Source organism: Acidimicrobiales bacterium, from assembly GCA_035547835.1.
Lineage (GTDB): Bacteria > Actinomycetota > Acidimicrobiia > Acidimicrobiales > Iamiaceae > DASZTW01.
In genome coordinates this window covers 1-57,109 of sequence record DASZTW010000004.1, presented here as the reverse complement: position 1 = coordinate 57,109, position 57,109 = coordinate 1, and the positions used below count along the sequence as shown (strand labels likewise).

The following is a 57,109-nucleotide window of genomic DNA, read 5'->3' as shown; positions in this document are numbered from 1 at the left end:
CGCCGCGGGTGGCTGGAGCCTCGCGCACGGTGCGGCGGACGGCCGGCGGCGCGGTCATCGTGGCCGTCGAGCTGCGCGACCGCCCCTTCGTGGCGGTGGTGGCCGACATGGTCGAGGGCGTCGTCGTGGCCAACGGCCTGGGCGGGGTCGACGCCACCCGGGTTCGCACCGCGTTGTGGGAGGCGGTCAGCCAGCTGCGCGACCTCGCCGCCTGATCCGGCCCGTCGCCCTACGCTGGCGAGGCCCGGCCCGGGTGGCGGAATGGCATACGCAGCGGGCTTAAACCCCGCGGGTCCTCACGGGCCATGTGGGTTCGACTCCCACCCCGGGCACATCGCCGGCGCGCTGCCTGCCGACGAGCTGCGGCCGCGTTGCGCCGATCTGCCTCTGGTCACGACCGCCGGTGGCCCGACCTGCGGGCGACCCGGCGGCACCTCACTGCAGCGACGACGCGACTTTGGTGAGCTGGCTCAGCGACACGGTCCCGGTCACGGTGTAGACGAGGTCGCGGTCGCGTGCCCACAGATGCGGCACCGGCCGGTCGCTCCCCCGGGCGCCGGCCTCGAGCAACCGCCCGGCGGTCACGTCCACCGAGTGGGTGGCGCCGTCGCCGGTGGTGGCGAGCGGGTCGAGCCAGAACTTGCCGGCGGCCGAGGTCGTGCGCCGGGTGGTCACCACGATCGTGTCGCCGCCGTGGCGGTAGACGAGCACCACGACCGCGCTGTTGGGTGGGTTGCGGCCGCCCGCGGTGCTCGTCGAGCCGGCAGGCGACTCTGGTTGCACGGCCACCGACGACAGTGTGAACCCGCCGGGCAGGTACGACGGTTTGGCCGGGTCGTAGCCGACCGCGCTCGTCACCCCGTTGAGCGGCACCACCTCGTAGCCCCGTGAGGTCGTCGTGGCCCCGTCTGGCGCGGCGACGGTGAACTGGCCCGAGCCGGCGCTGTTGCCGACCGCCAGGTCCGCGAAGCGGAGGTGCATCACCGACCCCTGGTCGCGCGTGAGCTGGACGTCGGTCGGCAGCTCGAGCGACTGGTCGATGAGCACGCGCACGTGGTCGGCTGCCGCCGTTCGGCTGAACGCGCCGATGCCGGCGAACAAGTCGGCGCCGCTCGCGCGGCCACCGCTCAACGGCAGATCGCTGTCGATCACGTACTGCGGCGCGCCGTTGTTGCCGAGCGTGGTGAGTTGGGTGTTCGAGCCCTGCGCCAGCAGCTGGATCACGCCCACCAACGGGTCGCCGAGCTGCGAGCCGGTCGTGGCCGAGGGGTCGGGCGGTCCGGGGGCCACACCGGTCTCGACCCGCCGGGTGATCGGGGCGCCGTTGGCTGCGAAGGTGGCTTGGGTGAACGTGCCGGTGGCGTTGTCGTAGGCCTCGGTCCACCCGCCGCCGTCCTTGGCGATCTTGTACGAACCGTCGGGGCTGCGGACGAACTCGTACGTGCCGGGCGCCACCGGCGACCCGCCGCTGTCCACCGTCACGGCGCCGGAGATCACCTGGTCGGTCGACATGGCGTCGTTCACCCTGGCGATGATCTTGCCTGCGGTGGTGCCGAGTTGGGCGTCGCGGTGGCTCACCCGGTTGGAGATCGCGAAACCGGCGAAGATCAAGCCGACGGCTGCACCGACGCCAACCGCGACCACCACGAGCTGGCGCAGCCAACCCCACGACCGGCCGCGTCCGTGGCGCGCCTGTCGGGCCAGGGTTCCGATCGTCCGGTCGTCGGCCTTGGTGGCGACTTTCACCGTCGCTTTGCCGGCGCCCGGTGTCGTGCCGTCGTCGGGACCTCGCTTGGTGCGCACGCCGCCGACGGTCCGCGGTTCGGGACCGCTGGCGGCCGGGCGGTACTTGGCGTCGAGCAGCTTGGCGCCGACGGACGGCCAGAACTCGGCCCCGTGGTCCTCGACCGGCTGGAGGTCGAACCAGGCGTCGAGGTCGTCGGGGTCGGGCATGGGCGGGGGAGTCCACACCTTGGATGCACCAGAGTCCGCCAGTTCGTTCAACGTGCGTCGGACGCTCCCGCGGGCGCGGCCCAGCCGAGTCGCCATCGTGGGTTGCTCGACTTCGACCGTCGCTGCCGCCTCGGCCACCGTCAGTTCGGCGACGTCGACCAGGGTCAGTGCGATGCGGTCCTCGAGCAGCAGTTCGTCGAACGCGCGGTGCAGGCGTGACAGGGCGCTGTCCCGTTCGGGCGTTGCGCCGAGCTCGGGCGCTCGGGTGCTGGCGGCGCTGCTGGGTGCTGGCGACCTGGGGTCGGCAGCCGGTTCGTCGTCCACCGCGCGGCCCGGGCTGGCGGTGTCGCCGGCAAGGATCCGCACCCCGCTGGCCGGGTCGGGCTGGGGCACCTCGTCGGCGCGCGACGCGGCGGGCGGCGGCGTCTCGGCGGGCGACCGGACCGCGCCGGCTCGGCGCGGGCGGGGCCGGTGGCGTTTGCGGAGCAGGTCGAGCGCCACCGACACGACTGGCCGCGTGAGCCAAAGGCGGGGCGCGAGGTCGCCCTTGTAGCGGGGCAGTGCGCGGTAGGCACGCACGTAGGCGTCGTGCAACACGGTGTCGACCGACTCGGTGCCGACGAGGAACGTGGCGACGGTTCGCAGGGCGGGATCGTGGGTGCGGATCAGGCGAGCGAACGACCGGTTGTCGCCTCGTTGCGCCTTGAGCAGGGCTTGGCGCTCGACGTGGTCGGGGTCGGGGACGGGATCGGGCACGGCGTGCGGGCGGCCGGGAAGCTCGGCGCGTCCCGTCGAGCGCCCGATCGTGGACCGGCGAGCAGGTGCGGTCGACGTCTCGTCCGGTTCGTCCACCCCTCGTTGGTAGTCAAGGCCGGCGCCCGACGCAACCGCGGTTTTCGATTCCGGCGCCCTTCTCGGGGCTTCGGGGCGCGCCGGTACGCTTTGGCCGGTGGCCGGGCCCGTGGCGAGCGACAGCGACTCGGTCGCCGGAACCGGCTCGCTGCCGCGGTTGCGCGGGGCGTTCGCCATGCTCGGCCGAGAGCACTGGTTTCTGCTGGGCGTGCTCGGCACCACCAACTTCTTCGACGGCTACGACCGAGGCATCATCGCCGTTGCGCTGAAGCAGATCCGGGGGTCGTTCCACCTCAGCCAGAGCAGCGCGTCGCTGTACGTCGGCGCGCTGTACCTCGGCGCGCTGCCCGCCGTGGCACTCACCCGTTCGGCGGATCGCACGGGTCGGCGACGGCTCCTGATCGTGGCGTTGATCGGTTACACGGTTGCGACGGGGTTGAGCGCCGCGGCTCCCAGCGCACCGCTGTTCGGCGTGTGCCAGTTCGTGGCCAGGTTCTTCATCACCGCAGAAGCGGCCATTGTCTGGACCATGGCGGCCGAGGAGCTGCCGGCGAGCGCCAGAGGCGTCGGGTTCGGGTTCTTGGCCATGACCTCTGCGCTCGGCGTGGGTTTCGGCGCGCTGCTGTTCGGTGGCGTGATCAGCCCGCTCGGGTGGAGTTGGCGGCTGCTGTACGTGGCCGGCATCCCGCCGCTGTTCGCGGTCGGCTGGCTGCGACGTCGGCTTCCCGAGAGCCAACGGTTCCTCCGCGCCCGCGACGAAGGCACGTTGTCGACGTCGTGGCGGGACATCTTCCACGCCCAGTACCGGCGTTGGTTGGTGCTGGTCCTCGCCACCGCCTTCTTGGCGGAGTTGGTGGTGCAGGCGAGCGTCTTCTCCCTCGATTTCCTGCAACAGCAACGGCACATCTCGGCCAGCACCGCCAGCTTCATGCTCGTGGGCGCCGGCATCCCGGCCATCCCGCTGATGGTCGCCGCCGGGGCATGGAGCGACCACTACGGGCGACGCGCGGTCGGGTGCCTGTTCGCGCTGGTGTCCGTGGTGGGCGCGCTCGGGTTCTTCTGGCTGCCGGTCGCGCCGGTGGCACTGCTGCCGTTCATGAGCTTGGCGCTGGTCGGCCAAGCCGGCTTCAACCCGACCTTCAGCGCCTACACCGCGGAGCTGTTCCCGACCGGCGTCCGCAGCCAGGCGACGGCATGGGCCAACGTGGTCCGTGTCGCGGGCGACGCGGCCAGCTTCGGGGTCGCCGCGTTGTTGCTGTGGCTCACGAACGAGCGCTTCCCGCTGACCGTCACCGTGCTGGGCCTGGGGCCGCTCGCCGCGGTCGCGTTGTTCTGGTTCAAGTTCCCCGACACGCACGGTCGAGAGCTCGAGGACATCGAGCTACCCGAGTCGGGCGGTCGACGCGCCGGCGCCTGAGCCGGCCGCGGCTTGCTTCGTCCTGGGCACCTGACCGCGTCCCGGGGGCAATGCTGCGGCGCCCGGAACGGCGCGCGTCGGCTCAGTTGGCGGCGGCGGAGTGCCAGGCGCCGTCGGCGCCACGGGCCGTGTCGCCCAACGTGTCGAACTCTGCGAGCAGGTCGGCAGCGTTGCGCCGGCCTTCGAGCGCGTGCTGGACCTCGCGGTACACCGCGTCGAGCTGGGCTTCGCGCCGCTCGCCGAGCGATGAGGCGAGGTGCTGGTCCCACACCGGCCCCACGATCTCGGCGCCGGGCACCCGGCGGCCCTTGTCACTGATGAAGGTGCGGTCGCGCAGCTCGGTGAGCGAGGTCTTCAGGTAGCCGACGTGTGGGGTCTCGTCGGTGCGGATGTACGACACGATCCGTGCGGCTTCGCCGTCGCCGGCGACGCGCTCGGGGTCGTCGAGCAGCGCTTCGGCCCACGCGAACGCGTGGAACGCCGAGATCTCGATGAACAGCAAGCTGATCATGCGGTTCAAGAGCTGTTCGAGGTCGAAGTCGACGTCGTCGGGCAGGGTCCGGTTGGCGAGCGCCTCGGCCCGCATCCGCTCGGGGTCGATCTTGCCGCCGCTTCCCGGCGGGGCGATGCCCATCCGCTCCAGCATCAGCGCCGTCTGGTCGCCGCTCACGGGGTGCTCGAACGCGATGTCGCGGGCGCTGAACCACATCTGCTTGTGGCCCGCCTGAGCGTTGCCCGCGTCATCCTCGTGGCCTGCTTCGTCTCGGGCGTGGGCTTCGTACAGCGCGGGGAGGTGGGCTGTGGCGGTGTGGCGCAGGTCCTCGTCGACGATGCGCTCCCAGTTCGGGATCGGCGTGGTGCGGATCAGGCCGCCGAAGCCTTCGACCGTGCCGATGCGCGTCAGGATCGCGACGATCGGCTCCCGCACGCCGTGGTCGAGGAGGAAGCGAGCCTGGGGGAGGTTCGGGTAGTGGCCCGGCCACGTCTCGAGCGGCGGGTCGAGCAAGTCGGTCCCGAACGTGTCGCGGTGGTGCGCCTGCCAGTTCGCGATGGCGTCGACTCGATGGGCGGTGCGCGGCGAGACGTACGCGCCCTCCGCGGTGAACCCGCCGTGGCAGCGGATCCCGTCTGCGATCAGCGGCTCCGCGAAGGCGTGGTCGGCGAGGATGTCTTCGGTCGTGTAGTCGAGTTGCATGCTGCTCATCTCTGGCTCCCCCTGCTGCTTGACCCGGGGGTCAAGTTAGGCGCGTCGCCCCCCTGCGGTGAAGTCCCCCACCGCTTCTGGGCTGCTTTCTACGCGTCCCAGCGCGTAAAAAGCAGCCCAGAACGGGGTTTGGGGGTCCCGCGCGGGGGTGGCGGGGGTCAGGTCTGCAGGTCGAAGACCGCGTCGGTGAGGTCGCGCAGGGCCGGCTCCCACTCGGGTGGCTCGTCGGCGGGTACGAGCACGAACTTCGACGCACCGGCCGCGATGAACTTCTCGAGTTGGGCGCGTAAGCCGTCGAGGCCGATCGGCACGATGTCGCCAGGTTCGAGCTCGGGGCGGCGCTGGGCGATCAACGCCGCCACGCCCTCGGGCACTTCGCTGTTCGCGAACACGACCAGCGCGCCGAGGTGCTCGGGGTCGATCGTGCGGTCGTGCTCTGCGGCGGTCTCGGTGATGACCTCCCAGCCCTCGGCGACGTCGGCGGGCGTGCAGAACGACGGGAGCCAGCCGTCGCCGAGGCGGCCGGTGCGGCGCAGCTCGGAGCGCGCCTGCCCGCCGAACCACACGTCCATCGTCCCGATCGGACGAGGCCCGATCTGGACGCCGTCGAGGCGAAAGCGTGGCCCTTCATGGGTGACCGGCTCGCCGGTCCACAGCTCACGCAGCAGCGGAAGCGCCTCCTCGAGCCATGCGGCACGCTCGCCGCGCTCGACGCCGAACGCGGCCTGTTCGGCCGGCCGGACGGCGCCCAGCCCCACTGCAGGGAGGAGCCGGCCACCCGACAGCACGTCGAGGCTCGCCAGCTCCTTGGCCAGCACGACCGGGTTGCGGCCCGGCACCACCAGCACCGAAGTGCCGAGCTTGAGGCGCGTGGTGCGCCCTGCGGCGACCGCCAACCCGATCAGCGGATCCGGCGCGTCGCCGGTGAGCCGCTCGGAGAGCCAAAGGGAGTCGAACCGCAGCGCTTCGAGCCCGTCGACCAGCTCGCCGAAGCGCCCGGCGGCCCCGACCGACGCAGCTGCGCCCAACCCGAATCCGATGCGGACCTTCACCGCGCGCCACGCCGCCGTGTCATGCGCCGGCCAGCAACGTCCGCAACGCGGCCCGGGTTCGGGCGGCTTCCTCGCCCACCGCGAACGACACGGCCGCCAGCTCGGTGCACCCGGCGGCGTCAACTTCGGCGAGCCGTTCGAGCACCTGGTCTTCCGGGCCGACGATGGCGAGGTCGGCGGGACCGTCGAGCCCCTCGCGATCGAGCATCGCCCGGTACGACGGTAGGTGCCCGTACACGGCGAACACTTCCGCCGCCCGCTCTCGCGCGCCCGCCACGTCGTCGGTGACGCAGACGGGAAGGCCGGCCACGATCCGCGGGGCCGGCCGACCGGCCGCTTCGGCGGCAGCCGTGATGGTGGGGACGATGTGCCCGGCGAGCGTCTTCGGTCCGGTCATCCATGTGACGGTGCCATCGGCGACGGTGCCGGCGAGCTCCAGCATCTTGGGGCCGAGCGCCGCCACCACGACCTGGAACGGGGTCGCACTCGGGACGATCAGGGCGGCGTGGGCGGACACGGAAGTGCCGGTGACGTCGGCCATGTGCCCCTGTGCGAGCGGCATCAACGCGGCGAGGTACTCGCGCATGTGTCGCAGCGGGTGGTCGAAGGAGTAACCGAGCATGTTCTCGATCACGATCTGGTGCGACAAGCCGATCCCGAGCGTGAGGCGCCCTCCGCTGATGGCGTTCACCGTGAGCGCCTGTTGGGCCAGTGCGACCGGGTGACGTGGGTACGTGGGCACCACGGCGGTGCCCAGGCCGATGTCGGGCACCTCTCGGGCCACGACGCCCAGCGACACCAACGCGTCGGCGTTGAAGATGTTGGGAAGCCAGAACGAGGCGAACCCTTCGTCGGCGGCCTGACGGGCGGCGGCGACGACCCCGTCGGTGTCGCTCGACTCGAGCACGTCTCCCGCGAAGATCCCGATGCGCATCGTCTCGTCTCCCCCTGAGGCTGCCATTCGTGGCCAAAAGGCCGGCCCGGCGGACGGTAGCGGCACGACGGCGACGGTGCGCGCGGCACCGGGGCTACCGTGACCTCAGTCACCGTCTGCATCCAGCCGTCGGTGGCAAGCCGTCTGGACCGATCGGTCCGGGCCGACGTCCGGGCCGAACCGGGGGAAGGGAACTGCCATGAAGGTCGCACTCTCGGTTCGTGACTTCCTCGACCGTGCGATGACCGTGTACCCGCACCGGGTGGGCGTGGTCGACGAGCCGGACCAGCCGGCCAAGTCGTGGGGGTCGCTCACGTATCAGGAGATGGGCAGGCGGGCACGGGCGCAGGCCGCCGCGCTCGACCGTCTCGGGGTGCCGCAGGGCGAGCGGGTGGCGATCGTGTCGCACAACTCCGCCCGGCTCCTCACGTCGTTCTGGGGCGTGTCCGGCTGGGGCCGGATCCTGGTACCGATCAACTTCCGGCTGGTGGCCGAGGAAGTCAGCTACATCGTCGAGCACGCGGGCGCGTCGATCCTGCTGGTCGACCCCGAGCTGGCCGACTCCCTCGCTGCGGTGGACTGCAAGCAGAAGTTCGTGCTGGGTGCCGAGGCCGACGGCGAGCTGTACGACTACGACACTGAACCGCGCCCATGGGAGCCCGACGAGGACGCGACGGCGACCATCAACTACACGAGCGGTACGACCGCCCGCCCCAAGGGCGTGCAGCTCACCCACCGCAACTGCTGGATCAACGCCACCACGTTCGGCTGGCACGCCACGGTGACCGACCGCGACGTGTACCTGCACACCTTGCCGATGTTCCACTGCAACGGCTGGGGGATGCTGTACGCCACCGCCGGCATGGGCGCCACGCAGGTCGTGATCCGCAAGATCGACGGCGCCGAGATCCTGCGACGCGTCGACGCGCACGGGGTCACTCTGCTGTGCGCCGCGCCGGCCGTGGTCGCCGCCGTGCTCGACGCGGCGAGCGCCTGGGACGGCCCGATCCCCGGGCACGGACGAACCCGCATCGTCGTGGCGGGGGCGCCGCCGCCCAGCCGCACGATCGCACGGGTCGAGTCGGAGCTCGGCTGGGAGTTCATCCAGATCTACGGGCTCACCGAGACGGCGCCGCTGCTCACCATGAACCGCTCGCGGGCGGAGTGGGACGAGCTGCCGGTCGAGGGACGGGCGCGCAAGCTCATGCGTGCCGGGGCGCCCGCGATCGGGTGCCAGATGTCGGTCGACGACAAGGGCGAGGTGCTGGCACGCTCGAACGTCGTCATGGAGGGCTACTGGCAGCAGCCCGACCAGACCGACCTCGCCATCCGCGACGGTTGGTTCCACACCGGCGACGGCGGGCTGGTCGACGAGGACGGCTACGTGCACATCCTCGACCGTCGCAAGGACGTGATCATCTCGGGCGGCGAGAACGTGTCGTCGATCGAGGTCGAGGACGCGGTCTTCTCCCACGACGCAGTGGCCGAGGTGGCCGTGATCGGGGTTCCCGACGACAAGTGGGGCGAGCTCGTGACCGCGCTGGTCGTCGTCGCCCCCGGCGCCACCCTCGAAGAGGTCGAGCTCATCGAGTTCACCAAGACGAAGCTCGCCGGTTACAAGTGCCCCAAGAAGGTCGTCTTCCGGGACGAGCTGCCCCGCACCGCCACCGGCAAGCTCCAGAAGTTCAAGCTCCGCAAGGAGTTCTGGGGCGAGCGCGACCGCCAGGTCAACTGACCCCGCGACCTGAGCTCAGGCCCTCGCGCGACGAGACCGGCCGACTGTTTGGCCCGTTCCTTTCGGATTCCGACACCAACGAGCCAAACATCCGGAGGACGAGCGGCCCGCGAGGAGGTCAGGCGAAGCAGGCGACGAGCTGGTCGATCCACTTCTCGACGGGGTGGGGCGGCGCGGGTTGGCCGGGTGGCGGGTCCGGGGGCGCAGGGGTCTTGCCGAGGCGTACGACCACCAGGTCGAGCGCGGGTACCAGCACGATCCGTTGGCCTTCGTAGCCGTCGCACGCGAAGGTGCCGAGGCCGTCGGGCTGGACCCACCAGTGAGCCGAGTGCCGGCGCTCGGGGTCGGTCTCGGTGGGCTCGCGGGCGGTGTCGACCCAGCCCTCGGGCAAGACGCGCCGGCCGTCCCAGACCCCGTCGCGCAGGTACAGCAGGCCGAATCGGGCGAAGTCGCGGGCCGTGGCGTAGACGTACGAGGAGGCCACGAACGTGCCGGCAGGGTCGAACTTCGGGATGGCCGACGTCATGCCGATCGGCTCGAACAGCGCGCTGCGCAGATGGGCGGCCATGCCGTCGGCGTCGCCTTCGAGGCCGAGGACCCGCTGGAGGCAGCGGGCGAGGATGTTGCTCGTGCCGCTCGAGTAGTTGTAGCGGTGGCCGGGACGGGCGACGAGTGGCTTGTCGGCGGCGTACGCGGCCATGTCGTCGGCGCCCGACCCGAACAGCATCTGGATCACGTCGGAAACGCCTTCGTCGACGTAGTCCTCCGCCCATTCGAGCGCCGGCGACATCGTGAGCAGGTGCCGCCAGGTGATCGCGCCGCGCGGGTCGCCTGCACTGGACCACTCCGGTACCGGGGCGGGCTCGTCGAGGTCGATCGCTCCCCGGCCCACCTGCTGGCCGATCACTGCGTGCAGCATCGACTTCGCCATCGACCACGAGATCATGGTGGTGTCGGGTCCGGGGACCAGCGGCCCGGTCTCGGACAGGGCGTCGAGCTCGGAGTGGAACGGCTCGCCGTAGCGCTCGGCCACGAGCGTGCCGTGCTGGATCACGACCACTGCCTGGGTGAGCCCGAGCTCGGCAGGCGCGTCGCTGCCGAACGCCGTGTCGAGCAAGTCGGCGAACCGGCCGGAGTCGACAGGATCGGTCATCGGACCGGCCGGCCACTCCCCGGTCGGAAGCGGTGTGGCGTCGGGTTGTGGGGGCAGCGGGAGCAGTGAGGGGTCGTGCATCGCTGCTGACCGTAGGCGAGGCGCCCCTCACCCCGCGTGACCGGTCCGCGATGAGTCGCGGAGCGGTGGTCGGCGCCACCTAGCATGGTCTGGATGTCTGCTCCCGGAACGCCCCGTGCTGGTGCGCGCCGTGCCGCTGCCGTGGTCGCGGTGGCGGTCCTCGGTGTGCTCGGCGCTGGGATCGGCGGGCTGGTCGCGGGCGTGGGCAAGTCGTCGAACCACGCCCAGGAGCCGACCACCACCGTCGCCAGCTCCTCGAGCGTGTCGAGCCCGGGGTCGTCATCGGCCACCTCGTCGCCGGCCACTTCGTCGCCGGCCACCTCGGCAACGACGAGCGAGTCGACCACCTCACAGGCGCCGACGACTGAAGCGCCGACGACCGAAGCGCCGACCACCGCCGCCGGCAACACCGGCGCAGGCGGCGCCACTCCCGGATCCACCACGGAACCGGAGCCCGGCGCGCCGGGCACCGGCCTCGCAACCACCCCCTGAGCCGCGTCCGACCGCACGTGCGTCGCCGCGCGGGCGCGCGTCGCAACGTGCTGGTGTCCTGCCCCGCCCTCCGACCAAGCTGATCCCTCGTGCTGCAAGCCCGCAACGTCCGCACCGAAGCTGGTGGCGTCGTCCTGCTCGACGACTTCACGTGCACGGTCATGGCCGGCGACAAGGTGGGCCTGGTGGGCCGCAACGGCGCCGGCAAGACCACGCTGCTGCGGATCCTTGCCGGGGAAGAGCAACCCGCCGCCGGGGTGATCACCGTGAAGGGCGGCCTGGGCTACCTCCCGCAGGACCCGAGGCTCGACGGCGCACCGCCCGACACGAGCGCGCTCCAGCATGTCCTTTCGGGGCGGGGGTTCGATGAAGCGGCCGACCGGCTCGAGAAGTTGCGCTTGCGCATCGAGGAAGACCCGTCGCCCCGCAACATCGAGCGGTTCAGCCGGGCCGAGGAGCGGTTCCGCGTGGAGGGCGGCTACGCAGCCGAGAGTGACGTGCGACGCCTGGCCAGTGGTCTCGGCATCCCCGACGCGCGGCTCGACCTGACCCTCGGGGTGCTGTCCGGTGGCGAGCGTCGGCGGGTCGAGCTCGCGCGCATCTTGTACGCGGGCAGCGACGTGCTGCTGCTCGACGAGCCCACCAACCACCTCGACTCGGACGCCAAGGCTTGGATGCTGGGCTTCCTCCGCTCGTACCGGGGCGCGCTGGTGGTGATCAGCCACGACCTCGACCTGCTCGACGACGCCATCACCCGCGTGATCCACCTCGACCGGTCGGGCCACGACGACACCGGTACGTTCCATGAGTACCGGGGGACGTACAGCCAGTACCTCGAAGGTCGCCGCCGCGACGAGGAGCGGCGGGCGAAGCTCGCGGCCTCGCAGGCGCGTGAGATCGGGCGGTTGCAGACCATCGTCGATCGTTTCGGCGCCAAGGCCACCAAGGCGGCGATGGCCCACAGCATCGAGAAGCGGATCGACCGGCTCGAGTCCGACCGCATCGACGCACCGACCCGTCAGCGCATCTTGAACTTGCGCCTGCCCGATCCGCCGAAGGCCGGCCGCACCGTGCTCGAAGTCGAGGGGCTGGCCAAGTCGTTCGGCACGCTGCAGGTCTTCGACGGCGTGACCTTCGGCCTCGGGCGAGGCGAGCGGATCTTGATCATGGGGCTCAACGGCGCCGGCAAGACCACGCTGCTGCGGATCCTCGCAGGCGTGTCCGTCGCCGATCGCGGCGAGGTCGACCTCGGTTACCACGTGTCCGCCGGTTACTACGCGCAAGAGCACGAGGGTCTGGTGGCTGATCGCTCGGTGCTGGAGAACATGGCCGAGCAGTCACCTGATCTCGGCGACGAGCAGCGCCGCAGCCTGCTCGGCATGTTCGGCCTCAACGGCTCGAAGGTGTTCCAGCCCGCCGGCACGTTGTCAGGTGGGGAGAAGACCAAGCTGGCCCTCGCGCAGCTCGTGGCGGGCCGCCACAACCTGTTGCTGCTCGACGAGCCGACCAACAACCTCGATCCCCAGGCGCGCCAAGCCCTCACCGACGCGCTCGACGGCTGGCCCGGCTCGGTCGTGGTGGTGAGCCACGACGCGGAGTTCGTCCGCGCGCTTCGACCCGACCGGGTCCTCGAGATGCCCGACGGCACGTTCGCGAACTGGACCGACGACTTCCTCGAGCTGGTCACCTTGGCCTGATCGAGCCGCCCCATCTGCGCGGTGACCCTGTGACCAACCGGTGGAGAACTGCGCCCGAGTTGGGGAGAACCAAGAAACCTCGGGGATAACCCTGGGGATAGCAAAATACTTGTTGACGGGCGTCACGCCGTGGTGTTCAGTCTCCGTACTGCACCGATTCGAGAACGGTGAGCAACCCGGAACGGACCGGAGGCCTCGGCCGAAGGAACACCCGGGAGGCAAGTCGGGATTCAGCGGTGTGGGAGGACGAGTGACCGCCTCCCAACGTGGTCCGGGGGAAACTCCGAACGGCGATGGGTCTCCGTGGTCGGACGTGCTTCGGCACCGAAGGCCACAAAGCGTCATCGCCCGCCAGAGCCTTGGCTCCGACGGGCGATGTGAGTGATCGGAAAGAGGTTAACGCCTCCAGAAGATCGCAAGGTGGATGCTCGGCCGAACTGGTGGCCCCGGGCCGCTGTCTGGCTTCGGTCAGCTCAGCGCCCGGGGCCACAACCTTTTTCGCCCCGTTCGGCCAGGGGTCGGCGCCGGGCCTGGGGTCGGCGCCGGGCCTGGGGGCAGCGCCGGCTGACCGCGCGAGCGGGTCGTGGAGACGCCCCGCTCAGCGCTTCAGCGCGACGGGCCGGGAGACCTCGGCGAAGAAGTCGTTGCCCTTGTCGTCGACCACCACGAACGCGGGGAACTCGTCGACCTCGATGCGCCACACGGCTTCCATTCCGAGCTCGGGGTACTCGAGGACCTCAACCTTGCGGATGCAGTCCTTGGCCAGCCGCGCGGCCGGACCACCGATCGAGCCGAGGTAGAAGCCGCCATGGCGCTTGCACGCGTCGGTCACCTGCTTGGAGCGGTTGCCTTTCGCCACCATCACCATCGAGGCGCCCGCGGCTTGGAACGCGTCGACGTACGCGTCCATTCGCCCCGCGGTGGTGGGACCGAAAGACCCCGATGCGTACCCCTCGGGAGTCTTGGCGGGGCCGGCGTAGTACACGGGGTGGTCCCGCAAGTACCCGGGCAGGCCATCGCCCGCGTCGAGGCGCTCCTGCAACTTGGCATGGGCGATGTCGCGGGCCACCACCATCGGACCGCTCAGCGACAGGCGGGTCTTCACCGGGTAACGCGTCAGCTCGGCCCGGATCTCGTCCATGGGGCGGTTGAGGTCGACGTGGACGACGTCGTCGGACAGGGCCGACTCGTCGACGTCGGGCAAGAAGCGAGCCGGGTCGGTCTCGAGCTGCTCGAGGAACACCCCGTCGGCGGTGATCTTGCCGAGGGCCTGGCGATCGGCCGAACAGCTCACCGCGATGGCGACCGGGCACGATGCCCCGTGGCGCGGGAGCCGGATCACGCGCACGTCGTGGCAGAAGTACTTGCCGCCGAACTGCGCGCCGATCCCGAACGCCTGGGTGAGGGCCAGCACCTCGGCCTCGTATTCGAGGTCGCGAAAGCCGTGGCCGGCCTCGCTGCCGTGGGTGGGCAGCGAGTCGAGGTAGCGGGTCGACGCGAGCTTCGCCGTCTCGAGCGCGAACTCGGCCGACGTCCCGCCGATCACCACAGCGAGGTGGTAGGGCGGGCAGGCCGACGTGCCGAGCAGGCGCAGCTTGTCGTCGAGGAACGCCGCCAGGTTGGCCGGGTTCAGCAGCGCCTTGGTCTCCTGGAACAGGTAGCTCTTGTTGGCCGACCCGCCGCCTTTGGCCATGAACAGGAACTTGTACGCGTCGCCGTCGATGGCGGCCAGCTTGATCTCGGCCGGCAAGTTGGTCTTGGTGTTGACCTCGTCCCACATCGTGAGCGGGGCCATCTGCGAGTAGCGGAGGTTGAAGCGCTGGTAGGCGTCGTAGATGCCACGGGCGATGGCGGCCTCGTCGTGGCCGTCGGTGAGCACCTGTTGCCCCCGTTTGCCCTTCACGATGGCGGTGCCGGTGTCTTGGCACATCGGCAGCACGCCGCCGGCCGCGATGGCGGCGTTCTGGAGCAGGTCGAGGGCCACGAACCGGTCGTTGGGCGAGGCGTCGGGGTCGTCGAGGATCTTGGCGAGCTGGGCCAGGTGGCCGGGGCGCAAGAAGTGGGCGATGTCGTGCATGGCCTCCGTCGTGAGGCGGGTGATCGCCTCGGGAGCCACGTGGAGGAACGTGCGACCGGCAGCTTCGAGGGTCTCGACGCCCTCGGCGGTGACCAGTCGGTACTCGGTCTCGTCGGGCCCGAGCGGGAGGACGTCGGTGTGGGAGAACTCGCTCATCGCCGGTCGACGGTAACGGCCACGTGCGCTGCGTGACCAAGCGGCAGCCGGCAGCCGCCACGCCGTGCCCGGTCAGGCCGATGGTTCGTGCGGCTCGAGCCCGCCGGCCCGGTACAGCGCGTCGATCACCGCCATGTTGCGCACGCCATCGTCGGCGGTGGTCGGGAACGGCTCGCCACGCTGCACCGCCGCCGCGAACGCGCGGAGCTGGCAGCCGTACGTGGTGACGCTTCGATCGGCGCGCTCGCGGACCGGGCCGCGCTCGGTTCGGCCGCGGAGGCGGCCGAACAGCTGCGGCGCAAGTGGGTTCCGCACGTGCAACTTTCCGGCGTCGCCGTGCACGTCGAGGCTGAGCGCCAGCACGTCGCGTCCCCACATCGAGCAGCGGACCGACCCGGCGACCGGAGCACCGTTCGACGCCTGCCACCGCAGCTCGCCGCGGGCCGCACGGTCGACCACGCCACGTGAGCGGCCGGCGCGCGTGGAGGCGATGCGGGCACCCACCACCTCGGGCTCGTCGAACCCAGCCGAGTGTGCGACGGCGCGCACCATGTTGATCGGATAGCACCCCGCGTCCATCAGCGCACCGCCGGCGAGGTCGGCTCGCCAACGGATGTCGCCGGGCTTGCCCAGCAACGGGAAGCAGAACGCCGCGTCGATGCGCTCGACCCGGCCGATGGCGCCGCCGGCCACCAGGTCGAGGAGTTGCACGTTGATCGGGTGGTAGCGCCAGTGGAACGCTTCCATCAGCAGCAGGCCGGATCGCTCGGCCGCGTCGGCCATGCGCTTCGCTTCGACCGCGTTGGCGGCGAGCGGCTTCTCGCACAGCACGTGCTTGCCGGCTTCGAGCGCGGCGATGGTCCATCGGCCGTGCAGACCGTTGGGCAACGGCACGTACACCGCGTCGATGTCGGGGTCGGCCAGCAGGTCGTCGTAGGAGCCGTGCACGTTGGGGATGCGGTGCTTGGCGGCGAACTTGTCGGCGCGGCGCCGGTCGCGTGCTGCGACCGCCACCACGTCCACCCCGGGCGTCGACCGGGCGGGCCGCACGAGCGCGGCCGGCGCGATCGCCGCGGCGCCGAGGATTCCCATTCGCAGCGCGGGCTCCGCGCCGCGTACCGAGGTGGTCGTGCCCGCGAGTGGTGTCGATTCGGTCTCCACGATGCGCAGGTTAGGGGCGCGGCGGATCGCGCACCGCCGCGGGTTTCGCGCTGTTCATGCCCGGTCGCGTACCGTTTCGGCGATGTTCGCCGCCGACGAGATGCCACCGTGGCTGCGCCGCGCGTTGGGTCAGGTGATCCGCCGTACCACCGAGTGGTCGCGCAAGGTGGCCGACATCGGTCCCGACACCGACGTGGCGAAGCGGTTTGCGGCGTTCGGCGAGGGCAGCTGCCTCGGGTGGCCCACCGGCGCGGTCTACAACGAGCGCTGGATCTCGGTCGGCCACCACACGATGATCGGCCCGTACACCACCTTGTCGGCGGGCATGGGCCCGGGCCAGGACCTCGGCGAGCGACCGGTGGTCCGGATCGGGGATCGCTGCTCGATCGGTCGGTCCTCGTACATCGTCGGTCACGCGTCGCTCGACATCGGCGACCACGTCTACACCGGGCCGAACGTCTACATCACCGACCAGAACCACATCTACGCCGACCCCAACCTGCCCATCGGGCGCCAGTGGCCCGCCAACAATCGCGTGTCCATCGGGTCCGGAAGCTGGCTCGGCTTCGGCGCGGTCGTGTTGCCCGGCTCGGTGTTGGGTCCCAACGTCGCGGTGGCGGCCTGCTCGGTGGTGCGAGGCGAGTTCCCCGGCCACTGCGTCCTGGCGGGTGCGCCCGCGCGGGTCGTGCGGCGGCTCGACGAGGACGGCAACTGGGACCCACCGCTGCGGGTGCCGGCGCCGGAGATCCCACCCGAGTGGGTCGACGCGGTGCGAGAAGCCGAGGCAGCGCTGCTCGCCCGGCCCTACCGTCCTGAGGATGGCAACGAGCCCGCACCACTCTGACCGACCGTCGTCCGGCCGCGCCGGGCGCTCAGGCGCCGCGGCCTCGCCGGGTGCCGAGGCGTACCGGGTCGAGCACGACTCGCTCGGCGAGGTCCGCGTGCCGACGGACGCCAGATGGGCGGCGCAGACCCAACGGGCCGTGGAGAACTTCCCCATCTCGGGCCTGCGGATCGAGCGTCGCCTGATCTGGGCGTTGGCGCTGATCAAGGCCGAGGCCGCCGATGTGAACGCCCGGCTGCGCGAGGTGCCCGCCGTCGACCGCCGCAAGGCCAACGCGATCCGCTCGGCCGCCGACGCGGTCGCCGCGGGGGAGTGGGACGACCAGTTCCCCGTCGACGTCTTCCAGACGGGCTCGGGCACGTCGTCGAACATGAACGCCAACGAAGTGATCGCGACGCTCGCCTCGGCCGCGCTCGGTGAGCCCGGCGCCGTGCATCCCAACGACCACGTCAACGCCAGCCAGTCGTCGAACGACGTGTTCCCCTCGGCCGTCCACCTCGCCGTCGCAGCTGCGATCCGCGACGACCTGCTCCCTGCGCTCGACCACCTCGCCGGCGCGCTGCGCGGCCGCCAACGCGCGTTCGCCAACGTCGTGAAGTCGGGCCGCACGCACCTGATGGACGCCACACCCGTGACGCTCGGCCAGGAGTTCGGCGGCTACGCGGCGCAAGTCGAGGCCGACCGCGAGCGCCTCGAAGCCGTGTTGCCACGAGTGGGGCGCCTGCCGCTCGGTGGCACGGCGGTGGGCACCGGGATCAACGCGCCCAAGCGGTTCGCCCCGACCGTGGTCGAGCTGCTGGCGATCCGCACCGGCCTGCCGCTGACCGAAGCGCCCGACCACTTTGCCGCGCAAGGAGCGCGCGACGACCTGGTCGACGCGTCGGGGGCGTTGCGGGTGCTGGCCGTGTCGTTCATGAAGATCGCCAACGACATCCGGTGGATGGCCTCGGGTCCCCGTACCGGTCTGGCCGAGATCCACTTGCCCGACCTGCAGCCGGGTTCGTCGATCATGCCCGGCAAGGTGAACCCGGTGCTGGCCGAGGCCATGACCCAGGTCGCGGTGCAAGTGATCGGCCACGACACCGCGGTCGGCGTCGCCGGGTCGCAAGGCAACTTCGAGCTCAACGTGTTCATGCCGCTGATGGCCCACGACGTGCTCGAGTCGGTGCGGTTGCTGGCGAACGTGGCGGTGCTGTTCGCGGATCGCTGCGTCGCAGGGGTCACGGCCGATGTCGAGCGCGCCCGGGCGTACGCCGAGTCGTCGCCGTCGCTCGGCACCGCGCTCAACCCGTACGTCGGTTACGAGAAGGCGGCGGAGCTCGTGAAGCAGAGCGTCGCGACGGGCAGGTCGATCCGCGAGCTCGTGCTCGAGCAGGGTCTGATGCCGGCCGGCGAGCTCGACAAGGCCCTCGACGTGCTCGGCATGACCAAAGGTGGCATTCGCCGCTGAGTGCCGCGGCGTAGGGTGCGGGCACTTCACCCCACCTCCTCAGGAGCTACAGCCCCATGATCCTCGCGGTGGCCAACCTCGGCTTCGGGTTCCGGTTCTTCGTCTTCCTCCACGTGCTGGCCGTGATCATCGCCTTCGCTCCGGCGTTCGTGTGGCCGCTGCTCGGCCGCAGCCGGCGTGAGGCGGGTGGCGCGCCCGGCGCGGCCACCGCCGCCACCACTGACGCCCCTGGGTTCATCGGCCGGGTCGTGAGCCCGGCCGTGCACGGCGGCGCGCTGGTGTGCGTCGGGATCTTCGGCGCGTTGGGTGTGGTGACTGCCAAACACGACGTCTACAAGATGAGCCAGACCTGGGTGTCGATCGCGTTCTTGTTGTGGTTCTTGATGCTCGCCGTGTTCTTCGTCGGCCTCTTGCCCGCCGAGCGCAAGCTCGCCGGCGGCGAGGTCGACGGTGGCAAGCGCGCCGCACTCGAACAGCGGCTTTCCATGCTGTACGGCGCCGTGCACCTGTTGTTGCTGCTGGTGGTCATCGACATGGTCTGGCAGCCCGGCCTCTGACCATCTCCGCGTCGCTCTGACCACATCGGCGCCCGACCCTGCAGACTGGGTCCATGCACCCGATCGAGCGCATGCGATACGTGGCCCGGGCCACGGGCGCGGAGCACGGCCTCCTGGCGCGGGAGGCGGCAGGTGCCCTGGCATCGTTCGCTTCCGAGCCCACGGGTCTGGTCACGGCGTGTCGACGCATGGTCGAGCGTCACCCGACCAACGGCGCGTTGTGGTGGCTGGCGGCGCGGGTGCTGCTGGCCGACCATCCGGGCCGTGAGGCGTTCGACGCCGCCGATGCCCTCGACGCCGACACCACGGCCGGTGCCCTCGCACGGGCGCTTCCCGACGACGCCGTGGTCGCCGTGCTCGGCTGGCCCGAGCTGGTGGCCGACGCCTTGCCGCTGCGGGGCGACGTCCGCCCGTTGGTGGTCGATGCCGGCGGTCACGGTTCCTCGTTGGTGATGCGGTTGCGTCGAGCCGATGTCGATGCCGGCGACGTCGCCATCGAAGGCCTGGGTGGGGCGGTGGCCGACGCCGACATCGTGCTGCTCGAAGGGTCGGCGGTCGGCCCGTCGTCGTTCGTGGGCGCGGCTGGATCCCTCGCGGCCGCAGCCGTCGCCCGCCAGACCGAGACCGAGGTGTGGTTGGTCGCCGGAGTCGGCCGGTGGCTGCCAGGGTCGATGTTCGACGCGCTCGCCGCGCGCCTCGACCTGCAAGGTGAGCCATGGGACCGCGACGAGGAAGTCGTCCCGCTGGCGTTGGTCGACCGCGTGGTCGGCCCCGGCGGTGCCGAGACGGTCGACGCGGCCCGTTTGCGCACCGACTGCCCGGTGGTGCCGGAACTGTTGCGCCCCGCGTGACGCCGGTCTGCGGGCACGTCCGCCTCGCCGCGCACACGGAGCCGAGCCGTCGCCTGACCCGGCTGGCCTGGCTGCAATAGGGTGCGAGCCATGGGTGAGATCGTTCAGTTCCCGAGCAACGGATCCACCGGGCGGGGGTACCTCGCCACGCCCGAAGCCGGCGCCGGGCCCGGTGTCGTCGTGATCCAGGAGTACTGGGGCCTGGTCCCGCACATCGAGGAGCTGTGCGATCGCTTCGCCGCGGAGGGCTTCACGGCGCTGGCCCCGGACCTGTACCACGGCACCACCACCACCGAGCCCGACGAGGCCGGCAAGCTGATGATGGCACTCAACCTCGACCAGGCCGGCAAGGACATGGGCGGGGCCGTCGACTACCTGCTGGGTTCCGACAAGGTCCGTGGTTCGCAGGTCGGCGTCGTCGGGTTCTGCATGGGCGGCGGGTTGGCGATGGTGCTCGGCACCCAGCGCGGCGACCAGATCGGGGCGTGCGTGGCGTTCTACGGCGTGATCGCCTGGCCGGAGGCGCAGCCCGACTGGGCGGCGATGACCGCCCCGGTGTTGGGCCACATCGCCGGTCACGACGACTACTTCTCGCCTGCCACGGCTGCGGAGCTCGAAGCGAAGTTGAAGGACCTCGGCAAGTCGGTCGAGTTCCACGTCTACCCCGACTCGGAGCACGCGTTCTTCAACGACACGCGGCCCGAGGTCTACGACGCCGAGGCCTCGGAGCTGGCGTGGGAGCGGACGCTCGACTTCCTCCGCGGCCATCTCGGTTGACGGCTGCATGACGGCACCGACACGGGGCGTCGGACGGGTCGCCGACGAGGACCCGGTCGGGCGCTACCTCGAGTTGGGCCTGCGACTCGATCGCCACCTGTCCGGCGTGGTCGACGCGTACTACGGACCGCCCGACCTCGCCTCGAGGGTGCGAGCCGAGCCGCCCCGCCCGCCCGCCGCGCTGCGGGCCGATGCCGAGCGACTGGTGGCCGACCTCGACGGCGGTGCGGGTGACCTGGCCGCGCCGCGCCGGCGTTGGCTGCGGGCCCAAGTGGTGGGCCTGGTCACCGTGGCCGCCAAGCTGGCCGGCGCGCACGTCGACTACGTCGACGAAGTCGAGCAGTGCTACGGCGTGCGCCCGAGCCACGTGGACGAGAGCGAGATCGAGGCTGCCCACCGCGAGATCGACGCGGTGCTGCCTCGCGGTGCCGGCGTGGCCGGCGACACCTTGGCCGATCGGTACCACGCGTGGCGGGAGTCCCAGCGAGTGCCCACCGACCGGTTGGAGCCGGCGATCCGGTCGCTGGCCGACGACTTCCGTGCCCGCACGGATGCCTTGTTCGTCTTGCCCGACGGCGAGCACGTCGAGTTCGTGCTCGAGACCGACAAGCCGTGGTCGGGGTTCAACTACTACCTCGGCGGGCTGCGCAGCCGGGTTGCCATCAACGTGGACTTGCCGGTGCTGTCGACGTCGCTCGGCCACTTGGTGGCGCACGAGGCGTATCCCGGGCACCACACCGAGCACTGCCGCAAGGAGGTCGGCCTGGTCCGGTCGCGCCACCAACTCGAGGAGTCGATCTTCCTGGTCGGTACCCCGCAATGCCTGCTGGCCGAGGGACTGGCGGACCTGGGGCTGGAAGTGCTGCTCGGCGACGCGCCCGAGCCGGTGTTGGCCGAGCACCTGCACGACCTCGACATCCCGTACGACGCGGAAGTCGTGGCGCGCCTGCGGGTGGCAGGGGAGCGGCTGTCGGCGGTGCGGGGCAACGTGGCCCTGCGCTTGCACGAGGACGGCGCCAGCCCCGACGAGGCGATCGACTACTACCAACGGTGGGGGCTGCTGTCGCGCGAGCGCGCCGCCAAGGCGGTCCAGTTCCTCACGGACCCCACCTGGCGCGCGTACATCTCCTGCTACGTCGAGGGCCTGCCGCTGTGTCGCCGCTTCGTGTCCGGCTCGCCCGACCGGTTCGCCCGTCTCCTGAACGAGCAACTCCTCCCCGCCGACCTCGCGGCTTGACCTTCCATCCCATCCCCTCCCCATCCCGGGCCTGGGCGGAAATCCGACTGTTCCGGTTGGATCGTCGCCCAGCCCTGAAGGGTCGACCCGGGGTCCCCGTAGGCTCGTCGACATGTCGACCAACACCGAAGTCGCCGACGGCGACCTTCCCCCGACCGGCGGCGTCTCGGCGAGGACTGGTCCCGTCGCCCCGAACGCCGAACGGTTCGCACCGCTACCGCCCGCGCGCAAAGCCCTGTGGGAGTCGATGTTGGAGCGCATGGACGGGCCGTTCTTCCCGACGACGCTCGGTTTCGTCGTCGAGGAAGTGCGCACGGACTACGCGCGGCTGCGCCTGCCGTACCGCGCCGAGTTCAACCAGCCCGCGGGTTTCGTGCACGGTGGGGCCATCGCCAGTCTGATCGACACCGCCGTGGTGCCGGCCATCTCGTCCGCGGGCGACCAGCGCCTCGACATGCTCACCCTCCACATGGGCATCAACTACCTCAGCGCCGTGGAAGCGCAGGACGTCATCGCCGAGGCCTGGGTCGAGCGCCGGGGTCGCAAGACGCAGTTCTGCCGGGTCGAGGTCCGCACCGCCGACGGGGAGTTGGCCGCGGTCGGCGAGCTCGTGTACCAGGTCCGCCCTCGCCCCCAGCCCTGACCCCTCACCCGCAGCGGGTGGGCGCGGTCAGGTGGGGGACCGGGCGGTGGAGCGCGTGACGGCCCGGCGGTGGTGCTCGGCCACCAGGGCCGCGGCGCCGCACAGGGCGTAGACGGCGACGCCCAGGCCCCAACCCGCGGCCACGTCGGACCACCAGTGTGCGCGGAGGTAGACCCGCGACAGGCCGATCGCGACGGTGATCACCGCGCCGACGATGATCGCGACGGACCGCGACTTCGTGCCGGACAGCAGCCGCCACAGCGCCACACCCACCGCGAGCCACAGCACGCCGCTGCTGGCGTGGCCCGATGGGAACGACCAGCCCTCGGTGGCCACCAGCGCGCCCGGGGGGCGGTGCCGGTGAATGCCTGCCTTGGTCCACTGCGCGAGGCCGAACGTGACCGCGCACCCCACCGCGATGGCTGCGGCCTCGGCGATTTGGCGACGTCGGGCGAGCAGCGCCACCGACACGATCACCAGTGGCACGATCACCCAACTGGTGCCGAGGGCGGTGATCGCCTTGGCGGCGTCGGTGAGCCAGCCCGCGGTGACGTCGACCGCCCACTGGGCGGCCCGCCGGTCCCCCGGGGTGAACGTGCCGTCGTGGACCGTGGTGAGGTAGCCGATGAACACGAACCCGCCGGCGGTGACCAGAGTGGCGAGCGCAGTGAGCTCGAGGCCCAGGTTGCCGGGTGTGATCCGCTCGAGCAGGAACGCGGCGGGTCGGCGGCTCCAGCGGGCGAGGGGCTCGAGCGTCCGCACCACCGGCTTCACGAGCGGGTGGGCACGGACGCGCTGCCAGGCGTGGTCGACACGGTCGCGGTTGTCGGCGTCGCGCAGCCATTTCAGGGCGGTCACGATCCCGACCGCCACCACGATCACGACGGCAAGGATCAAGCTGCCCGTCTTGGCCCACGCGAGCACTTTGTCGAGCGACTGCCAGAACACGAACCCCAGCACTGCGAACGCCGCGCCCCACGCACCGGCACCGATCACGTCATACGCGAGGAACTGCCGCACCGGCATGCCCGACGATCCCGCGAGGAACGGTGCGATGGCCCGCACCAGGCCGACGAACCGTCCGATGAGGATGGACTGGCCGCCGCGCCGCACGAAGAACCCTTCGACCTGCTCGACCCGGGCTTCGGTGATGTGGAAGCGGGCGCCGTGGCGAACGAGGAAGTCGCGGCCGTGCCGGTGGCCGAGCCAGAACGAGGTGAGGTCGCCGGCGACGGCGCATGTCCAGACGATGGCGATGAGGCCGGCGAGGTTGATCTCGCCCTGCCCGGCGACCACACCGCCGATGAGGATCACGGTCTCGCCCGGCGCGAGCAACCCGATGAACGCGCCGGTCTCGGCGAACGCCATCACGCCCACCAGCAGGTACGTCCACGGTCCGAGGGTGGTGCCCACGTGCTCGAGCGTCTTGTCGAGGTCGGGGAAGTGCACGGCGCCAGTGCCGTACACGACCATCGCGATCGCGACGACGAGCCCGCCGACCAGGAGGGTGGGCTCCAGCTTGCGGCGCCGCCACCACAGCCCGCCGAGCACGGCGGCGGCCCCGATGAACCAGGCCGGCTTCACAAGTGTGCGACCTCCTGGTCACCAGTTGCGCCGGCGGGCGCCGCTGCGGTCGACCGCAGCGACGCCACGACCGCCACCGTCAAGATCGCGGCGATCACCAGCAGCGATGCCCAGATCGGCACGTGGTACACGTCGGCCAGCAACATCTTCGCTCCCACGAACACCAAGATCGCCGCCAGCCCCGTCTTCAGGTACACGAAGCGGTCCATCACGCCGGCGAGCAGGAAGTACAACGCGCGCAGTCCACAGATGGCGAACGCGTTCGACGTGAACACCAGGAACGGCTCGTCGGTGACGGCGAAGATCGCCGGGATCGAGTCGGCTGCGAACACGACGTCGGTGGTCTCCACGGCGAGCAGCACGGCGAACAGCGGCGTGGCGACCCACTTGCCCGCCTGCTTCACGAAGAACTTGGCGTCGTGGTGGCGGTCCGTCATCGGGATCACGCGCCGCGTGACGCGCAGCACGGGGTTGCGCTCGGGATGCACCTCGTCGTCGCCGTGGCGCACCATCTTGAGGCCCGAGACCACCAGCAGTGCACCGAACACGTAGATCGCCCAGTGGGCGGCGTCGAGGAACGCCGCGCCGGCGAAGATGAACGCAGCCCGCAGCACCAGCGCGCCGACCACGCCCCAGAACAGCACCCGGTGGTGGTATTTGGGCGGCACCGCGAAGTACGCGAGGAGCAGCGCGATCACGAAGATGTTGTCGACGCTGAGGCTCTTTTCGATGAGGTAGCCGGCCACGTACTCGCCGGCGCGGTTGCCGCCCCACACCCACCACACCACGGCGGTGAACGAGAGCCCGAGCGTCACCCACGCGGCGCTGGTGAGAGCGGCTTCGCGCACCGACACCTCGTGCGCGTCGCGGTGCAACACGAACAGGTCGACGGCGAGGAACGCGCAGATGGCCGCGACGACGGCGATCCAGGCGTAGACGGGTACGTCCATGGCGAGAGTCTCCTTCAACTGGTGCGTTCAACTGGTGCGCAGTTGAAGGTCTCTCCCGCACCGGGCTGGTGCCGGCCCCGCCGGATGCCGATGGCGGCATCGTGATGACGACGGACCCGCGGAGGGATACTCCCCTTCGGGCGACCAGGCTACCAGACCCACCCTGCGGTGAGCGCGGACGGCGCATGGTCGCCGCACGTGCTCACCGCACGGTTGGGCCGTGGATCCGGGCCGTGGATCCGGGCCGTGGATCCGGGGCGGGGTGGCTCTCCCAGACGGTGCCGCTGTGAGCACTTGGCCACCTGGGGGGTGGTCTTCTGCTCACAGCTCGGGTGGGGTGAGGTCGGGTCGGGTGGGGTGAGGTCCACTCGGGTGGGGTGAGGTCGGGTCGGGTCGGGTCGGGTCGGGCCAGGTCAGGTCGCGCGGGTGGCGGCGAGGCGTTGCTCGCGGAGGCGGTCGACCAGGTCGTCGACGGGCAACGGGCCGAGCTCGGTGTGCAGCACCCAGCTCAACAGCTGGTCGGCCAACCCCGGGTTGCGGGCGAGGACGGGCCCGTGCAGGTACGTGCCCACGCACCGGCCTGACCACGCTCCCTCGGCGTTGTCGCCCACGCCGTTGCCGTGCCCGATGCGCACGCGCGCCAAGGGTGTCGCTCCCGGTCCGAGCTCGGTGGTGCCGGCGTGGTTCTCGTAGCCGCTGAGCACCGGGAGCCCGAGCCCGGGGTCGACGTCGGCGACGACCTCACCGACCAGCCGGGGTCCCGGCAGGCGTCCGGTCACGCAGTCGAACAGCCCGAGGCCCGCGGTGACCGTGCCGTCGGGCCCGAGGAACTCGTGGCCCATGATCTGGAAGCCGGCGCACACGGCGAGTACGGCGGCTCCACGGTCGACCGCCCGCTGCACCGAACCCGACTCGTCGAGCTGGCGCGCCGCGGTGGTCTGGGGGCCGTCTTCGCCGCCGCCGATCGTGTACACGTCGCCGTCGTCGGGGATGGGATCGCCCGAGCGGACGTCGACGATCTCGGCGTCGATCTCCCGCCACGCGCAGCGTTGCGCGAGCACCAGCGCGTTGCCGTCGTCGCCGTACGTGCCGAGCAGGTCGGGGAAGAGCCGCACGATGCGAACGGTGTCGCGGCCGCGTCGCGCGGGGCGCGAGGTGCGCCGCTCGGTGGCGGTCCCACGGGCATCCACGAACGTCATGACCGGACATCCGGGTGGGCAGCGAGGATGTCGCTGAACACGGTGTAGTTGCCGACCAGGTCGACGTCGCGGCGCTCGAGGGTGGCGGCGGCCGCCAGCGGGGTGCCCTCGAAGACCGTGTGCTCCACGCCGGCGTACGCCAGGCGGACGGCCAAGTCGTACGCCCGCTCTCCCGTGGCGACGACCTGACGGCCGGCCAGCTTCTCGAACGGCACGTCCCACAGCCAGGAGGGGTCGTGCCCGTCGGCGACCCGGGCGTTGATCGCGACGATCACCGGCACCGGCGCGGGCTGGATGATGTCGAGCGACTCCTGCCAGCCCGCCGGGTTCTTCGCCATCAGCAGCCGGACAGAACGGCCGTGGATCTCCAAGGTGCGGTACCGGCCGGCCACCGCCGCAGTGTCGGCCATGGCCGCCAGCGCCGCCGCGTACGCGACGCCTGCCACGTGCGCCGCGGTGGCCGCCATCGTCGCGTTGGCCAGGTTGAAGCGACCCGGCAACGCCAGGCGGATCGGGTGGCGCTCACCCGACTCGAGGTCGACCAGGTCGCTTCCGTCGAGCACGACGGCGGGCTCTGGTCGCGCCAAGCTGCACCCGTCGCACCGCCAGGCGGGCCGGTCGGTCTCGTCGCGGTGGATGCGGCCGCCGCATGCGGGGCACACGCCGGCGTCGTTGACCCACCGCTGACCCACCGACACCCAACGGACGTGGCCGGCGCGCTCCGCCGCCCACACCACCAAGGGGTCATCCGCGTTGGCCACCACGACCGTGTCGCCGGACTCGAACAACGTGGTGCGCCACCGGCCCGCGATGATGCGCACTTCGCCGTAACGGTCGAGCTGGTCGCGGCTCAGGTTCAACAGGCACACGACATTGGGGGCGAGGTCGTCGTAGATCCGGGCGAGTGTGGCTTCGTCGACCTCGAGGACCGCCAAGTCGGGACGCAGGTCGTTCGCCAGCGCCACCGCCACGCCGGTCTTCAAGTTCGACCCTTCCCGGTTCGTGACGATCGGCCCGGCCGTCGCCATCGCGGCGGCCAGCAGGTGGGTGGTCGTGGTCTTGCCGTTCGTGCCGGACACGACGACGACCCATCGGTCGCGGGCCAGGTGGCGCAGCGGGTGGCGGCTGAGCTGCGTGGCGACGTGACCGCCGATCACCGAGCCGGAACCACCCCGCAAGCGTGCCAGCCGGTTGGTGCTCCGCGCCGCGGCAGCGAGGACGTGGGCCCACATCCCGCGACGGCCCGTGGGCGGGCCGGCAGGCGCGGCGGCAGCTGTGGGAAGGGAGTCGGAGCGGGCGGACATCTCGAGGTTCCGTGCACGCCGGAGACCTCGACTGCTCCCCGGCTCGAACGGCTCATCGTACTCCGACGGGGCTGGCCGCCGACCACGCCGCGTGGTGGCCTCGGAGGTCCGCTGGGCCGGTGTCGATGACCGGTGCGGGTCGGACTCGTTGTCGGAGCGAGCCTCCCGGCCCGGCGGACGGGTCAGCGACGCGCGTCGGGATCGAACGGGCCGCGCCCCATCTGGTCGCGGACGGTGGCCACGGGAGGGTTGGTGAGCAGGCGCCGCTGCCAGTTCGCCCCGTCGACCACCAGCGTGTGGCCGGAGATGAACCGGGCGTATGGTGAGGCCAGGAACGTGGCGGCCCATCCCAGCTCCTGGCGTTGGCCGACGCGCAGGGCCGGCTGGCAGACGTCCTTGTCGCTGGTGCGGTCGAGGTTGCCGGTGATGTCCGCGGTCATGTCCTCGTGCGGGAACAGACCCGGCACCAGCGCGTTGACTTGGATGCCGTACGGGCCCCACTCCACCGCCAGCGTCTCGGTGAGGTTCTTCACGCCGGCCTTGGCGGCCGCGGAGTGCGCGAAGCCCGGCCCGCCGGTCCAGGCGTACGAGGCGCCGACGTTGATGATCGAGCCGGGCGTACCGGCCGCTAGGTGGCGGCGACCGAACTCGCGGGCGCAGTAGAAGGTGCCGTTGAGCGTGATGTCGACGACGGTCCGCCACGCGTTGGGGGACAGGTCCTCGGCGGGCGACGGGAAGTTGGCCGCCGCGTTGTTGACCAGCACGTCGGGCAGCGCGAACGCCTCGGTCGCGGCGTCGAACGCTGCCGCCACCGAGTCGGGGTCGCGGATGTCGCAGACCACCGCCGCGAACGGCGCGCCGAGCTCGGCCATGGCGACTCCGGCGGCGTCGAGGTGCTCGTGGCCCCGGCTGGCGACCACGATCGACGCGCCGAGGCGGGCGAACTCCGCGGCGATGGCCTTGCCGAGGCCGGTGCCGCCGCCTGTCACCAACACCACCGAGGTGTCGAACGTGCCGGGCCGGAGCGCGGTCTCGCCCGGCGGCGGAGGTGCGGGGATCCCGGGCGGGGTGTCGGTGCCGGCCATGTCAGCTCCCCGTGTAGCGGGGTGGGCGCTCGCCGGCGCGGGCGGCGCGGAGCTCGGCGAAGTCGTCGCTGCGGTTGATGAAGGTCTGGTAGATCACCTCATCGGCCATCGACGCTCGCACCGCGGGGACGGACAGGTGCCGGATCACCTCGCGGGCCATCTTCACGCTCACCGCGGGCGCGGCAGCGATCTGGCCGGCCATCTCCCGCACCGTGGCGTCGAGCTCGGCCCCGGGCACCACCCGGCTGACCACGCCGTGGGCCAGCGCTTCGTCGGCGTGCATGACCCGGCCGGTCAACACCAGGTCGGACACCACACCCGGCCCGCAGATCTGGTGCAGCACCGCCACCCCACCGGTGTCGGGGATCACGCCGTGGGTCATCTCCGGCAGCCGGAAGCGGGTGCCCTCGGCGGCTACTCGGATGTCACACAGCAACGCCCGCTGGAACGACCCGCCCATCACCCATCCCTTGCAGGCCACCAGCACCGGCGCATCGAGCTCCCAGAGCTGTTGGATGCCGCGGTGGCCTCGTCGCATCAGCTCGTGGTGCGACAAGTCGACCTTGAGCGTGCCGATCGAGGCGACGTCTCGTCCCGACGAGAACGACGTGCCTTCGCCGCGCCAGATCACGGCCCGGACCTCGGGGCGGCCGCGGAGCTCGGTGAGGATCTCGAACAGCCGGACGTCCATCGCGTCGTCGAACGCGTTGTGCTTGTCGGGTTGGTCGTTGGTGATCGTGGCGATCGCGCCGTCGACCTCCAAGCGGATGCGGTCGGTCATCGGCGCGCCCTTCACCCGGCGGTGGCGACGAGCCGACGCGCGATCACTTTCAGGCACAGCGTTTCATCGGCGCCTTCGAAGATCGACAGGACGCGTGCGTCGACGAAGTAGCGGCTCACCGGGAACTCCTCGGCGTAACCCATGCCGCCGTGGATCTGCAGCGCTTCGCGCGTGACCCACTCGGCGGCCTTGCACACGTAGGCCTTGACCATCGACGCCTCGAGTGTGCCCTGGCCCTGCGACATCTGCCGAGCCACGACGTAGGAGAACTGCCGCGCCGCCTGGATCAGCACGATCATTCGGCCGAGCTTGGCTTGGGTGAGCTGGTACTCGTCGATCGGCTGGCCGAACACGACCCGCTCGTGGGCGTAGTCGCGGGCGGCCTCGTACGCGGCTTGCATCACGCCGATGGCGCGCGCCGCGGTCTGGAGTCTGCCGTTCTCGAAACCCGCCATCTGGTAGTAGAAGCCCTTGCCCTGCCCGCCTTCGAGCCCGATCTGGTTGGCGGCCTCGACGAACCAGTTGTCGAACGAGATCTCGTAGCTGTGCATGCCGCGGTAGCCGAGCGTGTCGATGGCGCGACCCTCGATCTTGCCGCCGCCCGGCGCGCCACCGTCGGCACCGGCCTGTTGGGTGAACTCGAAGCCGTGGCCTTCGCCGCGGGGCTTGGGCACGATGAACATCGACAGGCCCTTGTGGCCGAGCGACCGGTCGGGGTTGCTGCGGGCCAGCACCATCAGCACGTCGGCCCGGGCCGCGAACGTGCACCACGTCTTGACGCCGTTGATGACCCAGCCTCCGTCGACCGCGGTGGCGGTGACCTTCACGCCGGCGACGTCGGACCCGAAGTCGGGCTCGGTGACGGCCACGGCGTTGAGGACCTCGCCCGACGCGAGCTTCGGCAGCCAGGCCTTCTTCTGGCCCTCGGTGCCGCCCGCGAGCAGGGCGCGGGTCAGGATCTCGGGTCGGGTGATGAGCGAGCCGCCCGCGCCGAGCGATCCCCGTGACAGCTCCTCGGTGGCCACGACCATGCCGATGTACTCGGACTCGCCCCCGGTGCCCCACCCGCCGTACTCCTCGGGGACCGACAAGCCGAACGCGCCCATCTCTGCGAGGCCCGAGATGATCTCCTCGGGGATGTCGAGGTTCTTGCGGTGGATTTCCTCGGCACGTGGCTTCAGCACGCTCTCGGCGAAGCGCCGGAACGTGTCCTGCACCATGGTGAAGTCGCCGTCGAGATGGCGGGGGCCGGGGTCGTCGATCGCGGCGAGGAACTCCGGCGCGGCGTACGTGGTGACGAACCCGCGGGCGCCGTCGAGCGCGCCGGGCTCCACACCCCACTCTGCTTCACGGCCGAACAGCTTGGCGGCGAGGTCGCGGACCGCGTCGGCCACGTAGGCCACGGTGATGCGTGCCTCCAGGTCGCCGTTGGCGCCGTAGCCGAGCAGACCTCGGGCGGTCTCGATGGCGGCGGCGGCGTGGGCCAGGTCGTACGCGAGCACCTGCTGGTCATCGATCGACCCGCCGGCCGCCAGCTTGCCGACCCCGGCCGACACCACACCCGAGGCGAGGTCGACGACGGACGCGGCGAGTTCGAGATCCGGGGCGGTCATGGAGCGCAGGTTACCGATCGGTCATTCCCGCTTCGGAATCCGCGGTGATGCCCCACGGCCAGCCCCGGCGACAGGCCGGGGACGGGCCCGTGCCGGCTGGCAGGCCGGCCCGGGGCGACGCGTACCATGGCAGCAACCCTGAGCCGGAGGATCCTTCTTTGACCGTGTACGAGCGCCCTTTTGGCCGGTACTACGAGGACTTCGTCATCGGCGACATCTACCGGCACTGGCCCGGCAAGACGATCACCGAGGCCGAAGACCACATGTTCTGCATGATGACCATGAACCACCACCCGTTGCACACCAACGAGTGGTTCGCCGAGCACGAGTCGCCCACTGGGCGCAACGTGGTGGTCGGCAACCTCGTGTACTCGCTGGTGCTGGGCATGAGCGTCCCCGACGTGAGCGGCGCTGCCGTGTTCAATCTCGAGGTGGAGTCGCTCCTGCACCGCAAGCCCACCTTCCACGGCGACACGATCTACGCCGAGACCCGCGTGCTCGACAAGCGCGAGACGTCCAAAGGCGACCGCGGCATCGTCACGGTCGAGACCAAAGGCATCAACCAGCGCAGCGAAGAGGTCTGCTACTTCCGCCGCAAAGTCATGGTGTGGAAGGCCGCCAGCGCCCCGCAGCGCCAGCGCCCCTACGACGGCACCGACATCTGGGCCGAAGGCGAGGCCTGAACCGCGGTGCCGCCCGAGGCGCCTGAGCCGGGCATCCCCGAGGTCGCAGCCACCGGCTTCGACCGGGCCGCTGCGGAATACGAGCGCTCGCGGCCGGGCTACCCGGCCGAGGTGATCGACCTGCTGGCGGCTGAGCTGCCGGTCCACCCGCGCTCGAGGATCCTCGACCTGGCGGCCGGCACCGGCAAGCTCACCCGGGGCCTGGTCCGCACCGGCGCGCGGGTGATGGCGCTGGAGCCGTTGGAGGGGATGCGCCGCCAGCTCGAAGTCGTCTGCCCCGACGTCGAGCTGGTCGGCGGTACGGCAGAGTCGATCGACGTGGGCGACGAGTCGCTCGATGCCGTCACCGTGGCCCAGGCGTTCCACTGGTTCGACTTGGAGCAGGCGCTGGCTGAGATCGCACGGGTCCTGCGGCCCGACGGCGGGCTGGCGGTGTTGTGGAACGTACGGGACGAAACCGAGTCGTGGGTTGCCGACATGAGCCGCGTGATCCGTTGGGACGAGCGTCAGATCGCGGACTACAAGACCACCGACTGGCCGTCGGCGTTGCGTGCATCGGGGCGTTTCGAGCGGGTGACCCGCCACCAGCACCGCTGGGAGCAATCGATGACCAAGGAGCGACTGGCCGATCGGGTGCGGTCGATCAGCTACGTCGCCGCGTCGCCCGAAGCCGACCAGCAACAGGTGGTTGACGAGGTGCTCGCGCTGGTGGCCGATCTCCCTGACACGTTCCCGCTTCCGTACGTCACCGACATCTACTGCTGCCACCGCATCGAATGATCCATCCGCTGCTGGACTGGTCGGACCGAACGAGGCGCGACCTGCCGTGGCGTCGCAGCCGGGATCCCTGGTCGGTGCTGGTGTCCGAGCTCATGCTCCAGCAGACCCAGGTGGTGCGGGTGATCCCCAAGTACCACGCCTTTCTCGCACGCTTTCCCACGGTCGGGTCCTGCGCGGCCGCGGCCGCCGGCGACGTGGTGCAGCTGTGGGCCGGTTTGGGCTACAACCGCCGGGCGCTCAACCTCCACCGCTGCGCCGGCGTGGTCGTCGCCGAACACGGTGGTGCGCTGCCGCGTTCGATCGGCGAGCTGATGGCCCTACCCGGCATCGGTCCGTACACGGCACGGGCGGTCGCCGCGTTCGCGTTCGCAGCCGACGTCGGGGTTGTCGACACCAACGCGGCGCGGGTGCTGGCCCGCTGGGCCGGCCGGCCGCTCCGCAAGGCCGAGGCGCAAGCGCAGGCCGACCAGGCGGTGCCGCCGGGCCAGGGCTGGGCGTGGAACCAGGCCGTCCTCGACCTGGGGGCAACGGTGTGCACCATTCGCTCGCCGTCGTGTGGCGAGTGCCCGGTGGCATCGACGTGTGCATGGGCGGTAGCTGGTCGTCCCGACCCGGACCCGGCGGTGGGCACGGCCGGGTCGTCGCGCCCCCAGTCGCGCTTCGACGGATCCGACCGCCAGGGGCGGGGTCGCCTCGTCGACGCGTTGCGCGCGGGGCCGGTGCGCGCCGAGCCCGAGGTGCTCGCCGAGGTCATGGGTTGGCCCGGCGACCCGGACCGGGCCACCCGGGTGGCGCGCACGCTGCTCGACGACGGCCTCGCGGTCGAGGTCGGGTCCGCCACCGCGGTCTGGCTCGAGCTCCCCTCCGTCTCATCGCCGCCCGAACCCACCCTGCTGTGAGCACTTGACAACCGTGGGCGTGGCTTTCTGCTCACAGCAGCGTCATGATCGGGTGTCGCGGGCCTCTCATGGGGCGTGAACGACGACGCGATCCGACTGCTGGCCGACGAATTGACCGGGTACCACGACCCGCGACTGGACTTGCGGACCCTCACCGGCCTGCACGAGCAAGGCATGCGGCGGCTGACCCGGCTGATGGGCGACATCGGCGACCGCTACGTCGGGCCTGACCGCCACCTCGTCTACTTCGCGTTGCGGAGCGTCGGCGTGGAGGCCGAGCGCGCCATGCGCCTGCGGTCGAGCCTCGACCGCTTTCCCGAGTGGACGTGGCGGCCGATCCTCCGTGCCCGGGTCGACAAGATCGTGGGTTGTCTCACCGAGGTGCACCGCTCGCCGGCCTTCCGATCCCTCGGTGCCGCCTGACTTGGCCCGCCTCACTGCTCGTGCTGGACGCTCCGTGCCGGCTCCGCCTGCGCCTCTCGCCCCCGTCAGCTCCTTCGTGTCGGCGCCGGCTGCCGGATCACGACGAGGTGAGGTGGGCGACGACCGCCGCGTTCACGACGTCGGGCTGCTCCAGATGGAGGAAGTGGCCGGCGTCGGCCACGATCTGCATCTGCGAGCCCGACGGTTCGAGGAACGCCGCCGCCTGCTCCGCCAACTCGACGCCCATGCAGCCGTCGTCGGCGCCGTGGAGGTACAGCGTGGGGATCGGCGGGGGCGCCATTGCCGATGCCTCGATCGCATCGAGCTCGGGATCGCGGGCGCCGTCGCCGAGCATGGCCCGGTAGTAACCGATCGCCGCGCCGAGGTTGGCGCTGTCGCGCAGCGCGTCCTTGACCAGCGGGAGGTCGTGGCCCGCGTCGTAGCCGGGGGACCAGTCCTCCCAGAGGTGGTCGACGAACCGCAAGTCGTCCCCGGCGACCACGACATCGGCGAGCGGGTGCTGGAAGAAGAACATGTACCAGGACCGGCGCAGCTGGGCGTACTGCATGATCCCGCCACCTGCGATCGGCATCGGTGGCACCGCGGCGGTGACGGCCCGTCGCCAGCGGTCGGGTTGGTTCCCGATCGCGGCGTACGTGCCGATCGCACCCCAGTCGTGGCCGACGATCACCCCCGGCTCGCCACCGCCGAGCGCGTCGTGGAGCGCGTTGGCGTCCAGCGCGAGCGCGCCGCTCTGATAGCGACCATCGCTCGGCACCGCTGATGGGGCGTAACCGCGGAGCCACGGTGCCACGGCGTGGAACCCGGCGTCCGCGAGCTGCGGCAGCAGGTGGCGCCAGGTGTGCGCCGAGTCCGGGAAGCCGTGCAGGCACAACGCCAGCGGACCGTCGCCCATCTCGAGGTACGCGGCCCGGTAGCCGTTGATCTCGACGCTGGCCTGGTTCGGTGTCCGATCGGTCATGGCCGGAACGTAACCCGCGGCAGGCGGTCGCCGCATCCGCGCCGGAGGCCTTTCGACGTGCCTGACGTCACTCCGGACTCACCGGCTTGCAGCGAAAGGTAACGTGCCGGTGAACAACTGCAGGAGGGGCCAGACAGGGGGACTCGCGCTGGTCACCATCACCTTTTACGGAGTCAGGGGATCCACTCCCTGCCCGTCACCAACCAATGCTCGGTACGGCGGCAACACCGCGTGTGTCGCCCTGACCGCGCACGACATGGACCCGATCGTGTTCGACTTGGGCACGGGCCTGCGGTTCTGGGGTGAGGACCTGCCGCACGACGGGTCGTTTCGCGGCACCGCACTCGTGACGCACCTGCACTGGGACCACGTGCAAGGCCTGCCGTTCTTCACCCCGATCAACCGTGCCGGTGCCGAGCTCGACGTGTATGCACCACCCCCTGAGCCCGGTTGTTCGGTGGCCGCCGCGTTCGACGATTTCATGCGCCCGCCCTACTTCCCGGTGCGCAGCACCGACCTGTTCGGCACGATCCGGTTCCACGACGCGTCCGACACCGACCTCGCGATCGGGCGGGCGAAAGTGCGGGTCCGCTCGGTGCCGCACGTCGGCGCCACCAACGGCTACCGGGTCGAGCTCGACGGCTATTCCGTCGCGTACGTCAGTGACCACCAGCAGCCGTGCGACGGGTCATCCCGCATCGCCGGCTCGGTGCTCGAGCTGTGCGGCGGTGCCGACCTGTTGATCCACGATGCCCAATACGACAGCGGTGAGTTCGCCGAGAAGACCGAGTGGGGTCACTGCACGGTCGACTACGCGGTGAACGTGGCGGTCGAAGCCGGCGCCAAACGCCTGGCCTTGTTCCACCACGACCCAGCGCACGACGACGATCGCGTCGACGAACTCCTCGGGTACGCGCGGGGGCTGGTGCCGTCGGGCCATGAGCTCGAGGTGCTGGCCGCGGGCGAGGGCATGAGCGTGGTGCTGGCCGCACCGGTGACCATCGCCTGAGGGCGCGCGCCGATCGGTCGCCCCGATCGTGCGTCACGGATCGATCCGCCAGGCTGCGCCGGGCGCGACCAACGCCACGTGTTGATGGGTCGGCCCGCCGATTGGCTCGCCTCCCAACCACTACGCTCCGCCGGATGCACGGCGGACCGGTCAGCGCACCGTGACCGACATCAGCGAGCCCGACCGCGAGACGGTCGACGAGGCTCACTTCCGCCAGGTGCTCGGGCACTTTCCGACAGGCGTCGCGGTCATCACCAGCGAGGTGGGCTCCACCCCGCTCGGCTTGGCCGTCGGCTCGTTCTTCTCTGTCTCACTCGAGCCGCCGCTGGTGGGTTTTTGTGTGGCCGCGACGTCGAGGAGCTGGCCGCGCATCCGCGAGACGGGTCGGTTCTGCGCCAACGTGCTCGCGGAGGGTCAAGAAGCGCTGTCGCGCGCCTTCGCGTCGTCGGGAGCCGACAAGTACCAGGGGGTCGGTTGGCGGCCGTCGCCGCTGGGTTGTCCGGTGCTGACCGACGTGCTGGCGTGGATCGACTGCAAGATCGAAGGGGAGCTGTCGGCCGGCGATCACGCCATCGTGCTCGGCCGGGTCGCCGGGCTCCAGGTAGAGCGTGAGGGACGTCCGCTGGTCTTCTTCCGCGGTGGCTACGCCGGCATGACATGAGCGGACCTGATGCGACCCAGACCGCACCGGCCGGCGCCGGGCCGGCCTGGACCGACCCGTAGAGCCAACCGTAGGGATCGGAGACACATGGTGGGCGTGGCGTTCGACCAGGTCACGAAACGATTCGGCGGCACGACCGCCGTCGACCGGCTCGACCTCGTGGTCGACGACGGTGAGTTCATGGTGCTGCTCGGTCCCTCCGGTTGCGGCAAGACCACCGCATTGCGGATGGTGGCCGGCCTCGAGTCGGTCACCGAAGGGAAGATCTCGATCGGCGACCGCGTGGTCAACGATGTCGAGCCCCGCGATCGCGACGTGGCGATGGTGTTCCAGAGCTACGCGCTCTACCCGCACCTGACGGTCGCCAAGAACATCGAATCGCCGCTGATGGTCCGACCCCAGCGCGTCGAAGGCGAAGCCGAGCCCCGCAAGCTGACCCACACCGAGCGCACGCAGCGCATCGCGGAAGCCGCCCGGGCGCTCGGCTTGGAGCCGTATCTGGGTCGCAAGCCCGGTGCCCTGTCGGGTGGGCAGCGCCAGCGGGTTGCGTTGGCGCGGGCCATCGTGACCCGGCCGAGGGTGTTCTTGATGGACGAACCGCTGTCGAACCTCGACGCCAAGCTCCGCACCCAGACCCGCACCGAACTGGTGGAGCTGCACCGGCGTTTCCCCGCCACGGTCCTGTACGTCACGCACGACCAGATCGAGGCCATGACCATGGCCACCCGCATCGCCGTGATGTCCGACGGCCACCTCCAACAAGTCGGGACCCCGAAGGACATCTACGACCGCCCGGCCAACTTGTTCGTCGCCCGTTTCATCGGGGCACCTCCGATGAACACGTTCGACGCCACGGTGGTCGTGGCCGATGGGCGACCGGTGTTGGCGGTCGGCGCCGACCGCCTGGCCGTCCCGGTCGGGGCCCGTGGCGCGCTCGTCGAGGGCCAACAGGTGGTGGTGGGGCTGCGGCCGGAGCACTTGGCGCTCGGTCGGACCGACACCGGGCCATCGCTGACGGGACGGGTCGTCAACATCGAGTGGCTCGGCCACGAGTCGCTGGTGGTGGCCGACGTGGGTGATCAGCGAGTCACAATCCGCCAGCGGACCGGCCAGGCCCAACCCGTCGTCGGCGAGACCGCACCGCTGGCGGTGCGCCCTGACCAGGTGCACGTGTTCGACGCCGACACCGGGCAACGGATCGGCTGATGGCCGCCGCGACTGCCGCCCCGCTCGACCAGGGCACCGGCGCGGGCCGATCCAAGTGGTGGCGGCGCGACGGCTCGGTCGCGGCGCTGTGCCTGTTGCCGTCGTTGGTGATCTTCGCGGCGTTCTGCTTCTTGCCGTTGTGGCGGCTGGTGAACATCGGCTTGTACCGGTCGAACGACTTCGGCACCCGCCAGCACTACGTCGGGTGGAGCCAGTACTGGGACGTGCTGACCGGCTCGGAGTTCCGCGACGGACTCGTGCACTCGCTGCTGTACGTGCTGTACACGGTGCCGGCCGGGTTGGTGCTCGGCACCGTGCTGGCGGTGGTGGCGAACCGGCGGTTGCGCGGGATCCGGATCTTCCAGACCATCTTCGCGTCCACCATCGCGACGTCGGTGGCCGTCGCGGCGGTGATCTTCTTCGTGTTGATCAACCCCGTGGTCGGCATGTTCAACCAACTCAACTTGTTGAGCCGGCCGGGTTGGGCGTTGTTCGGCGTGTCGCTGTCGTCGATCTGGCAGAACCTCGGCTTGTGCTTCGTGATCGTGCTGGCTGGCTTGCAGGCCATTCCCGAAGAGCTGCTCGAGGCGGCCACGCTCGACGGATACGGATCGGTGCGCCGCTTCTTCAAGGTCACCTTGCCGTTGCTGTCGCCGATCCTGCTGTTCCTCGTGGTGGTGCTCGTGGTGTTCGGGATGCAGTCGTATGCGCAGATCGAAGTGCTGACCGCTGGCGGTCCGGTCCATTCCACCGAGACGCTGGTGTGGAAGATCTTCCACAGCCAGACGCCCGCCAAGGCGGGTACCGGGGCGGTCATGTCGCTCGGGCTGTTCGTGGTGACCGCGATCATCTCCGCGCTGCAGTTCGCGCTGTTGTCGAGGCGGGTGCACTATGGCAACGACTGACACCGATCGCGTCGAGCCCGCGGCGCCGCGGCTGGGTGGCGGCACGGCGGTCGCGATCGACGTGGGTCGTGGCGGTGCACCCCGCGTGCTGCGCAACGCGGGGTGGTACGTGGCCCTCGTCGCGCTGTCGGTCGTGGTGCTGTTCCCCGTCTACATGATCGTCGTGCGGGCGCTGTCGAACCCCGACGCCTACTTGCGCGCCGGCACGCCGCCGTATCCGGTGCACATCGAATGGAACGTCTTCTCCCGGGCATGGGGCGCCGGCAACTTGTCGCACAACTTGTTGGTGTCGGCGCTGGTCACGATCGGGATCACGGCAGGTCAAGTGGTGACGTCGTGCCTGGCGGCGTACGCGTTCGCGTTCTTGCAGTTCCGGTTCAAGCGGCTGGCGTTCGCACTGTTCATGGCCACCTTGATGCTGCCGATCGAAGTCACGCTGATCGCCAACGTCGAGACCATGCGGCGGCTCGGGTGGCTCAACACGTACCAAGGGCTGGTCCTGCCGTTCCTGGCCACCGCGCTCGGCACGTTCTTGATCCGCCAAGGCTTCCTCGGGGTTCCGAACGATCTGCGCGACGCCGCGCGGCTCGATGGTCACGGCCATCTCCGGTTCCTCACCCGCGTGGCGATCCCGCTGTCGCGGCCGGTCATCGCCAGCTTCACGGTGATCGCGTTCTTGTCGGCGTGGAACCAGTACCTGTGGCCGCAGGCCGCCACCACCGGCACGCGATGGGACACCGTGCAGATCGGCCTCGCGTCGCTCAACGGCTCCGATCCGGCGCACTACAACGTGGCGTTCGCCGGGGCGATCCTCGCCGCGCTCCCGATCGTGGTCGTGCTGATCGTCTTCAGTCGCCAGATCATCCGTGGTCTCACGGCCGGGGCGGTGAAGGGATGAGCTGGTGACGCGGCGTCGCATCGCGGCCGGAGTGGCGGGCCTGGCCGTCGCGGCCATGCTCGCGGCGGCCTGTGGAGGCTACGGAGGCAACTCCGCCAGCCGCCACGTCAGTGCGTCGAACCTCCCGGCCTGCCCGCTCGGGGCATTGCGAGACGCGACCGGGACCATCCACGTGTCGATCTGGCACGGCTGGACCGCACAACCCAAGGCCGGGCTCGACGACTCGGTCAAGGCGTTCAACGCCCAGCAGGATCAGGCCCAGAAGTCGGGCCGCCAGCGGTACCGCATCCACGTCACCGCCAGCCAAGAAGGCAAGGACTACGACGAGGTGTTCGACAAGTACGCCCGCGCGGCGTCGTCGAAGCAGCTGCCGTCGATCATCCAGGTCGAGGACACCAAGCTCCAGACGATGGCCGATTCCAGCACCGTGCTGCCGGCCGAGTCCTGCATGAAGGCCGACCACTTCGACATGTCGGCGATCCAACCGGCCGTGCGGAGCTACTACACCGTCCGGGGCGTCTACTGGCCGGGGTTCGCATCGGCCTCGGAGCTGGTCCTGTACTACAACCGCGCGCACTTCGCACGGGCCGGCCTCGATCCCGACAAGCCGCCCGGCACGCTGCAAGAGCTGTACGACGATGCCCGCAAGCTCGAGGCCGCCGGGATCCCGCATCCGATGTCGCTCAAGCTCGACCCGTGGTTCTTGTGGACCTGGCTGAGCGGGGTGGGCGTCGACGTGGTGAACCACCACGACGGGCGCGACGGCGAAGCCACCCGCGCCACGTTCAACACTCCCCAGGCCGTGCAGATCCTCGAGCTGTTCAAGAAGATGCAGCGCGAGGACCTGCTCGTCGTGGTGCCCAAGGCACCCGGCAACATCGACCAGTACTTGGCGCTCGCGACGCAGAAGTCGTCGATGCTGATCGAGACCTCGGCGGCGTCCACCACCATTTCGGCCTTCCTCAAAGGCGACGCGAACGCCGTGCCGTCCCCCACGGACACCACGAGCCTGTTGCCTGCGTCTGGTCCGTTCCCGGGCGTCAAGGAGCCGGGGCAGGTGCAGGCGTCGGGCGCGGCCATGTACATCGTCGACCACGGCTCTTCCAAGGCGCAGCAAGCGGCGTCGTGGGAGTTCTTGAAGTTCATGATGTCGAAGCCGCAGATGGTGCAGTACCACCTGACCACTTCGTACCTGCCGGTCTTCTCGGGAGCTGCGAACTCGCCGCAAGTCACGCGGTTCTGGTCCGATCAGCTCGGTGGGCGCTTGCTGAAGCCCGCGTTCGACGAGCTGTCGTCCGTCAACCCTGACAACCCCGGACCGCTGATCGGTCCGTACGGCGATTTCGTCGACGCCCTCCAGACAGCCTGGGAGGCGGTGATGTTGCAGAATCAGTCACCCGCGCATGCGCTGGCCGTGGCGCAGCGCAAGGTCGACGCGGCGCTCACGTTGTATCGCCAGGACAACGGCTGACGATCGGTGAGCCCACCACTGCAGTTCCAGTTCGTGATGTCGGCGCGCGACCACCGCGACCTTCCTCCGTCGCGCGCGGAAGTGGCGTTCATGGGCCGCTCCAACGTCGGCAAGTCGTCGCTGCTGAACGCGCTCGCCAACCGCAAGGCCCTCGCGCACGTGTCCAAGACCCCGGGCCGCACGCAACTGCTCAACTTGTTCGCGCTCGGCGACGACACCAGCGCTGTCGACTGCCCCGGGTACGGGTTCGCCAAAGTGCCCGCGCACGTGCGTGCCGGCTGGCAGCCCATGGTCGAGGGGTACCTGCTCGGGCGGCAGTCGCTGGTCCGCACCCTCGTCTTGGTCGACGGCGAGATCGGGCCCACCAAGCTCGACGTCCAGATGCTCGATTGGCTGCGGGCGCACGATCTCACGTTCACCGTCGTCGCCAGCAAGCACGACAAGGTCAAAGCGTCGAAGCGCGAAACCCGCAAGGCCGAGCTCGCCGAGCGATGCGGCGTGGCGCGGGCCGACGTGGTGTGGGTGAGCGCCACCAAGGGCACCGGCATCGACCGGCTGCGCGCGCTGATCCTCAGCTGGTTGGGCTGACGGCGGGATCGAGCGGCGCGCCGAGTCGATCGATCACGAACGCCAGGGCGAACGCTTCGCGCTCCCAGGCGTCGTACCGCCCGGTCGGCCCGCCGTGCCCGGCGCCCATCTCGATCCTCAGCACGATCGGCGCGTCGCCGGTGCTGACGTCGCGGAGGCGCGCCACCCACTTCGCGGGCTCGTGCACCCCGACGCGCGTGTCGTGCAGACCGGCGGTGGCGAGCACCGCCGGGTACGGCACGGGATGCACGTTCTCGTACGGCGAGTAGCTGCGCATGACCCGGTACACCTCGGCGCTCTCGAGCGGGTTGCCCCACTCCTCCCACTCGGTCACGGTCAGCGGCAGCGTCGGGTCGCAGATGGTGTTGAGGGCGTCGACGAACGGAACCTCGGCGACGACCGCCCGGAACAAGTCCGGGGCGGCGTTCGCCACTGCGCCCATCAACAGCCCGCCTGCCGACCCGCCCCTGGCCGCGAGCCGGGCCGGTGAGGTGTAACCGGCGTCGATCAAGTGGCGGGCGCACGCGACGAAATCGCTGAACGAGTTGGGCTTCTCGAGCAGCTTGCCGTGCTCGTACCACTGGCGGCCCATCTCACCACCGCCCCGCACATGGGCGATGCCCCATACGAACCCACGCTCGAGCAGCGACACCCGTGCCGGGGAGAACCACGGGTCGGTGCTCGCCTCGTACGCGCCGTAGCCGTACAGGAGGCACGGGTGGCTGCCGTCGAGCGCGAGACCCTTGCGGTGCACGAGCGAGATCGGGACCTTCGTGCCGTCGCCAGCCGTCGCCCACAGCCCGTTCGACTCGTATCGGTCGGGGTCGTAGCCGCCCGGCACCGGCACGCGCCGGCGCAGCGTGCGCTCGCCGGTCGTCAGGTCGTCTTCGTAGATGGTTGCCGGCGTCACCAGCGACTCGTAGTGATATCGGAAGACCGCCGTGTCGAACTCGGCGTTGACGTGAGGGCCGAGTGTCGCCACCGGCTCGTCGATCGGGATCGCCCGCTGGGCGCCGGTGGCCAGTTCGTGGACCAGCAGCCCGGTGTGCCCGCCCTCGCGCAACGACACGACCAAGTGGTCGCGCAAGGCGTCGACACCGTCGATGCGCACCCCGGGCCGGTGGGGGATCAAGGTGGTCCACGCGGCGCGGTCGGCCGCTTCGTCGATCGTGGTCTCGTAGAGCGCGAAGTCGGGACCTTCGTGGTTCGAGACGATGAACAGCCGGGTGCCGTGCGGCTCCACGTGGTATTCGACGTCGTCGGATCTGGGCGCCACCACGCGCGTTGCCCCGTCGGGGTCGGTGGCGTCGAGGAGCCAGATCTCCGAGCTGGTGACGCTGCCCGTGTCGATCACGACGTGGCGGTCGTCGCGGCTGTTGCCGACGCCGACGAAGAAGCGCTCGTCGGGCTCCTCGAACACCAGGCGATCGGAAGCGCGGTCCGTGCCGAGCCGGTGGTGCCACACCTGCCAGGGTCGCTGCGCGTGGTCGAGCGTGGTGTAGAAGAGCGACTCGCCGTTGGCCGCCCAGCCAAGGCCGTACGAGGTGGCGGGAATCGCTTCCGCGAGATCCTCGCCGGTTCGCAGGTCGCGCACGTGCAACGTGTGAGCCTCGTCGCCGCGGTGGTCGACGGACCACGCGAGCAGGTTCCCGTCGGGACTCACCGACAGGTTGCCGAGGCGGGCGAACCCGGTTCCTGCCGCCAGTTGGTTCTCGTCGAGCAGCACTTGCTCGGTGGGCCCCCCGGGCTCGCCGGCGGGCGCGCGGCCGGACCCGTCGTCGGGTCGCCGGCAGTGCACGGGTTGGCCGAGCCCCTCGGTCGTGCGGTCGTAGTACCACCATGGGCCGTTCTTCCAGGCCGCGGTCGCGTCGGTCTCCTGCACCCGGCTCTTGATCTCCTCGAAGAGGCGCTCGCGCAGGCCCGCCAGCCGTGCCGTGGCCGCCTCCGCCCAGGCGTTCTCGGCTTCGAGGTGCGGGCGCCGGTCGGGGTCGGACTCGTCGGCGAGCCAGTACCAGTCGTCGGGCACGTCGTCGCCGTGGAGCGATCGCACGTGCCGCACGCGCTTGGGTGTTGGCGGCTCGGTGGGGCCGGTGCCGTCCGGAGCAGGGTGCGCAGCGACCACGGCGCCGAGGTTAGACACCTGCGCGCCGCGCTCGGCTCCGGCTCCAGCTGTTGCCTGCCGGAGGCGCGGTCCGGCGTCGTCGCCTGCGCGCGCTTCGCCCGGGTCGCGGTCGGCCCCGTAGGGTGCCGGTGCATGGCCGTCTACGCATTGGGTGACCAGGTCCCCGACATTCACCCGTCCGCTCATGTCGCCGCCGAAGCAGTGGTGATCGGGTCGGTGACGATCGGCGCGGAGTCGTCGATCTGGCCGGGTGCGGTGCTGCGCGGCGACGACGCGACCATCACGATCGGCGCCCGCACCTCGATCCAGGACGGCACGGTCGTCCACACCACGCCCATGAGCCCCACCCGCGTGGGCGACGAATGCGTGGTCGGCCACCTCGCGCACCTCGAGGGCTGCATCATCCACGATGGCGCGCTGGTGGGTTCGGGATCGGTGGTGCTGCACAACGCGGTGGTGGAGACGGGCGCGCTCGTGGGGGCGCAGGCGCTGGTGCCCAACAACATGGTCGTGCCGTCGGGGGCCATGGCGCTCGGGGTCCCGGCGAAGCTCCGGCCGGACTCGGTGCAGCCCGAGTTCATGATCCGTCTTGCGATGGAGAGCTACGTCGCCCGGGCCATCCGCTACCGCGCCGAGCTCCGCCGCATCGACTGACCCACGCGCACAACCCAGCCCGACCCAGAGCGGCGTGCTTCCCGGGGTCGGGTCGGGGTGGCGGGCTCGGGGAAGGGCGGCGGGGTCAGCTGCGCAGGCCGGCGTACTCGATCGCGCGGGCCATGGCGTGCGCCGGGGCTTTGGCCGGTGAGCCACTGTCGACCGGCGGCTCGGGGTCGTATTCGATCAGGAGCTGGACGGCCTCGGCGGCGGTGCGGTCGACCATGACCTCCACCAGCCGCAACGCCATGTCGATGCCGCTCGACACGCCGGCCGCCGTGATGAGCCGGTCATCGAGGTGCTCGACTACGCGGTCCGGCGTCGGCTTGGCCCCTAGGTCGGCGAGCTGGTCCATGTACGCCCAGTGCGTGGTGGCGGTGAGCCCGTCGAGCAGGCCGGCAGCGGCCAGCAGCATGGAGCCGGTGCACACCGAGGTCGTGAACCGACTGGTGCGGTGGGCGCGGCGGATCCAGTCGAGGATCACGTCGTCGCCGGTCAGCTCCCGGGCGCCGACCCCGCCGGGGACGACCAGGACGTCGGGGTCCGGCAGGTCGGCGAACGTTGCGTCGACCTCGAGTCCGAGGAAGCCGTTGTCGGCCCGGACCGGGCCGGTCTCGTGGCCCACGAAGGTGACGTCGAACTCCGGCAGGCGTTGCAGGACCTCATAGGGCCCGACGGCGTCGAGCACGGTGAGGCGAGGGAACAACGCGATGGCGATGTGGACGGGTGCGGATGGTTCGGTCACTGGTCGACCTTCCTTTGGTGTGCGGCGGCTGTTGGAGGTGCAGCGGCATCGGGGTGGTGGGTGAAGCGGCGGCGGTACTCGCGCGGCGAGGCTCCGAGCCGTTCGACGAACGTGCGGCGCAACGTCTCGGCGGAGCCGTGTCCGGTGGCGGCGGCGATGGTGGCGATCGGCGCGTCGGACTCCTCGAGCGCGCGGCGAGCGGCTTCGAGGCGGACCTCGGCGACGTACTTGCCGGGCGTCATGCCGACTTGTTCGGTGAAGCGGCGCTGGAAGTTGCGCGGGCTCATGTCGACCCGATCAGCCAGCACTTCGATCCGGTGATCGCCGCCGGGATCGGCGTCGACGAGGTCCTGCGCGCGGCGCACGCCGTCGTCGGCGCCCCGGCGGATCCACACCGGCGCGGCGAACTGCGACTGGTTCGCCGGGCGGTGGAGGAACATGACCAGCCACTGCGCGACGGTCTGCGCCACGTCGATGCCCACGTCCTCGCGCACGAGTGCCAGCGAGAGGTCGATGCCGGCCGTGACCCCTGCCGACGACCACACGTCGCCGTCGCGCAGGTACACCGGTTCGGGGTCGACCGTGAGATCGGGGTGGGCTTGTGCCAACTCGGCCGCCCGGGCCCAGTGGGTGGTGACCTTCCGGTCGCGCAAGAGACCGGCGGCGGCTGCCAGGAACGGCCCGCTGCACACGGTGGCGAGTCGGCGGCTCCGCAGCCCGGCCAGCCACGTCACCGTCCCCGGATCGGCCGCGGCGTCTCGGACACCGGATCCTCCGGGAACGATGAGCGTGTGGGTCGAGCGATGCACGTCGCCTGCCGGGCGGGTCCCGATCTCCAGGCCACTCTCGGAGGCGATCGGCCCGCCGCGGTGCGACACCACCGACACGTCGTAGCGGTCACGACACTCGAGATGTCGCAGCACGCGATCCGCGGTGGCGAAGACCTCGTGGGGGCCCGCGACGTCGAGCGCCTGAACCCCGGGAAAGGCCACGATCGCAATGTGTCGCGTGGTCATGCGTCGATCTTCCGCCCCGACGTCGGTGGCGTCAATGACATGATTCCCACAGTTCATGCCAGTGTCGTTGGGTGCTTTCTGCGGCAGGTGTCACGCGAAATCGATTGCGAGAGCCACAGGCGTGCCCGGCTAGATTGACCCGCGGGTCAAGTCCAGGGGGCTCCGGTGGCACAGCGCAACAGAGGGTGGCGGCTCCTCCGTGACCAGTGCCGCCGTCAACGAGGTGGGCTGGCGCTCGGCATCGCTGCGGGTCTGATCTGGACGGCCGCCAAGGTCTCGGTGCCGAAGCTCGTCGAATCGGCGATCGACCACGGCATCGGCAAGTCGGACACGCACGCCATCTGGAAGTGGGCGATCATCATCGCCATCGCCGGGCTGTTTTCGGGCACGTTCACCGGCCTTCGTCGTTACTTCGCCTTCCGCGAAGCCCGTTGGAGCGAAGCCGAGCTCCGCCAGCGCATGTTCGGCCACCTGCAGCAGCTCCACTTCGCGTACCACGACGGCCAGCAGACCGGTCAGCTGATGAGCCGCTCGAACACCGACCTCCAACAGATCGTGAACTTCGTGGTCATGATCCCGCTGACGTGCGCGAACCTCGCCACCGTCATCGCAGCGGTGGTGCTGATGCTGCGCATGGACGTCATCCTCACGTTGCTGGCGGTCGGCTCGCTGCCGTTGCTGAACGTGCTGGCGAAACGCTTCTCGACCCGCCTGCATCCGGCCGTGATGGCCGTCCAGCAAGAGTCCGCCGAGCTGGCCGCTGTCGTCGAGGAGACCGTGTCGGGCGTGCGGGTGGTCAAGGGGTTCGGCGCCGAGGAGCTCATGCAGGAGCGGCTCGGGGTCGAGGCAGGCGACTTGTACGACGCGTCGATGGACACCGCCCGCATCCGTGCCCGCTACCTGCCGTTGCTCGACTTGTTGCCGAGCATCGGCCTGATCCTGGTGCTGGCGTATGGCGGGCACCGGGTGCTGGACCACCACCTCACCATCGGCGCGCTGGTGGCCTTCAACTTCTACGTCACGCTGCTGATCTGGCCGCTGCGCATGCTCGGCAGCATCATCGCCCAGGCACAGCGGGCGGCTGCCTCCGCCGAGCGGGTCGACGAGGTGCTGTCGGCCGACGTGCGCGTCACCGATCCGGCGCGCCCCAAAGGGTTGCCGGCGGCGGTCGCCGGGCGACCAGTCGGCGCGATCGAGTTCGACCACGTCACGTTCGGCTTCGGGCACGGCGACCCCGTGCTGCACGACCTCGACCTGCGGATCGAGCCAGGCGAGTCGGTCGCGCTGGTGGGCGCGACCGGCAGTGGCAAGTCCACGGTCGCCAAGCTGTTGCCCCGCTTCTACGACGTCGACGAGGGCCGGGTGTTGCTCGACGGTGTCGACGTCCGCGACGCGGCCGTGCACGAGGTGCGGCGGGCGGTGGGCATCGTGTTCGAGGACACGTTCCTGTTCAGCGACTCGATCGCAGCAAACATCGCGTTCGCCTACCCCAACGCGCCGATGGAGCGCATTGTCGAGGCGGCCAAGTTGGCGGGCGCGCACGACTTCATCACCGCGATGCCCGAGGGTTACGACACCGAGATCGGTGAGCGCGGCTTCTCGCTGTCGGGCGGTCAGCGCCAGCGCATCGCGATCGCCCGGGCGATCCTGGCCGACCCTCGTGTGCTGATCCTCGACGACGCCACGTCCGCGGTCGATCCGTCGAAGGAGCGCGAGATCCGCGACGCGCTCGGCGAGGTGATGGTCAACCGCACCACGATCGTGATCGCGCACCGCCCTGCCACCATCGCGCTGGCCGACCGGGTGGTCCTGCTCGACGCAGGTCGCGTCGCCGCGCAGGGCACCCACGCGGAACTGCTCACCACGTCGGAGCGCTACCGGGAGGTGCTGGCCGCGGCGGCCGCGTACCAACCCGAGTCCGAGGAAGTGGCCTCGTGAGCCCTCCCCCCTTCGAGCGTGAGCGCTCCTCGACGCGCGGCTCCCGGCGACGCTGGTCGCTCGTACCGGAGGTCGCCGACGCCCCAGTGTCCGAGCACGACGCTGCCGACCGCCTCAGCCGTGGCGACGCCGCGAAGATGCTGGGTCGCATCGTGAAGCTCGCCCGCCCGTATCGCCGGGCCGGTTTCGCGGTCATGGGGGTGGTGGCCGTCTACACGCTCACCGTCCTCGCCGGCCCGCTCCTGTTGAAGATCGCGATCGACCGCGGCATCAGCCACGACAACGGTCGGGTGCTCAACATCGCCGTCGCAACGTATGTCGTGGTGGCGATCATCTCGTGGGTGACCGAGCGGGCGCAGATCCTGATGATCAGCCGCGTGGGCGAGGGCTTCCTGCGCGACTTGCGTGAGCGGGTGTTCGACCACCTCCAGCACTTGTCGATGCCCTTTTACGACCGCGAGAAGGCCGGCGTCGTCGTGTCACGGATGACGTCCGACATCGACCAGATGGAAGACCTCGTGCAGCAGGGTCTGGTCCTCATGCTCACCAACGGGATGCTGATGGTGATCGCCGTCGTGCTGTTGGCCGTGGTGTCGTGGCAGCTGTTCCTGATCTGCATGATCCCGCTGCCGGTCGTGGTGCTGGCGTCGATCAAGTTCCAGCGCGACTCGAGCAAGTCGTACCTGCGGGTGCGCGACTGGATCGGTGTCACCCTCACGTCGTTGCAAGAAGGCATCAGCGGCGTGCGGGTCATCCAGGCCTTCACCCAGGAGGACACCACGGTCAAGCGGTTCAGCCGCCGCAACCGGGGGCTGTACGACGCGTACATGCACACCGTGTGGATCTCGTGCTGGTACTTGCCGGTCATCGAGCTCGCGGGTCTGCTCACCACCGCGCTGGTGATCGGCATCGGCGGGTGGCTCACGGTGAACGGCACCGTCACCATCGGCACCGTCACCTTCTTCGTGCTGTCGCTGTCGAACTTGTTCGACCCGTTCCAGCAGCTCAGCCAGTACTTCAACCAGGTGCAGTCCGCGGGCTCGGGTCTCACCAAGCTGTTCGACCTGCTCGACACGCCGATCGACGTGCCCGAAGCCGAGCATCCCGTCGACCTGCCCGTGGCGGGCGACGTCGAAGTGCGTGGCGTGTCGTTCGGTTACGCGGGCGGCGATCCGGTCCTGCAGGACGTCGACCTCATGATCGCTCAGGGAGAGCAGCTCGCGCTGGTGGGGCCCACCGGCGCCGGCAAGTCCACGCTCGCCAAGCTGATCGCCCGTTACTACGACCCGACCGAGGGTGACGTGCGCTTCGGCGGCGTCGACTTGCGTCAGGCGTCGGCCGCGTCGCTGCGGGACCACATCGTGGTGGTGCCGCAGGAAGGCTTCCTCTTCAGCGGCTCGATCCTCGACAACGTGCGGATCGCCAAGCCCGACGCGTCCGACGAGGAGATCGTGCAGGCGCTGCGCGCCATCGGGGTGTACGAGCGGTTCGCGTCGCTGGAGGAGGGCTTGGCCACCGAGGTCCACGAGCGGGGATCGCGGTTGTCGGCCGGCGAGAAGCAGCTCGTCTCGCTCGCCCGCGCGGCGCTGGCCAACCCGCCGCTGCTGGTGCTCGACGAGGCCACGTCGAGCCTCGACCCCGGCACCGAGGCGCTGGTCGACGACGCCATGGAGCGCCTCACCGAAGGTCGCACTGTCGTGGTGATCTGCCACCGCATGACCACCGCATCGCGCTCCGATCGGATCGGCGTGGTCGACCAGGGCCGCTTGGTGGAACTGGGCAGCCACGACGAACTGGTCGCCCACGGCGGCCGGTACGCGTCGCTGTACGACACGTGGATGCGGGGCCTCAGCCCCACCGCTGGCGTCGGGGGCGCGGCCAGCTGACGGTCAGTGATCGCCAGGGCCCGGCGGCACCGCCGACCCTTGCCCAGGCGTCGGTCCTGACCGCCTCGACGGCCCTGGAGGTGGTGGCGGCGTGGTGCCAAGGTGGTACTGCCGTTCGATGATCGGTGTGACGAGTCGTTCGACGATCCGTTTGCCGCCCGCGATCGAGAAGTGGACCCCGTCGCCCGCACGCAGCTCGGTGGTCGACCCGTCGGCGTTGGTCACATAGCGCTGGAACCCGCCCTGAGGCGTGTCGAGGATCGTGCCCGCGGGCGCGTAGACGGCATTGGCGGGCCGGGCCTGCACTTCGCGGACGATCAGGGAGTTCAGCAACGGCACCATCGGCGCCAAGGTGGCCGGGCCGCCGCTCATGGCCGGCAGCCCCACCCACACCACCGTGACTTCTGGGTTGCCGTGGATCAGGGTGTCGAGCGTGAGCGCGATGCGGCGCTCGTACTCGTCGATCCACTCCTTGTTGGGCGCGTGGGAGTTGCCGAGGTGGACCCACCCGGTGGCGGTGCGCAGGTCCTGGGTGTCGTTGCCGCCGAACATGACGACCACGACGTCGTAACGGCCTTCGGCCATGTCGTGAGCCAGCTTGGTGGGCCAGTCGACCACGTCGGGTCGGGCCAGCCCGGTGCCGATCTCGGAGTCCTGCTGCACGGTCGCCGGCTTGCCGTCGAGCGCTTGCACCAGCGGCGGGAACAGGTTCTCTGACAGCGAGTCACCGGTCACCAGCACCCGCAGCGGGTCGGTGGGTGACGGCCGGCGCCGGGGGATCGTGGTCGTCGTCGTCGGCACCGGTGGGCGTGTGGTGCGCGGCGCCAGCCGCACGTTGCGGGTGTTGGTGATGTGGGTGTTGTCCCTGACGCCGAGCGCGTCGTTGATCCAATGGCGTGGCTGGTTGAACCCGAACGCGTGGCTCACGGGTTGCACCACGTGCTTGGTGACCCACACGGCCATGTCGCGAGTGCGGCCGGGTGGCTGACGGTCGGCGGTCTGACGCAGCCCGTCGGCATCGAGCAGCGCCGCGACCACCAGCGCGATCGCGATCACCGCCATGGCGCGCGCGGCCGAGGTCCGGCGCCGGGGGACCGGCTCGGGATGGAAGATGTCCTCGCCGTGTTCGTCGGGTTCGGTCAGGTCCATGCTCGGGTCAGGGTCGGTGGGGTTCAGAACTTGAAATAGATGAACGGCGCGACGCCGCTCGGCGTGATCTTGTGGAACAGCAGCGCAGTGCCGAGGATCCACAGCGCCAGCCCCACGCCCTGGGCTGCCCAGTGGAGGTGCGAGAACCAGGCTCGCACGCGGCCGGTCCACGACGCAGGCCAGAACTGCAGCGCGAGCGAGCCGAAGATGACCGCCACGAGCACCGGGTTGAAGTCGATGGCGCTGCCCCAGTGGCCGAGGCGCGACAACACTTGGATGGCGTCGCGCAGCGTGCCGTCCTCGCCTGGCAGGCCCACCCGGAAGAACACCCACGCGACGCACACCACCTGGAACGTCACGAACGTGCTGATCCACGTGAGCGGCCTGCGACGGGCTCGCTCGACGCTCGGGGGCGCCGCCGGGGGGCCAGGGGGTCCGACCCCGCCACCCGTGGCGCTGGCCGGCGTCGCGTCGGGGTCGTCGACGACGAGCACGCCGGCCGAGTCGCCGGTGAGCACGCGGGCGGTGCCACCGCCGCTGTCGCCGGCCGGCACGGCGACGGTCAGGGAGGCGATCGCGCGGGCTCGGCGTTGGTCGCGCTCGTCGCGCTGACGCCGGCGCCGCGCCGCGAGGTCTTTGAAGAAGCGCTCGACGGCGAGACCGACGCCGTGGATGGTTCCCCAGATCAACATCATCCAGCTGGCGCCATGCCACAGACCGCCGAGCACCATCGTGGCCATCAAGTTGAAGTAGGCACGGGATCGCTTGCGGCGGTTGCCGCCGAGCGGGATGTACAGGTAGTCGCGCAGCCAGCGAGACAGCGTCATGTGCCAACGGCGCCAGAACTCCTGGAGCGACGCGGCGCGGTACGGCACGTCGAAGTTCTGGGGGAAACGGAACCCGAGCAGCATCGCGAGCCCGATGGCGATGTCGGTGTAGGCACTGAAGTCCATGTAGATCTGCACGGCGAACCCGTACACGCCGAGCACCGTGTCGATTGCGAGGTGCTGCGTGGGGGCCTTGAACACCGGGTCGACGATGGCCTTGGCCACGTACGTGGAGATCACCAGCTTCTTGAACAGCCCGCCCGCGATCAACCAGAACGCCAGGCCCGAGTCCACCTTGCGCGGATCGCGCCGGGTCTTGAGCTGCGGGAGGAACTCGGCCGCCCGGACGATCGGGCCGGCGAGCAAGTGGGGGAAGAAGCTGAGGTAGACCGCGAAGTCGCCGAAGGAGACCGGGCGGATCTTCCCTCGGAACGTGTCGATCACGTAGCTGAGGGCCTGGAAGGTGAAGAACGAGATGGCCGCCGGGAGGGCGATGTTCGCCAGCGGGAGCTTCCAGTGCCAGCCGAGGTCTGCTGCCAGGTTGTTGGCCGACGACAACAGGAGGTTGGTGTACTTGTAGTACGCCAGCGCGCCGAGGTTGGCGGCCACCGCGACCACCAACCACGCTCGCTTGGTGCCGCCTCGCTTGGAGCGGTCGATGGCCAGTGCGAAGCCCTGGTTGGCCACCGTGGAGGCGCCCAGCAACGCCATGTACCACCACCCGGCGAACCCGTAGAAGATGTAGCTCGCGACCAGCATCAGGGCGCGCCACGCGCCGCGCCGGCGCATGAGCAGCCAGCTCAGCGGCAGCACGATGCTGAAGAAGATCGCGAAGCGGACGGTGGGGAAGATCACAGCAGTCGGCCGGTGGGGCGCGTCGAGCGCGCGACGGCGGAGGCAACACGGAGGTGGACGGGCCATTCTCGCGCACGGCCCGTGCACGACCCGTGACCACCGCAGCCGCAGTTGCCGCACATGACGGCCACACAACGGGCGCCGCTGCCGGCACCTGTGGCATCGTGCCGTCGTGCATGTCGTGGTCCTCGCTCCGATGACATCCGAGCTGCGCCCGCTGGTGCGCCAAGCGCGGCTGTCCCCACGGCAGGTTGGTGATCTGGCGGTGCACGAGGGTCAGGTCGGTGCCACCGAAGTGAGCGCCACGCTGGCCGGCATCGGCGTCGAGCGATCGGCTGCGGTCACCGAGCGCGTCCTCGACGCGCTCGATCCCGACCACCTGGTGGTGTGCGGGATCGCCGGTGGCCTGGGGCCGTCCACCCGGGTCGGCGACCTGATCGTCCCTGCCACCGTCGTCGACCACCACACCGGCGACTCGTTCGACGCATCACCGCTGGGCGGTCGTGAACGCACCGGCACGATCGTCACGTCGGGCGAGCTGATCGAGGATCACGAGGTGTTCACCTCGTTGGTCGACGCGGGCTGCACCGGCATCGACATGGAGACCGCTGCTGTCGCCCGCGTGTGTGCCGACCGCCAGGTTCCGTGGACGGCGTTCCGCTCGATCAGCGACCTGGCCACCGACGGGCTCGACAGCGAGATCCTGGCGCTGGTCGACACGGACGGCCGCCCGGTCGCTCGCAACGTGCTGCGCTTCGCGGCCACCCGTCCTGGCCGGCTGTCCGACCTGGTGAAGCTGAGCCGCGGCGCGTCGTTGGCGGCCCGCACGGCCGCGGCCGCCACCCTCGCCGCGTGCCGCGAGGCTGCTGGCGGTCAGTAGTGCCAGGGGAACGACGACCAGTCGGGGTCGCGCTTCTCCAAGAACGCGTCGCGGCCTTCGGCGGCCTCGTCGGTCATGTAGGCGAGGCGGGTCGCTTCGCCGGCGAACACCTGCTGGCCCATGAGCCCGTCGTCCACCAGGTTGAGGGCGAACTTCACCATGCGCTGCGCGGTCGGGCTCTTGGAGTTGATCTCCGCGGCCCACTCGAGCGCGGTGCGTTCGAGGTCGGCGTGGGGCACCACGGCGTTGACGGCTCCCATCGCATGGGCTTCGGTCGCGGTGTAGGTGCGGCCGAGGAAGAAGATCTCGCGGGCGAACTTCTGGCCGACTTGGCGGGCAAGGTACGCGGACCCGTAGCCGCCGTCGAAGCTCGCCACGTCGGTGTCGGTCTGCTTGAAGCGCGCGTGCTCCTCGCTGGCGAGGGTGAGGTCGCACACGACGTGGAGGCTGTGGCCGCCGCCTGCAGCCCAACCCGGGACCACGCAGATCACGACTTTCGGCATGGTGCGGATCAGGCGCTGCACCTCGAGGATGTGGAGCCGCCCCGCGCGGCCGGGGTCGATGGCGGCGGACGTCTCCCCGGGCTGCCCCGTGGCGTCGTCGGAGGTGTACTTGTAGCCGTCCTTGCCGCGGATGCGCTGGTCGCCGCCGGAGCAGAACGCCCACCCGCCGTCCTTGGGCGACGGCCCGTTCCCGGTGAGCAGCACGCACCCGACGTCGGTGCTCTGGCGGGCGTGGTCGAGCGCCACGTACAGCTCGTCGACGGTCTTGGGCCGGAAGGCGTTGCGGACCTCGGGTCGGTTGAACGCGATGCGCACCGTGCCCTGGTCGACCGCCCGGTGGTACGTGAGGTCGGTGAAGGCGAAGCCTTCGACGGCTCGCCATGCACCTTCGTCGAACAGTTCGGAGATCACCCCGGCAGCGTACGGGGAGCGCTGTCGCTGGGGTGAGTCCGTGGGGTGAGTCCGTTCTGCATCGGCGCCGGGGCAAGATGGAGCATGCCGATGCGCGAGGAGTGCAAACACTACGAGTCTCGGAGCTATGCGAACGGCGACACCGTGCGCCAGTGCAGCCTCGACCTCGCGCCCGAAGCGCCTTGGCGCTGCCCAGACGAGTGCTCCCGCTACGAGCGGCGCCTGGCCGACGTCGACTGGCAGCACGGCTCGCTCGTGTCGCCTCCCACCCCGTCCGAGCCGTCGAGCGTGGGTGGCGACGGTGACGTGGCGGCGCTGCTCGACGAAGCGGAAGACATCATCAACGCGGCCGGCCCGCGGGTGCTGGCCGAGCTGCACGTGGAGCGGGCCCGCTCGCCGAGGTGGCGGCGGCTCTTTCGCCGACGAGCCTGACCGGCTTGCATGGAGGCGATGGAGCACACACCAAAGGGATGGGACCGCCGAGCCGACCGCCTGCACCGCGAGTTCGTCTTCGGCAACTTCCGTGAAGCGTTCGGGTTCATGGCGCAGGTGGCCCTGCTCGCCGAGAAGGCTGACCACCATCCCGATTGGTCGAACTCGTGGAACCGGGTCGTGATCGACCTCACGAGCCACGACGTTGGCGAGGTGACCGAGCGCGATGTCGCCCTTGCCGAGGCGATCAACGACCTCGTCTGACCAGCCCGGCTGCCCGATGACGTCTGACCAGCCCGGCTGCCCGACGAGGGTCAGGCTTGTTGAGCCGCCTCTTCGATGCCCTGGTTGAGCGTGTTCCACGACAACGTGGCGCACTTGATCCGCACCGGGAACTTCACCACGCCTCGCAGCGCTTCGAGGTCGCCGAGCTCCTCGCTGAGCGCGTCGGGATCGGCGAGATCGTCGGCCGGCGCGTCGCCGTCGCCCTCGAGCGAGGTCTCGTGGATCGACATCATCGCCTTGAACGAGCGGGTGAGGTCGCGGATCTCCTCGACGGTCTTTCCCTTCACAGCGGCCGACATCATCGACGCGGACGACTGGCTGATCGAGCACCCCTGACCACCGACCCGCAAGTCGCGCACGACACCGTCGTCGATGTCGAGGTACAGCACGATCTCGTCGCCGCACAGCGGGTTGAACCCCTCGACGCGGTGCGCGGGCGGCGACTCGAGCTCACCCCGGTTCCGGGGGTTGCGGTAATGGTCGAGGATGATCTCTCGGTAGAGGTCTTCCAGCCCGGTCATGGTGCGGCTCCGTCAGGTTTCGGGACTTGTTCAGGCTAGGGCCGGCCGGCTCAGAACGCGAAGAACTCGGACGCTGCCTTGAGCGCGGCCACGAGCTGGTCGATGTCGGACTCGTCGTTGTAGACGTACCAGGACGCTCGGGCGGTGGCCCCCACCCCGAGGCGCCGCATCAGGGGCTTCGCGCAGTGATGGCCGGCGCGGACACACACGGCGTGCTGGTCCAGCACTTGGGACACGTCGTGGGGATGTACGTCGGTGATCGAAAACGACAAGGTGCCGCCACGGGCGGCGGGATCGGTCGGCCCGTAGATGGTGATGAGGTCACCGAGCTGCTCGTCGAGCACCCGTCGGGCATACGTGTTGAGGGCGATCTCGTGCTCCCGCACCGCGGGGAGCCCGAGGGCGCTCAGGTAGTCGATGGCGGCGCCGAGGCCCACCGCTTCGGCGATCGGCATGGTGCCGGCCTCGAACTTCCACGGCACGTCGTTGGTGGTGAAGCCGTCGAGGCGGACGTCGCGGATCATCTCGCCACCGCCGAGGAACGGCGGCATCGCATCGAGCAGTTCCGGACGGCCCCACAATGCGCCGATGCCGCTCGGCCCGAGCATCTTGTGGCCCGTGAAACCGAGGAAGTCGCAGTCGAGGTCGGTCACCGACGTCGGGGTGTGGGGGATGAGCTGGGCGCCGTCGACCATGAACAGGGCGCCCGCTGCGTGGGCCGCGTCGGCGAGGTGGCGCAGCGGAGGCATCGTGCCGAGCACGTTCGACGCTCCCGTGATCGACAACATCTTGGCGCCGTCGAGCAGCTCGTCGAGGTTCGACAGGTCGAGGTTGCCGTCGTCGCCGAGGCGCAAGAACCTCAACTCGATGCCGCGCTCGGCCTGCAACATCAGCCAGGGGACGATGTTGGCGTGGTGCTCGATCTCGCTGATCACCACCGGGTCGCCGGCCGACAAGTTGGCCCGTCCCCAAGCCTGCACCACCAAGTTGAACGCCTCGGTCACGTTCTTGGTGAACACGACACCGCGGTCGCTCGGTGCGCCGATCAACCGCGCGACCTTTCCTCGGGCCTTCTCGTACGCGTCGGTGGCCTCGGCCGCGATCGTGTACGCGCCTCGATGCGTGTTGGCGTACGAGTGCTCGTAGAGGGTGTCCATGGCGTCGAGCACGGCCTGCGGTTTTTGCGACGAGGAGGCAGAATCGAGGTACACGAGGGGCTTGCCGTTGACCTGGCGCTCGAAGATCGGGAAGTCCTTCTTGATCCGCTTGACATCGAGGTGGTCATCGGGCCCGGCCATGGTCGACAGTGTATTAGCACTACGGCCATAGTGGAAATGGATCTTGCGCACTCCACCTCACGCTGTGTGGCGGGACAAAACCGCAGCGTGAGAAGGTTTTTGTGGTTTGACTCGCCGCAACGCCATCGGATGCGCCACAATGAGAGGGCCGTAGCGTTCCGCCCGCTCGCTACGGCCATAGGTTCCGGTGTTCCGCCCGCTCACCGGAACCCCACTCGGCGACCCGGGCCCTCCCACCCCTCT

General features: G+C 70.3%; 52 protein-coding genes and 1 tRNA gene (1 of these 53 cut by a window edge). 30 read left to right on the top strand and 23 right to left on the bottom strand.

Going from position 1 to position 57,109, the window contains the following annotated elements; genetic code table 11:
* Positions 1 to 215, top strand: partial view of a hypothetical protein gene (locus tag VHA73_02415; GenBank protein HVX16859.1) — the 3' portion only. 94 nt of this gene lie to the left of the window's left edge; only the last 215 of its 309 coding nucleotides appear in the window; the start codon falls outside the window, past its left edge; it ends in the stop codon at positions 213 to 215.
* 32 nt (positions 216 to 247) lie between these two features.
* Positions 248 to 332 (top strand) — tRNA-Leu (locus tag VHA73_02410).
* A 103-nt stretch (positions 333 to 435) separates the two neighbouring features.
* Here the strand turns inward: VHA73_02410 and VHA73_02405 are convergent.
* Positions 436 to 2,805 (bottom strand): RNA polymerase sigma factor, encoded by a 2,370-nt coding sequence (locus VHA73_02405; GenBank protein ID HVX16858.1) that lies wholly within the window; start codon positions 2,803 to 2,805, stop codon positions 436 to 438.
* 97 nt (positions 2,806 to 2,902) lie between these two features.
* Between VHA73_02405 and VHA73_02400 the strand changes: the two genes are divergently transcribed.
* Positions 2,903 to 4,222, top strand: coding sequence for an MFS transporter (locus VHA73_02400; GenBank protein ID HVX16857.1), 1,320 nt, complete (start codon positions 2,903 to 2,905; stop codon positions 4,220 to 4,222).
* 82 nt (positions 4,223 to 4,304) lie between these two features.
* Here the strand turns inward: VHA73_02400 and VHA73_02395 are convergent, their stop codons facing one another.
* The 3 genes from VHA73_02395 to VHA73_02385 all read right to left on the bottom strand — a co-directional run bounded on the left by VHA73_02395 (position 4,305) and on the right by VHA73_02385 (position 7,412).
* Positions 4,305 to 5,426, bottom strand: coding sequence for a hypothetical protein (locus VHA73_02395; protein HVX16856.1), 1,122 nt, complete (start codon positions 5,424 to 5,426; stop codon positions 4,305 to 4,307).
* 158 nt (positions 5,427 to 5,584) lie between these two features.
* Positions 5,585 to 6,478: an LLM class flavin-dependent oxidoreductase gene (locus VHA73_02390; GenBank protein HVX16855.1), complete on the bottom strand. Its 894-nt coding sequence runs from the start codon at positions 6,476 to 6,478 to the stop codon at positions 5,585 to 5,587.
* A gap of 19 nt (positions 6,479 to 6,497) precedes the next feature.
* Positions 6,498 to 7,412 (bottom strand): LLM class F420-dependent oxidoreductase, encoded by a 915-nt coding sequence (locus VHA73_02385; GenBank protein HVX16854.1) that lies wholly within the window; start codon positions 7,410 to 7,412, stop codon positions 6,498 to 6,500.
* Positions 7,413 to 7,611: 199 nt separating this feature from the next.
* Here VHA73_02385 and VHA73_02380 point away from each other — a divergent pair, with 199 nt between their 5' ends.
* Positions 7,612 to 9,147 carry an AMP-binding protein gene (locus VHA73_02380; protein HVX16853.1) on the top strand — a complete coding sequence of 512 codons (1,536 nt, stop codon included), beginning with the start codon at positions 7,612 to 7,614 and terminating at the stop codon, positions 9,145 to 9,147.
* A 118-nt stretch (positions 9,148 to 9,265) separates the two neighbouring features.
* On the opposite strand, the gene VHA73_02375 is transcribed toward VHA73_02380, so the two are convergent.
* Positions 9,266 to 10,381: a serine hydrolase gene (locus VHA73_02375; protein ID HVX16852.1), complete on the bottom strand. Its 1,116-nt coding sequence runs from the start codon at positions 10,379 to 10,381 to the stop codon at positions 9,266 to 9,268.
* 93 nt (positions 10,382 to 10,474) lie between these two features.
* On the opposite strand from VHA73_02375, the gene VHA73_02370 reads away from it, so the two are divergent.
* Together VHA73_02370 and VHA73_02365 are read left to right on the top strand one after the other, a co-directional pair.
* Positions 10,475 to 10,873: a hypothetical protein gene (locus tag VHA73_02370; protein ID HVX16851.1), complete on the top strand. Its 399-nt coding sequence runs from the start codon at positions 10,475 to 10,477 to the stop codon at positions 10,871 to 10,873.
* Between the two features lie 89 nt (positions 10,874 to 10,962).
* The gene (locus VHA73_02365; GenBank protein ID HVX16850.1) at positions 10,963 to 12,570 is read left to right on the top strand and encodes an ABC-F family ATP-binding cassette domain-containing protein; all 1,608 of its coding nucleotides are present in this window, start codon (positions 10,963 to 10,965) and stop codon (positions 12,568 to 12,570) included.
* Positions 12,571 to 13,168: 598 nt separating this feature from the next.
* Here the strand turns inward: VHA73_02365 and VHA73_02360 are convergent.
* Both VHA73_02360 and VHA73_02355 read right to left on the bottom strand, forming a co-directional pair.
* A complete protein-coding gene (locus VHA73_02360) occupies positions 13,169 to 14,803 on the bottom strand; it encodes a fumarate hydratase (GenBank protein HVX16849.1) in 1,635 nt (544 codons plus the stop codon).
* A gap of 72 nt (positions 14,804 to 14,875) precedes the next feature.
* Positions 14,876 to 15,964, bottom strand: a complete 1,089-nt coding sequence (locus VHA73_02355; protein ID HVX16848.1) for a Gfo/Idh/MocA family oxidoreductase — start codon at positions 15,962 to 15,964, stop codon at positions 14,876 to 14,878.
* An 82-nt stretch (positions 15,965 to 16,046) separates the two neighbouring features.
* Between VHA73_02355 and VHA73_02350 the strand changes: the two genes are divergently transcribed.
* The 7 genes from VHA73_02350 to VHA73_02320 all read left to right on the top strand — a co-directional run bounded on the left by VHA73_02350 (position 16,047) and on the right by VHA73_02320 (position 22,323).
* Positions 16,047 to 16,808, top strand: a complete 762-nt coding sequence (locus VHA73_02350; GenBank protein ID HVX16847.1) for an acyltransferase — start codon at positions 16,047 to 16,049, stop codon at positions 16,806 to 16,808.
* Positions 16,783 to 18,258 (top strand): class II fumarate hydratase, encoded by a 1,476-nt coding sequence (locus VHA73_02345; GenBank protein HVX16846.1) that lies wholly within the window; start codon positions 16,783 to 16,785, stop codon positions 18,256 to 18,258. Before VHA73_02350 ends, VHA73_02345 begins: the two co-directional genes overlap by 26 nt.
* Before the next feature lie 56 nt (positions 18,259 to 18,314).
* A complete protein-coding gene (locus VHA73_02340; GenBank protein ID HVX16845.1) occupies positions 18,315 to 18,815 on the top strand; it encodes a hypothetical protein in 501 nt (166 codons plus the stop codon).
* A 53-nt stretch (positions 18,816 to 18,868) separates the two neighbouring features.
* A complete protein-coding gene (locus tag VHA73_02335; GenBank protein HVX16844.1) occupies positions 18,869 to 19,666 on the top strand; it encodes a hypothetical protein in 798 nt (265 codons plus the stop codon).
* A 90-nt stretch (positions 19,667 to 19,756) separates the two neighbouring features.
* The gene (locus tag VHA73_02330) at positions 19,757 to 20,443 is read left to right on the top strand and encodes a dienelactone hydrolase family protein (protein HVX16843.1); all 687 of its coding nucleotides are present in this window, start codon (positions 19,757 to 19,759) and stop codon (positions 20,441 to 20,443) included.
* Between the two features lie 7 nt (positions 20,444 to 20,450).
* A complete protein-coding gene (locus VHA73_02325; GenBank protein HVX16842.1) occupies positions 20,451 to 21,680 on the top strand; it encodes a hypothetical protein in 1,230 nt (409 codons plus the stop codon).
* Positions 21,681 to 21,792: 112 nt separating this feature from the next.
* Positions 21,793 to 22,323 (top strand): PaaI family thioesterase, encoded by a 531-nt coding sequence (locus VHA73_02320; protein ID HVX16841.1) that lies wholly within the window; start codon positions 21,793 to 21,795, stop codon positions 22,321 to 22,323.
* Positions 22,324 to 22,350: 27 nt separating this feature from the next.
* Here the strand turns inward: VHA73_02320 and VHA73_02315 are convergent, their stop codons facing one another.
* The 7 genes from VHA73_02315 to VHA73_02285 all read right to left on the bottom strand — a co-directional run bounded on the left by VHA73_02315 (position 22,351) and on the right by VHA73_02285 (position 30,839).
* Positions 22,351 to 23,907 carry a bifunctional DedA family/phosphatase PAP2 family protein gene (locus VHA73_02315; protein ID HVX16840.1) on the bottom strand — a complete coding sequence of 519 codons (1,557 nt, stop codon included), beginning with the start codon at positions 23,905 to 23,907 and terminating at the stop codon, positions 22,351 to 22,353.
* Positions 23,904 to 24,857 carry a TerC family protein gene (locus VHA73_02310; GenBank protein ID HVX16839.1) on the bottom strand — a complete coding sequence of 318 codons (954 nt, stop codon included), beginning with the start codon at positions 24,855 to 24,857 and terminating at the stop codon, positions 23,904 to 23,906. Before VHA73_02310 ends, VHA73_02315 begins: the two co-directional genes overlap by 4 nt.
* 413 nt (positions 24,858 to 25,270) lie before the next feature.
* The gene (locus VHA73_02305) at positions 25,271 to 26,056 is read right to left on the bottom strand and encodes a hypothetical protein (protein ID HVX16838.1); all 786 of its coding nucleotides are present in this window, start codon (positions 26,054 to 26,056) and stop codon (positions 25,271 to 25,273) included.
* A complete protein-coding gene (locus VHA73_02300; GenBank protein HVX16837.1) occupies positions 26,053 to 27,360 on the bottom strand; it encodes a MurT ligase domain-containing protein in 1,308 nt (435 codons plus the stop codon). Before VHA73_02300 ends, VHA73_02305 begins: the two co-directional genes overlap by 4 nt.
* 182 nt (positions 27,361 to 27,542) lie before the next feature.
* On the bottom strand, positions 27,543 to 28,445 hold the full coding sequence (locus VHA73_02295) for an SDR family oxidoreductase (protein HVX16836.1): 903 nt from the start codon (positions 28,443 to 28,445) through the stop codon (positions 27,543 to 27,545).
* Between the two features lies 1 nt (position 28,446).
* A complete protein-coding gene (locus VHA73_02290) occupies positions 28,447 to 29,226 on the bottom strand; it encodes an enoyl-CoA hydratase/isomerase family protein (protein ID HVX16835.1) in 780 nt (259 codons plus the stop codon).
* 11 nt (positions 29,227 to 29,237) lie between these two features.
* Positions 29,238 to 30,839 (bottom strand): acyl-CoA dehydrogenase family protein, encoded by a 1,602-nt coding sequence (locus VHA73_02285; GenBank protein ID HVX16834.1) that lies wholly within the window; start codon positions 30,837 to 30,839, stop codon positions 29,238 to 29,240.
* A gap of 164 nt (positions 30,840 to 31,003) precedes the next feature.
* On the opposite strand from VHA73_02285, the gene VHA73_02280 reads away from it, so the two are divergent.
* From VHA73_02280 to VHA73_02265, 4 genes are all read left to right on the top strand, one after another.
* On the top strand, positions 31,004 to 31,522 hold the full coding sequence (locus tag VHA73_02280) for a MaoC family dehydratase (protein ID HVX16833.1): 519 nt from the start codon (positions 31,004 to 31,006) through the stop codon (positions 31,520 to 31,522).
* 6 nt (positions 31,523 to 31,528) lie between these two features.
* A complete protein-coding gene (locus VHA73_02275; GenBank protein HVX16832.1) occupies positions 31,529 to 32,302 on the top strand; it encodes a class I SAM-dependent methyltransferase in 774 nt (257 codons plus the stop codon).
* 80 nt (positions 32,303 to 32,382) lie between these two features.
* Positions 32,383 to 33,201 (top strand): A/G-specific adenine glycosylase, encoded by an 819-nt coding sequence (locus VHA73_02270; GenBank protein ID HVX16831.1) that lies wholly within the window; start codon positions 32,383 to 32,385, stop codon positions 33,199 to 33,201.
* Positions 33,202 to 33,276: 75 nt separating this feature from the next.
* Positions 33,277 to 33,624, top strand: a complete 348-nt coding sequence (locus VHA73_02265; GenBank protein HVX16830.1) for a hypothetical protein — start codon at positions 33,277 to 33,279, stop codon at positions 33,622 to 33,624.
* A gap of 97 nt (positions 33,625 to 33,721) precedes the next feature.
* On the opposite strand, the gene VHA73_02260 is transcribed toward VHA73_02265, so the two are convergent.
* Complete coding sequence (locus VHA73_02260; protein ID HVX16829.1) at positions 33,722 to 34,606, bottom strand: alpha/beta hydrolase; 885 nt, start codon at positions 34,604 to 34,606, stop codon at positions 33,722 to 33,724.
* 256 nt (positions 34,607 to 34,862) lie between these two features.
* On the opposite strand from VHA73_02260, the gene VHA73_02255 reads away from it, so the two are divergent.
* The 7 genes from VHA73_02255 (at position 34,863) to yihA (ending at position 41,344) form a co-directional block, all read left to right on the top strand.
* Entirely contained in the window at positions 34,863 to 35,615 is a 753-nt protein-coding gene (locus tag VHA73_02255) for an MBL fold metallo-hydrolase (protein HVX16828.1), read from the top strand.
* Positions 35,616 to 35,775: 160 nt separating this feature from the next.
* Complete coding sequence (locus VHA73_02250) at positions 35,776 to 36,276, top strand: flavin reductase family protein (protein ID HVX16827.1); 501 nt, start codon at positions 35,776 to 35,778, stop codon at positions 36,274 to 36,276.
* Between the two features lie 87 nt (positions 36,277 to 36,363).
* Positions 36,364 to 37,482 carry an ATP-binding cassette domain-containing protein gene (locus tag VHA73_02245; GenBank protein ID HVX16826.1) on the top strand — a complete coding sequence of 373 codons (1,119 nt, stop codon included), beginning with the start codon at positions 36,364 to 36,366 and terminating at the stop codon, positions 37,480 to 37,482.
* Entirely contained in the window at positions 37,482 to 38,387 is a 906-nt protein-coding gene (locus VHA73_02240; protein HVX16825.1) for a sugar ABC transporter permease, read from the top strand. The genes VHA73_02245 and VHA73_02240 overlap by 1 nt, the downstream gene beginning before the upstream one ends.
* Entirely contained in the window at positions 38,374 to 39,285 is a 912-nt protein-coding gene (locus tag VHA73_02235) for a carbohydrate ABC transporter permease (GenBank protein HVX16824.1), read from the top strand. The genes VHA73_02240 and VHA73_02235 overlap by 14 nt, the downstream gene beginning before the upstream one ends.
* Before the next feature lie 4 nt (positions 39,286 to 39,289).
* Positions 39,290 to 40,756, top strand: coding sequence for an extracellular solute-binding protein (locus VHA73_02230; GenBank protein ID HVX16823.1), 1,467 nt, complete (start codon positions 39,290 to 39,292; stop codon positions 40,754 to 40,756).
* A gap of 6 nt (positions 40,757 to 40,762) precedes the next feature.
* Entirely contained in the window at positions 40,763 to 41,344 is a 582-nt protein-coding gene (yihA, locus tag VHA73_02225) for a ribosome biogenesis GTP-binding protein YihA/YsxC (GenBank protein ID HVX16822.1), read from the top strand.
* On the opposite strand, the gene VHA73_02220 is transcribed toward yihA, so the two are convergent.
* Positions 41,328 to 43,466: a S9 family peptidase gene (locus tag VHA73_02220; protein ID HVX16821.1), complete on the bottom strand. Its 2,139-nt coding sequence runs from the start codon at positions 43,464 to 43,466 to the stop codon at positions 41,328 to 41,330. The genes yihA and VHA73_02220 overlap by 17 nt on opposite strands.
* A 132-nt stretch (positions 43,467 to 43,598) precedes the next feature.
* Here VHA73_02220 and VHA73_02215 point away from each other — a divergent pair, with 132 nt between their 5' ends.
* Positions 43,599 to 44,120 (top strand): gamma carbonic anhydrase family protein, encoded by a 522-nt coding sequence (locus VHA73_02215; protein ID HVX16820.1) that lies wholly within the window; start codon positions 43,599 to 43,601, stop codon positions 44,118 to 44,120.
* Between the two features lie 85 nt (positions 44,121 to 44,205).
* Here VHA73_02215 and VHA73_02210 read toward each other — a convergent pair whose 3' ends face one another.
* On the bottom strand, positions 44,206 to 44,865 hold the full coding sequence (locus VHA73_02210; GenBank protein HVX16819.1) for a DJ-1/PfpI family protein: 660 nt from the start codon (positions 44,863 to 44,865) through the stop codon (positions 44,206 to 44,208).
* On the bottom strand, positions 44,862 to 45,881 hold the full coding sequence (locus tag VHA73_02205; GenBank protein HVX16818.1) for a helix-turn-helix domain-containing protein: 1,020 nt from the start codon (positions 45,879 to 45,881) through the stop codon (positions 44,862 to 44,864). The genes VHA73_02210 and VHA73_02205 overlap by 4 nt, the downstream gene beginning before the upstream one ends.
* 165 nt (positions 45,882 to 46,046) lie before the next feature.
* On the opposite strand from VHA73_02205, the gene VHA73_02200 reads away from it, so the two are divergent.
* Both VHA73_02200 and VHA73_02195 read left to right on the top strand, forming a co-directional pair.
* Entirely contained in the window at positions 46,047 to 47,819 is a 1,773-nt protein-coding gene (locus VHA73_02200; protein HVX16817.1) for an ABC transporter ATP-binding protein, read from the top strand.
* Positions 47,816 to 49,705 (top strand): ABC transporter ATP-binding protein, encoded by a 1,890-nt coding sequence (locus VHA73_02195; protein ID HVX16816.1) that lies wholly within the window; start codon positions 47,816 to 47,818, stop codon positions 49,703 to 49,705. The genes VHA73_02200 and VHA73_02195 overlap by 4 nt, the downstream gene beginning before the upstream one ends.
* Positions 49,706 to 49,708: 3 nt before the next feature.
* Here the strand turns inward: VHA73_02195 and VHA73_02190 are convergent, their stop codons facing one another.
* The gene (locus tag VHA73_02190) at positions 49,709 to 50,854 is read right to left on the bottom strand and encodes a DUF459 domain-containing protein (GenBank protein HVX16815.1); all 1,146 of its coding nucleotides are present in this window, start codon (positions 50,852 to 50,854) and stop codon (positions 49,709 to 49,711) included.
* A gap of 23 nt (positions 50,855 to 50,877) precedes the next feature.
* A complete protein-coding gene (locus VHA73_02185) occupies positions 50,878 to 52,602 on the bottom strand; it encodes an MBOAT family O-acyltransferase (protein ID HVX16814.1) in 1,725 nt (574 codons plus the stop codon).
* A gap of 106 nt (positions 52,603 to 52,708) precedes the next feature.
* Between VHA73_02185 and VHA73_02180 the strand changes: the two genes are divergently transcribed.
* Entirely contained in the window at positions 52,709 to 53,416 is a 708-nt protein-coding gene (locus VHA73_02180; GenBank protein ID HVX16813.1) for a hypothetical protein, read from the top strand.
* Here the strand turns inward: VHA73_02180 and VHA73_02175 are convergent.
* Complete coding sequence (locus VHA73_02175) at positions 53,410 to 54,330, bottom strand: 1,4-dihydroxy-2-naphthoyl-CoA synthase (protein ID HVX16812.1); 921 nt, start codon at positions 54,328 to 54,330, stop codon at positions 53,410 to 53,412. The two genes, VHA73_02180 and VHA73_02175, sit on opposite strands and share 7 nt — an antisense overlap.
* Positions 54,331 to 54,414: 84 nt before the next feature.
* Between VHA73_02175 and VHA73_02170 the strand changes: the two genes are divergently transcribed.
* Complete coding sequence (locus tag VHA73_02170; GenBank protein HVX16811.1) at positions 54,415 to 54,762, top strand: hypothetical protein; 348 nt, start codon at positions 54,415 to 54,417, stop codon at positions 54,760 to 54,762.
* An 18-nt stretch (positions 54,763 to 54,780) separates the two neighbouring features.
* Positions 54,781 to 55,026, top strand: a complete 246-nt coding sequence (locus VHA73_02165; GenBank protein ID HVX16810.1) for a 4a-hydroxytetrahydrobiopterin dehydratase — start codon at positions 54,781 to 54,783, stop codon at positions 55,024 to 55,026.
* A 50-nt stretch (positions 55,027 to 55,076) separates the two neighbouring features.
* On the opposite strand, the gene VHA73_02160 is transcribed toward VHA73_02165, so the two are convergent.
* Entirely contained in the window at positions 55,077 to 55,568 is a 492-nt protein-coding gene (locus tag VHA73_02160) for an SUF system NifU family Fe-S cluster assembly protein (GenBank protein ID HVX16809.1), read from the bottom strand.
* Positions 55,569 to 55,618: 50 nt separating this feature from the next.
* Entirely contained in the window at positions 55,619 to 56,866 is a 1,248-nt protein-coding gene (locus VHA73_02155) for a SufS family cysteine desulfurase (GenBank protein HVX16808.1), read from the bottom strand.
* Positions 56,867 to 57,109 lie beyond the last annotated feature (243 nt).

What these genes read in the sequence shown, in the direction of transcription:
- VHA73_02325 (HVX16842.1), top strand. Translation starts at nt 20,451, where the DNA reads ATGACGGCACCGACACGGGGCGTCGGACGGGTCGCCGACGAGGACCCG.
- VHA73_02285 (HVX16834.1), bottom strand. Translation starts at nt 30,839, where the DNA reads ATGACCGCCCCGGATCTCGAACTCGCCGCGTCCGTCGTCGACCTCGCC.
- VHA73_02160 (HVX16809.1), bottom strand. Translation starts at nt 55,568, where the DNA reads ATGACCGGGCTGGAAGACCTCTACCGAGAGATCATCCTCGACCATTAC.
- VHA73_02340 (HVX16845.1), top strand. Translation starts at nt 18,315, where the DNA reads ATGATCCTCGCGGTGGCCAACCTCGGCTTCGGGTTCCGGTTCTTCGTC.
- VHA73_02310 (HVX16839.1), bottom strand. Translation starts at nt 24,857, where the DNA reads ATGGACGTACCCGTCTACGCCTGGATCGCCGTCGTCGCGGCCATCTGC.
- VHA73_02345 (HVX16846.1), top strand. Translation starts at nt 16,783, where the DNA reads ATGGCAACGAGCCCGCACCACTCTGACCGACCGTCGTCCGGCCGCGCC.
- VHA73_02395 (HVX16856.1), bottom strand. Translation starts at nt 5,426, where the DNA reads ATGAGCAGCATGCAACTCGACTACACGACCGAAGACATCCTCGCCGAC.
- VHA73_02375 (HVX16852.1), bottom strand. Translation starts at nt 10,381, where the DNA reads ATGCACGACCCCTCACTGCTCCCGCTGCCCCCACAACCCGACGCCACA.
- VHA73_02295 (HVX16836.1), bottom strand. Translation starts at nt 28,445, where the DNA reads ATGGCCGGCACCGACACCCCGCCCGGGATCCCCGCACCTCCGCCGCCG.
- VHA73_02185 (HVX16814.1), bottom strand. Translation starts at nt 52,602, where the DNA reads ATGGCCCGTCCACCTCCGTGTTGCCTCCGCCGTCGCGCGCTCGACGCG.
- VHA73_02155 (HVX16808.1), bottom strand. Translation starts at nt 56,866, where the DNA reads ATGGCCGGGCCCGATGACCACCTCGATGTCAAGCGGATCAAGAAGGAC.
- VHA73_02165 (HVX16810.1), top strand. Translation starts at nt 54,781, where the DNA reads ATGGAGCACACACCAAAGGGATGGGACCGCCGAGCCGACCGCCTGCAC.
- VHA73_02205 (HVX16818.1), bottom strand. Translation starts at nt 45,881, where the DNA reads ATGACCACGCGACACATTGCGATCGTGGCCTTTCCCGGGGTTCAGGCG.
- VHA73_02330 (HVX16843.1), top strand. Translation starts at nt 19,757, where the DNA reads ATGGGTGAGATCGTTCAGTTCCCGAGCAACGGATCCACCGGGCGGGGG.
- VHA73_02290 (HVX16835.1), bottom strand. Translation starts at nt 29,226, where the DNA reads ATGACCGACCGCATCCGCTTGGAGGTCGACGGCGCGATCGCCACGATC.
- VHA73_02245 (HVX16826.1), top strand. Translation starts at nt 36,364, where the DNA reads ATGGTGGGCGTGGCGTTCGACCAGGTCACGAAACGATTCGGCGGCACG.
- VHA73_02370 (HVX16851.1), top strand. Translation starts at nt 10,475, where the DNA reads ATGTCTGCTCCCGGAACGCCCCGTGCTGGTGCGCGCCGTGCCGCTGCC.
- VHA73_02300 (HVX16837.1), bottom strand. Translation starts at nt 27,360, where the DNA reads ATGTCCGCCCGCTCCGACTCCCTTCCCACAGCTGCCGCCGCGCCTGCC.
- VHA73_02170 (HVX16811.1), top strand. Translation starts at nt 54,415, where the DNA reads ATGCCGATGCGCGAGGAGTGCAAACACTACGAGTCTCGGAGCTATGCG.
- VHA73_02260 (HVX16829.1), bottom strand. Translation starts at nt 34,606, where the DNA reads ATGACCGATCGGACACCGAACCAGGCCAGCGTCGAGATCAACGGCTAC.
- VHA73_02305 (HVX16838.1), bottom strand. Translation starts at nt 26,056, where the DNA reads ATGACGTTCGTGGATGCCCGTGGGACCGCCACCGAGCGGCGCACCTCG.
- VHA73_02190 (HVX16815.1), bottom strand. Translation starts at nt 50,854, where the DNA reads ATGGACCTGACCGAACCCGACGAACACGGCGAGGACATCTTCCATCCC.
- VHA73_02350 (HVX16847.1), top strand. Translation starts at nt 16,047, where the DNA reads ATGTTCGCCGCCGACGAGATGCCACCGTGGCTGCGCCGCGCGTTGGGT.
- VHA73_02385 (HVX16854.1), bottom strand. Translation starts at nt 7,412, where the DNA reads ATGCGCATCGGGATCTTCGCGGGAGACGTGCTCGAGTCGAGCGACACC.
- VHA73_02320 (HVX16841.1), top strand. Translation starts at nt 21,793, where the DNA reads ATGTCGACCAACACCGAAGTCGCCGACGGCGACCTTCCCCCGACCGGC.
- VHA73_02255 (HVX16828.1), top strand. Translation starts at nt 34,863, where the DNA reads ATGGACCCGATCGTGTTCGACTTGGGCACGGGCCTGCGGTTCTGGGGT.
- VHA73_02380 (HVX16853.1), top strand. Translation starts at nt 7,612, where the DNA reads ATGAAGGTCGCACTCTCGGTTCGTGACTTCCTCGACCGTGCGATGACC.
- VHA73_02240 (HVX16825.1), top strand. Translation starts at nt 37,482, where the DNA reads ATGGCCGCCGCGACTGCCGCCCCGCTCGACCAGGGCACCGGCGCGGGC.
- VHA73_02235 (HVX16824.1), top strand. Translation starts at nt 38,374, where the DNA reads ATGGCAACGACTGACACCGATCGCGTCGAGCCCGCGGCGCCGCGGCTG.
- VHA73_02335 (HVX16844.1), top strand. Translation starts at nt 18,869, where the DNA reads ATGCACCCGATCGAGCGCATGCGATACGTGGCCCGGGCCACGGGCGCG.
- VHA73_02215 (HVX16820.1), top strand. Translation starts at nt 43,599, where the DNA reads ATGGCCGTCTACGCATTGGGTGACCAGGTCCCCGACATTCACCCGTCC.
- VHA73_02360 (HVX16849.1), bottom strand. Translation starts at nt 14,803, where the DNA reads ATGAGCGAGTTCTCCCACACCGACGTCCTCCCGCTCGGGCCCGACGAG.